The sequence below is a fragment of the Paenibacillus sp. FSL K6-2441 genome, from assembly GCF_037964765.1.
In the GTDB taxonomy this organism is placed as follows: domain Bacteria; phylum Bacillota; class Bacilli; order Paenibacillales; family Paenibacillaceae; genus Fontibacillus; species Fontibacillus phoenicis.
This window is the reverse complement of record NZ_CP150174.1, coordinates 4,290,686-4,346,913: the sequence shown is the minus strand read 5'-3', so window position 1 is coordinate 4,346,913 and position 56,228 is coordinate 4,290,686. Positions and strand designations below refer to the sequence as shown.

The window sequence follows — 56,228 nt, the reverse complement described above, 5'->3', positions numbered from 1 at the left end:
ATCAAATCGAGCTTCGGGAAAACGGCTTACATCTCGTATTGGAAGTCACCGACGAGCAGGATGTGCGGCTGCTTCATTTTGGGGCAAACGCGCTGAATGAAGCGGTGATCCAGAAGGAGCAGAAACCGGGCTTCCGCCTGATGGAGCTGCAATTAACTGGAGAGGACCGGGCTGAGTATCACGGACGAACCCACCGGGCATCGTACCCGGGACTACGGATGGTGTATGCCGGCCATACCAAAGGACGCAACGAGTTGGGGAGGAAGCTGGAAATTGCGCTGCGCGACCCGAAGACCGGGCTGCAGGCGGTGCAGCACATCCAATTTTACGACGGGGTGCAGACGGTCCGGGCTTGGGCAGAACTGTACAATGCCGGGCCGGAAGCAGTAGGTATAGAGTACATTTCTTCCTTTGCATTGACCGGTTTGGATAAGGAAGGCAGTCAGGATCGGGACGAAAAAATGTGGCTGTCCATCCCCCACACCGGATGGCAAAGCGAGCTGCAGTGGCGCACTTACAAATTGCCTGAGCTCGGCTTATCCCATTTGACGGACCGCAGCTCCAAGCGGATCTCCTGCAGCAATACGGGTTCCTGGTCGGCGGCCGAGCATATCCCGATGGCTGTCCTGGAGAACCGGGAGGCGGGGAGCGTCTTGTTCTGGCAAATCGAGCATAACGGCTCTTGGCACTGGGAGATCTTCGACCAGGTGGACCAACTGACCTTGCTCCTCAGCGGTCCGACCGAGCACGATAACCATTGGTGGAAATCGCTTCAGCCTGGCGAGCGGTTTATCAGCGTACCGGTTGCCGTTGGCGCGGCCAATGGCGGCTTTGAGGAAGCGATCGGCCAGCTGACCGCTTACCGGCGCCGGATTCGCCGGCCAAACGCGGATAACCGGGAGCTGCGGATTATTTTCAACGATTATATGAATTGCCTTTGGGGTTCACCCACGACGGCGAAGCTGCTGCCATTGATCGATGCCGCCGCCGAAGCGGGCTGCGAATACTTCTGCATCGATGCCGGCTGGTACGCTCCGGGTGAGTGGTGGGACGGCGTGGGAGAATGGCTGCCGTCTTCAGAACGGTTCCCGGAAGGGATCAAGTACGTGTTGGATTATATCCGGAGCAAAGGAATGGTGCCGGGATTATGGCTTGAGCTGGAGGTTATGGGCATCAACAGTCCGAAGCTGGCTGACACGGACGACAGCTGGTTCTTCATCCGGCACGGCAAACGGGTGATGGACCGCAGCCGATACCAGCTGGATTACCGCAACCCGAAGGTGGTGGCCCACGCCGATGAGGTCATTCGCCGCTTGGTGGAGGACTATGGTGTCGGCTATATCAAAATGGACTACAACATCAACGCCGGAATCGGGACGGAAACAGCGGCAGACAGCTTCGGCGACGGACTGCTGCAGCATAACCGCGCGTACTTGGCTTGGCTGGATCGGATTTTCGAACGCTATCCGGAGCTCGTCATCGAGAACTGCTCCAGCGGGGGGATGCGGATGGATTACGCGATGTTAAGTCGTTACAGCATCCAATCGACCAGCGACCAGGAGAATTACGTGAACTATGCGGCCATCGCCGCTGCATCCCCGTCTGCGCTGACGCCGGAGCAATCCGCCATCTGGTCGTATCCGCTGCGGGAAGGCGACGATGAAGAGGTCGTCTTCAACATGGTGAATGCGCTGCTGCTGCGTGTGCATCAGAGCGGTCATCTGGCAGAGTTAAGCCCGCGGCGCCGGGAGCTGGTGAAGCAGGCGCTGGACTATTACAAGACGATTCGCGCGGACATTCCAGAGTCGTTGCCGTTCTGGCCGCTGGGGCTGCCCAAGCAGCAGGACGACTGGATCAGCCTGGGCCTGCGCCGGCCGGACAGCGATACGGTATATCTGGCCGTATGGCGTACGCGCGGGGAAGCCTCGTCTCAAGCCTTGCCGCTTCCAGCGCTGCAAGGGGAGGCGCTGGACATCCGCTGTGCCTATCCGCAGGACTTGGTTTGCGCGTGGAACTGGGATGCCGCTGCGGGTCAGCTGACGGTCACCTTGCCTTCCGCACCGTCTGCCCGATTGTTCGAAATCCGCCGTAAACGGTAGGAAGTTTATATCTAAAGATCCGCATCGCTGCTTTTTGCTGGAGATGTGGATCTTTTTTTTGAACCTATGGAATCCTAGTGTTGTTGACATGAAACCAAATGGTGTCATATAATCACTGTTATTAGGAAACCTTTTGGTTTCATATTAACTGAACAATCATGAGTAAAAAGGAGAATAGACGATGGAACAAAACAATACGGGCAAGCTGCCGGATATCCGGCACACGATCCTGCTCAATGCACCCATCTCGCGGGTATGGGAGGCTGTAGCTACGTCGGAGGGGATTGCCGCCTGGTTTATGCCAAACAGCTTCCAGCCGGTATTAGGGTATGAGTTTGTCCTGCATGCCGGCCCGTTCGGAGACTCCCCGTGCAAGGTGACGGAATTGGAGCCGCCGCACCGGTTATCGTTTAATTGGGGCAAGGATTGGACGGTGACCTTCGAGCTGGAGGAAAAAGGGGAGCAAACTGAATTTACATTGATTCACGGCGGGTGGACCGTCGACCAAGTTACCGAATTCGGCGAGGCGCACGAGCTGGTTCGCGGCCGCATGGATCAAGGCTGGACCGGTATCGTCGTCAAGCTGGCCGAATACGTACAGGGGTAAGCCATGGCGGAGGCAGCCTCTGCAAAACATGACGTGTTCCAGGCGATTGCCGACCCAACGCGCCGGGAGCTTCTGAAGCTGCTGAGCGGGCAAGAGCTGCCGTTGAAGGACATCAGCAGCCGGTTCCCGATCAGCCGGACCGCGGTATCCAAGCACCTGCGCATCTTGGCCGAAGCCGGACTCGTGCGCGAGCGCAAGGTCGGTCGGGAGACGCGCTATCGCCTGGACGCCGACCCGCTGCTGGAGCTGAAGCGCTGGCTGGCGTATTTCGAGCGGTTCTGGGAGAACAAGTTGTCCCTGCTCAAGCACTATGTTGAATCCGAACCGGGCGCGGAACCGGCGGGACTTCGCCCCGTCCCGACGCCGCCGTCCGGCAGCGCAAGCGAGACTCCGGGCGAATAAATGAAGCCTCCGGCTGCACCTCAATAGGTGGTAAGCCGGAGGCTTTCCTCCTGTTCACGGCGGATTACTGGTCTCAGGGATTAAAAGGGGGCCGGACATCCTTCTGGCTTGGACAGGCTGTCTTCCCCGGGTCTCCCATCTGGTATATAATGGGTGTGGACTATTTCATCATGGCAAGTTACTTCCAAAAAACGCTCAAGGAGGTTGTTGACATGAAGTACGTCAGTTTGGGAAGAACCGGATTGAAGGTCAGCCGTTTGTGCCTGGGAACGATGAATTTTGGGCCAACGACGGATGAGAAGGAAGCGTTTAAAATCATGGACGCTGCGATTGATGCCGGCGTCAATTTCTTCGATACGGCTAACGTCTACGGCGGTACGTCGCATCGCGGCTGGACTGAGGAGATCATCGGCCGTTGGTTCGCGCAGGGCGGCGGTCGTAGAGAGAAGGTCGTGCTGGCGACGAAGGTGTACGGAGCGATGAGCGATCCTGCGTCAGATCCGAATGAAGGCAGTTCCGGCTTATCGGCCTACAAAATCCGCCGCCATCTGGACGATTCGCTGCGGCGGCTCGGCACGGACCATATCGAACTGTACCAGATGCATCATGTCGACCGGAACGTTTCTTGGGATGAGTTATGGAATGCTTTTGACATCGCGCAAAAACAAGGCAAGATCGGATACGTTGGCGCCAGCAACTTTGCCGGGCGGGATCTTGTGAAAGCCCAATATGAGGCGAAAGCCCGCGGGGCGCTGGGCCTTGTCTCCGAGCAGCATAAGTACAGCCTCCTGTGCCGTCTGCCGGAGCTGGAGGTTCTGCCTGCAGCCGAGGAGCTGGGGATCGGCGTCATCCCGTGGAGCCCGTTGGACGGAGGGATTCTCGGCGGGAATCTGAATCCGCAGCCGGGCTCGCGTACGGCCAAGCAGACCGAACGGATCGAGAAGCTGCGCCCGCAGCTGGAGCGGTTCAGCCAGCTGTGCAAAGAGCTGGGCGAATCGGAAGCCACGGTGGCCCTCGCCTGGACGCTGGCGCATCCGGCGGTTACGGCGCCGATTATCGGGCCGCGCACGCTGCAGCAATTTGAGGAATCGCTGCGGGTTGTCGAAGTCGAGCTGAGCGAGGAGACGCTGAAGGCCATCGACGAGATCTTCCCGGGTCCGGGCGGTGAAGCGCCAAAAGCCTACGCCTGGTAAAAGGCTATGCGAGGAAGGAGAACGAGACGATGATGCGATACGTACGGGGCACGGACCTGGACATGAACACGATATATCAGGCGTTTCAACGCGGTTTTGCCGATTATATCATCCAATTTAATTTGACCGAAGCGGAGTTTGAGGATCGATTTTTTGGTCCGGAAGGCAATGCGCGTGAGCACTCCTTCGTGGCTCTCGACGGCGAAGAACCCGTGGGGGTTGTCTTGGGCGGCAGCAAGGTCTACGAGTCCGTCCGAACGATGCGCTGCGGCGCGCTGGCCGTCAGCCCGGAATACCGCGGCAAGGGAGTAAGTGCAGGTTTGATGGGCCTGCACCGGGAGGAGGCGCTGCAAGCCGGTTGCAAGCAGTTGTTCCTGGAGGTCATTGCCGGGAACGACCGGGCGATCGCTTTTTATCTAAAAAGAGGATACCGCCGTGTGTACGACGTCTCGTTCTTCACCCTTCCCGATGCTTCCCGACTGGAAGCCCCGCTTGGGGCTTCTGCGGGAGTGCCGGTGGAGCAGATTACGTTCGAGACCTTCGCCGATCTGGTGGGCCCTTGGAGATATTTTCACATAAACTGGCAAAACGATTTGGAGTATCAGCAGCGAACTCCTTCCAACGTCTATTACGGCGTTCAGGTGGACGGTGAATGGGCCGGAGGGCTCTCGATTAGTCCAACTGGCAAGATTAATATGCTGATTGTCAGCAATCGGCATCGGGGACAAGGCTTGGCCACCCGGATGCTGGTCGCTGCCCGCGAGGAATTAGGCTTCGTTAAATTCACAGCCTCTTTGCCCGATAATGCCTTGCTGGAAGGATTTTTGGACCGGCACGGGTTTGTTCGCGATAAAATCAGCCTGCATGAGATGTACCTGCGCTTATAAAATGGGGGCATACCGGACCTAAAGTGTTGACATTGGCCTTGGACATCGTTTATCATCATGTAGACCAATCGGTCTAATCTTACGCGGAAAGGTACCGGTATGCATGCCCAATCAGAATCCAACCCGACAGTTGCTGATCGAAACGACGGCCAAGCTGCTGCAGAGCCAAGGGTATAACGCGACGGGGCTGAACCAAATCACCCAAATGAGCGGTGCACCCAAGGGATCGTTGTATTACCATTTCCCTGAAGGCAAAGAACAACTCGCGTGTGAAGCTGTCGTTTACACCAAGAACGTCACTTTGGCGAGCTTGCGCGCCGTGCTGGAATCCACAGAAGATGCAATTGGGGCCGTGCAAGCGCTGCTGCTTCTCATTGCCGAGAACTATGACCGCGAGGATGCGAAGCTAGGGGTGCCGATTGGCATCGTCGCCCACGAGACCGCCCGCAGCAACGAGAATATTCGTCAAGCCTGCTGCGAAGTGTATGACGCCTGGATCGCTGAATTGGAGAAGAAATTTATCGCTTCCGGCTACAGTGCGGAAGAATCGGCGGATTTAGCCGTTCTGATCAATGGGATCGTAGAAGGTTCGATCATCATGTGCTTAACGCAAAAGAGCAGCCAACCTTTGCACACGGCAGCTCGTTTGATTCCGCGGCTCTTTCCTGCCTGAGCCCCGTTGCTCGGAGGCCCTTGCGGCAGAAGAAGGAAGCGAGATCGCGCCCCTTTATTTTAAATTTTATATATAGAACGGTCTATTCAGTCGCCAGCACGAACCCCAAGGCATGCTTTGCCTTGTTCATATATATGAAACCTAGAGAGAGACGCAAAGTCCAAAAATAGGAGAAGATGGAGGTAACCCTACAAATGAATACATCAACGATGTCATCGGCTCAAGGCGCCGGTGTGGAAGGGATCAGGCGTTTACCAATTACAATAGCCCTGGTCATCGGGGCCTTTGTGTCCATATTAAATGAAACCTTGCTGAATGTGGCCTACACTGACTTGATGCAAGAGCTACACGTGGGGCCTTCGACGATACAATGGCTTTCTACTTCTTATATGTTAGTGATTGGGATTCTGGTGCCGATTACGGCGCTGTTGATTCAATGGTTTACGACGAGGCAGATGTTCCTGTCGGCGATGATTCTGTTCCTGGTCGGAACGGTCGTTTGCGGTATTGCGCCTTCGTTTGGCGTGCTGCTTCTCGGTCGGATCATTCAGGCGATTGGAACAGGGCTGCTGCTTCCGGTGATGATGAATACCATTCTGACGATCTATCCTCCGGAAAAAAGAGGCGCGGCCATGGGTACGATCGGCCTGGTCATCATGTTTGGTCCGGCGATTGGTCCTACCCTGTCCGGCCTGATTCTGGATGTGTTGGATTGGCGTTGGCTGTTCTATCTGGTGATTCCGCTCGCGGTATTATCCATCGTCTACGGAGCGCTGTATTTGCGGAACGTGTCGGTATTGACGAAACCGCGGGTGGATCTGCTGTCCATTCTGCTGTCGACGATTGGCTTCGGCGGCATCGTATACGGGTTTAGCCACGCGGGCGAAGGTGAAGGCTGGTCGAGTCCTGTCGTCTACACTTGCCTGGTCGTCGGATTTATCGCTTTAATCTTGTTCGTTTGGCGGCAGCTGCGGGTCTCTGAGCCGACCTTGGACGTCCGCGTCTTTAAATACCCGATGTTCACCTTGTCGGCGATGCTGCTCATGGTCATGATGATGACCTTGTTCTCGACGCTGATTATCCTGCCGATGTACCTGCAGGGCGCACTGCTGTTGGCACCGTTCGCAGCCGGTCTCGTCTTGCTTCCCGGCGGGGTAATCAACGGTCTGATGTCGCCGGTGGCGGGGCGGCTGTTCGATAAATTCGGTCCGCGCGCGCTGATCGCGCCGGGGCTCATCATCGTTATCGCCACCTTGTGGTTCATGCGCGGCTTGTCGACGGACAGCTCGACCGGTGAGGTCATCGCCTTGCATATCACGTTATTGATCGGGATTTCCTTGGTGATGATGCCGGGGCAAACGACGGGGCTGAATCAGCTGCCTCGCAACTTATATCCGCATGGCACCGCGATCATGAACACGCTGCAGCAGGTGTCAGGCGCGATTGGTACCGCGCTGTTCATCAGCATCTTCTCGCATGGCCAAGAGCGTTACCTGAAGGCTTCGGCAAATCCGCAGGATCCGGCCGAGCTGGGGAACGCGCTGGTGTCCGGCATGCACCAAGCCTTTACCATTTCGATGTACGTTGGCGTGGTGGCGTTGTTGATCGGCTTGTTCTTGCGCCGCACCTACGCGCCGGAGGAAACGCAGGCCGCTGCGGGCAGCCATCCGGAGTTTAAGCCGGAGGTTCAACCGGAATCGCGTTAATCCTAAGGAATTCAAAGGCCGTCTATGCTCCAGACGGGCAAAGACCGGTTCGGTGGCAAGCTTCCATCGGACCGGTTTGTTGCGTTTACCAAATGTGAACATTCTGGAAAACTTGAGGATTTCGATTGATCATCCGGCAACTAACAGGGATGATGGAATAGGGGATTATTGCTTACCTGCAAATGGGGAGCAGGCAAGAACCAAGATGAACGGAGTGAGTTTTTCGTGCCTATTTCATCCCGTATGATCGGTGTGCTGCTGGCGCAGGTCGGCACGCCGGCGGAGCCGACGGCCAAGGCGGTGCGGCCCTTTTTGCGCCGTTTTCTATCCGACCGGCGCGTGATCGATTACCCGCCGCTGCTGTGGCAGCCGCTGCTGCGCGGCGTGATCCTGGCCGTTCGCCCCAAGCGCTCGGCCCGGCTGTATGCCCGCATTTGGGGCGAGGAGGGTTCGCCCCTGCTGGCGATCTCGCGCCGGCAGCAAAGCGGCCTGCAGCAGCGCCTTGGCGAGCGCTATAAGGTTGAGCTGGGCTTCGCCTACAGCGAACCGGACATCGCCCAGGCGGTAAGCCGCCTGGAAGCAGCGGGGGTGGACCGTATCCTCGTGTTGCCGCTGTATCCGCAGTACTCGTCCACGACCACCGCCGCCATTTATGATGCGGCTTGCTTTGCCGCCCTCGGCAAGGACCGGCGCTCGGGTTCATCCGCGAAGCGCTTTGTGCCGGAGCTTCGCCTGGCGGGCGCCTTCTTCGACCATCCCGGCTATATTCGCGCGATGCAGACGCATCTAACCGCACTGCTGCAGCGCCTGCCGCAGCCGCCGGATCACTTCCTGCTGAGCTTTCACGGTATCCCGCAGCGGTATGCCGACGGCGGCGACCCGTACCCGGAGCAGTGCCGCGAAACCGCGCGCCTCTTGGCGGAGGCGATGGGCTGGACGCCTGAGCAATGGGATATCGCGTACCAATCGCGGTTTGGTCCGGAGACGTGGCTTGGACCCTCCACGGCAGAGCAGCTGCAGCGCTTGGTCGACCGCGGCGTGAAACGGCCGTTGGTGTTTACCCCCGGATTCGTCACCGACTGTCTGGAGACGTTGTATGAACTGGGGATTGAGGCGAAGGAGGAGTTCATTGCCCGATGCGGCGGCACCGTGGGCGATGATGGATTTACGGTCGCCCCCTGTTTAAACGATCAGCCGGATTGGCTGGACGTCCTCGCGGAGGTTGTCCGGACCCAAACGAAGGGCTGGATCGACGACTAATTGAACGCGGCCTGAAGCCGCAAGCTTTCCAAGGGAAGACAACTTCCCGAAATGGCTATACTGACAACAAGAAAGTACATAAGGAAGGGGCATCCGTTTATATGGAACGGTTTTTTAAGTTGAAGGAACATGGAACGACCATTCGAACCGAGCTGTTCGCTGGGTTAACCACCTTTCTGGCGATGGCCTACATCCTGGTCGTCAACCCCGCGGTGCTTAGCGCTGCGGGGGTTCCGTTTGATCAGGTGTTTATGGCTACGGTGATTGCGGCGGTCATCGGCACGCTGTTTATGGCGCTGTTCGCCGGGCATCCGATCGCCATCGCACCCGGCATGGGGTTAAACGCCTACTTTACGAGCGTTGTCGCCAGCACCGGGTTGTCTTATCAGACAGTGCTGGGCACGGTGTTTTTTGCCGGGGTACTGTTTCTGCTGCTGAGCTTCACCCGGCTGCGGGAAGCGCTGATCCGCGCCATTCCTGATTCGCTGAAATTCGGTATTACCGCAGGTATCGGGTTATTCATCGCCTTTTTGGGGCTAAAAATGTCCGGTATCGTCGTGGCGAATCCCGACAACCTGGTGACGTTTGGCGATTTGCACCGCTCGGTGACTTTGCTGACCTTGTTTGGCGTCTTTGTCACGCTGGTGCTGATGGCCCGCCGTGTTCCCGGCGCGCTGTTTATCGGCATGGCGCTGACCGCGGTGCTTGGTTATTTCACTGGCCAGCTGAAATTGGACGGCTTCGTATCCGTCCCGCCGGCACCGGTCTTCTTCGATCTGGATTTGTCCGGCGTCTTTAGCCAAGGGCTGTATACAACCGTATTCGCATTTCTGCTCGTCACGTTGTTCGACACGACCGGCACGCTGATTGGCGTTACTGAACAAACCGGCGCGATGAAGAACGGCGAGCTTCCCCGGGCCAAGGCCGCGCTGCTCGCAGATGCGACGGCAACCACCATCGGCTCGATGTTTGGTACAAGCCCTACGACCGCCTACATCGAGTCGACGACCGGCGTGGCTGCGGGCGGCCGCACCGGCCTAACATCGCTCGTCGTCGCCGGACTGTTCCTGCTGTCGATGTTCATCTCGCCGCTGGTGGGAGCCATCTCTGGTCTTCCGGCCATCACCGCACCCGCCTTGATCATCGTCGGCTGCTTTATGATGGAAGGGCTGGCCCGGATTCAGTGGAAATCGTTCGACGAGGCGTTTCCGGCCTTCGCCATCCTGCTCATGATGCCGCTCACCGCCAGCATCGCCACCGGGATCGCCGTCGGGTTCATCACGTATCCTGTGATGAAGCTGGTCAGCGGCAAAGGGCGGGAGGTTCATCCGCTGCTTTACGTGTTTGGCGTGATCTTCGTGATTCAGCTGGCCTTTTTCCCGGCGCATTAGGAAATTGAAGAAGATTTTGTTACCCGTTTTAACCTGGGTGAGACCCTTTTTTCGGTAGGCCGTCATATAATGAACCTGTAAGCCATACAATGGAAATCCTGAGGCGGTAATTCGCTGGATGTGCTGACATAGAAAGGCGGACCTGACATGAAAAATTGGTTTACAGCGCTGCTTCCCCTGGCGCTCATTGTAATGTTGCCCGGGCTGGATGCCCATGCGCCGTCGTCCTTCGGATTCCTTCCGGGAGCGGGAACGGGAGCCAAGACGTCGGCCGTTGGAACGGCGGAGCTTAAGTTCCCCGATACGGTCACGGTATACTTGAACGCTGTGAAGCTTGGCTCTGACGGGGCAGTTCTCACGGCGGACCCGATCTTGTGGTATCAGGGGGATGAGGCGGCGGCGATCTTCGCAGAACGCGAACCGGATGCCGGGATTGACGGACCGCCGGACGGTTATTATATCGTAAATGAGACGGAGGAATCGGTGACTTATCCGGTTTCTACGGATGCTGAAGTTGTGCTGCAAATTTATGACCGGACCGGCAAGCCGGAGGATATCGAAATTAGGGCAAATGAAACCGTAACCTTACAGAAATTCAGCAAGTTATTCCAAAACACGGATCTGCTGGATCTCAGCCAATTCCCGTATCATCTCACGCTGAAGGATGGCAAGGCCGTCCGGATCGTGCAGCAATATGTGCCGTGAAATCCTGCATATGCATTAGACCAAAGTCGGAGCGTTCACTCCGGCTTTTTCATTTGGGTGTTGCTGATAAAATCGTGTAGCACAATTTTGCAGTTGTAGTATAATATTTCCTTAGACATAGTTCTTTGTACCTAAAATTTCCTATTGCGCCATTAGGATGAGCCTCACTTCAAGGGGGGAGAACGGATGAACGCCCACCAAATTCATAACAAAAACATCTGGATGTTAAAATTGCTTGTCGGCTTGTTTGTCGTTGCCAGTGTGCTGCAAATGCTTGTCCATCGGCATGTCGAAGTGGCGCAACCGATCTTGGGCGCTTCCCTGCTCTTGGTGCTGGCCGGATTTGTTATCAGACGCCGCTGGCCGCGTCTTACGATGATTTTAACGCTTGTGATGCTGTTCATTTACCTCAATGTTATGGTATTCACGGATTTGTCCGTGACCAGTTATATATTCCTGGGGCTGCTTCCGCTCCTCAGTTTGATGTATCATCATTATCTTGCGGTCGCTGTGGCAGGTGCACTTCATCTCCTGTCGATGCTGTATTTCGCGCTCGCAGACCGCGGGGCGCTGCTGACCGGTAAGCTGGAACGCGCCGACGCTGCTTTTTTTCTGGTATACGGCCTGTTTATTCTATCGTTTTGCTTGATCTATGTGTTGACCACGAAGATGTGGACGCCGCGCGCCGAAAGTGGCAAACAGCAATTGAACGATATCCTTGAAAGCGTATCCGTTGGGGTCTGGACTTATGATCTCAGTACAATGGAGTTGGAGGTTTCTGCCGGATTCGAGCAAATTACCGGATATTCGAGCGAGAGTTTGAAGGGGAAGCAGGTGCAGGAGATCGTTTACCCTGAGGACTTAAAGCTATTCTTCGAGATCCAGCATGAACTCATCCTCCAAAAAACCAACTCCGTGAAGGAATGCCGCATCGTTCGGCCGGACGGCGAAATCAAATGGCTTCAGAACCGGGCACGACCGTATTTCAACGCGCACGGGCACCTCGTAAGGCTGGAAGGAGTCATTATTGAAATTACGGAACGGAAGCAGCTAGAGGAAAAGATTCAATTCTTGGCCTATCATGACGAGCTGACTGGACTTGCCAATCGGGCAAAATTTAATGCGAAATACGAAGAAACACAGGGGCGAGGAGAGCCGGTCGCCCTGATGTTCCTGGATCTGGACAATTTCAAGGAAGTGAACGATACATACGGCCATGAAGCCGGGGATGAATTGTTGAAGCATATCGCAGGCCGGCTGGTTTCCCTGGTCCGGGCACAGGATATGGTTTGCCGTTTGGGCGGGGATGAATTCGTGATCCTGCTGGTGAACTTGCAGGAGGACGGGGTATTAAAAGTGCTGGACCGCATTCGATCCAGCCTGGCTGAAGGTTATGTGTATCGGGGAATGCGCATCAGCATCTCGGCCAGCATTGGCATCAGCCTGTCGCCGGACGGGAACGCCAGCTTAGAGGATATGCTTCGGCTCGCCGATGCAACGATGTATGACGTCAAGCGGGGCGGCGATTCGATCCGGATGACCGCTGAACCAAGCACGCCGCTGCCCAGCTGACTTATTTCTTCTCCCCTCTGTTTTCTTTCCGCTCCAAATAGATAGCTCCGAGCCACTGGCTTGCCGCAAACAAGACCACCATGCCAAGGACCAATAGAAAGCGGTTGTCTCCCTTGCGCAGCAGCAGCTGCAGCAGGAACAAGGCGACCGCCACCTCGGTCCACACCAGGCCGCGTTTGCGCAGCGCCTTGAGATCGTACGCTCCGGAACTCATTTTCCGCAAATTCCAAACGGCGATCACAGTGAGGATAAGGAGAAAGATCAAAGATCCAATCAGGTCTTCTGTGGAGAACATGGACAATACGCGAACCCCTCTTCTACGGTTTTGGTACAACTTACTTGCATTTTAGCTTAAGCCGTCAGGTCATGGCAAACGAATCGAATACATCGGCTTGCGAATTCTAGCCTAATGCCCTTTGTCAAGGACATATCCAACAGCCATTATTTCAAAAGTAAGATATCTTCTTTTTAACGAGATAAAAAGAGGATGATGGAGAATGGCGATCACCAAATTTCTCAAGCTGGTGGAAATCCAGACGAAGGCCGCAAGTATAATTCCGCTTCTGTTCGGCACGGTCTATGCTGTCTATCGGTTCCATGTGTTTGAGCCTTGGCATTTTGTGCTCATGCTGATTTCCTTGCTCAGCTTCGACATGACCACGACGGCGATCAACAACTATGTGGATTACAAAAAAGCGAACCGCAAGCACGGCTACGGCTACGAAAAACACAATGCCATCGTAAAATACGGCATGAATCCGGCCGCGGTGCTAGCACTGATTATTTTGTTGTTCATGATCGCGGTGACCGCGGGAGTGCTGCTCTTCCTTCAGACCGGGTGGCTGCTGCTGTTGCTTGGCGCGTTGTCGTTTGCGGTCGGCATCTTGTATTCTTTTGGGCCGATTCCGATTTCTCGGATGCCGCTGGGCGAAATTTTTTCCGGACTGTTCATGGGATTTGTTATTATATTTGTATCGGCTTACATTCACGCGGGCGACCGCTTGGCTTCACTGACACTGCAGGGCGGTACGGTAGTTCTCCAAGTTCATTTGCTGGAGACGCTGCTGGTATTTCTCATCTCCATACCGGCGATTCTTGGCATTGCCAACATCATGCTGGCCAACAATATTTGCGATATGGAAGAGGATATCGACAACAAACGCTACACCTTACCGATCTACATTGGAAAAGGGCCGGCGCTGATGTTGTTTAAGTTGCTCTATTATGCGGCCTATGTAGATGTCATCGTACTGGCGATCCTGGGGGTTCATCCGATTATTCTGCTGCTCGTGCTCCTCACAGTGGTGCCAGTGTCAAAAAATATCCGAACGTTTACCGCGCAGCCAACCAAGCAATTGACGTTTGGCTTGTCGGTGCAAAATTTCCTGCTAACCAATATGGCGCGTATTCTCGCGTTGGTTGTCGCCGCCGTTCTGCCCTTCTGACGATGGGACCCCGCGGCGAGGCATCCATGTGATCCGGGCCTGACGCGTGGGTTGGCAGACTTGAGGAGGAAGCAAAGACACGATGGACAATAGGGGCAAGCTGCGGATTGGAATGGTCGGCGGCGGTTGGCGGGCTGAATTTTATTTGCGCATTGCCCGCGCGCTGCCGAAGCGTTTTGAAGTTAGCAACATTTATATGCGGGACGAAGCAAAAGGCCGGGAAGTCAACCGGACTTGGGGCGTCCCGGTCACGTCGCATTGGGAGGCGTTCCTGGAGCGGCGGGACTTCGACTTTGTGGTGTTGTCGTTGCCGCGTACGGTCACACCGGAGTATCTGGTCAGGCTCGCCGCAGCGGGCATTCCCGTTCTGACGGAGACGCCGCCGGCGGCCGATCTGGCCGGGCTGCACCAACTCTATGCAAGCGTGGGATCCGCAGCGAAAATTCAAGTGGCCGAGCAGTTCCTGTTCCAGCCGATGCATGCGGCTCGCCTTGCCGTCGTGCGGTCTGGCCTGCTGGGCGAGGTGTCGCACGTGCAGGTATCGGAGGGGCACGGCTACCACGGCATCAGCCTGATCCGGCAACTGCTCGGGGTGGGATTCGAGGATGCGGAAATCCGCGGGGAGCAGATTCAGTCCCCGCTGGTTCAAGGCCCCGGCCGCGGAGGCTGGCCAGAGGAGGAACGGATCGTCACCTCGTCCCAGACGATCGCGCTGTTGCGGTTCGGCGAGCGAACGGCATTGTTCGATTTTACCTACGATCAATATTTCTCGCCGATCCGGCGTCATCGCGTGCTGGTGCGCGGCGTCCGGGGTGAAATCGACGGCACCGAGCTCCGCTATCTCCGTGATTACCGCACCCCGGTGGAGCTGCAGCTGCGGCGGGTGGATGCCGGCCAGAACGGCAGCCTTTTGGGGTATTACCACGAGGGCGTGCTGGCCGGCTCCGAATGGGTTTACGTAAACCCGTTCCGGCCGGGACGGCTGACGGACGAAGAGATCGCCATCGCCACCAGCTTGGAGAAGATGGGGCAATACGTACATGGAGGCCCTTCGTTCTACAGCTTGGCGGAGGCAGCTCAGGACCAATACCTGTCCTTGATGATGGAGCAGGCAGTCCAATCTGGGCAGACGGTGCGGACCGAGCGCCAGCCCTGGGCCATCTAAAAACAACAAAAAGCAGGGTGAATCCATTGACGATTCACTCTGCTTTTTTTCATGTGCGCCCGGCATGGGCGATAACTAGGCGGTGAAAGTCCGCTACAGGACTCATTTTTCCAAAGCGGAAGGAACTAACTATTCTAACGCAAAATGGGGCCAATTGGAGAGACTCCAATCTTTAGGATGGGACCCTTACACATCTTCCATATACGGATCTGCGTTGCAAGTATACAAGTAATGAATAGTATATAATATATAGTGAGGTGATCGAAGTGAACAAAAAGTTACTTATTGGAATGTTCGCCCTCGGTTTTGCTGTTACTTCTTCTTTATACGCGGTACGTGCTAATGCATCCGTTGAGAAGCAAATTAACCAAAACCTTAACAGCTTGGCCGAACAGTTACAAACGGAAGTCACTAATAAAACTGAATTAGCCATGAGTAGTAATCCCTATGATTACATCAAGAACAGCGAAGAGTATGCAAATATTGTAAATCTCGGAACAGATGCTGTTCCAATTTTAGAAAAGAAAATCGATGAAAGTGAAGGAAGCGGTCTTTTTGATTACATTTTTTCAGTTGCTATCGAAGAAATCACAAAAGTAAACCTCAAAGAAGAGGAAAGTACAGCTTGGGATACTGGAGACAAGTTCTCGGAGAAATGGAAGGCAAAACTTAAGACACTTCCTGAAGAAGTTGAAAAAATCGCTAATTCTGAATTAACTGAAGATGAGAAAATTACTTCTCTAAAAAAACTGGGTCTTCCTGCTGTGCCATTTATTATTGACCAACTTGAGGCAGGTAAAACTGAACTTTTCCCAGCAGTTCAGTCTTTGGTTCCGGATAGTCAAACGAAGTCCTTGAAAATGACTGACATAGTACAATGGGCAAAAGAAAACAAGGATAAATTTGATGACCTTAAAGAGTATGTTTTAAGCAAAAAATAATAATAGTCCAACTTGAGGTTGTAAGTGATCCTTTCAAGTAGAACTTATTGGGGCTGTAATTTGACTAAATCGCTCGGATGGAAAGTCAGGGACTGACCCCATAGTGTGGGACAAATAAAAACACCTTCAAGAAAATTCGCCCATGTCGTAAGATATGGAGACAACCTTGGAGGTGTTTTTTTTTCATTGGGAACAAGAGTTAGTTATCCCCCTAGAAGTTAAAATGAAGGCAATTGAAATGAAAATGTCTGGTACACCGGTGAAGGAAATTATGGAGCAATTAAATATCCGAAATAAGACACAAGCGGAAACTTGGATGAGATGGTATCGCAATGGCGAGCAGAACCGTTTAGAGCAGCCAGTAGGTAAACAATACAGCTATGGCAAAGGACCCGAACATACCTCGGAATTAGGGAAGGTTAAGGCGGAGAACCGGTTTGTGAAACAACAACTAGAGCTGCTAAAAAAGTACAACGAGATGGAGAGGGGGCATCGTCAAAGATTGTAATAGAGTGGATTGAGTCGATTCGAGGAGAAGTGAGTGTGCAACAAGCTTGCGCCTGGATCGGAATCCCTCGCGCCACTTACTATCGCTTGAAGGCAAGGGAGAAAATAAACTCGAGAACCACATGGTAGTGAAAATTCGCGAACTCTGAATCCGGCATAAATATCGCTATGGATACCGAAAAATCGCTGCTTTGCTCCGGATGAAGTGTCCGGTAAACCACAAATGTGTACGGAAACAACCAGTCACCGATTCATTTCCGACAACTGGCTGTTTAATCTTGAGAGGTGCTTTGATCCCTGTCTCACAAACGGGGATAGTCCCCAGTCCCTGAAGATTCACTCTGCTTTTTTTGCATGAAGGGGGGCGTTAAGACCGTCGCTTCGGCGCAATCATCAGCCCTGCACCGATAGCGATCAAGGCAATCGCTAATAACGGTTGGCCGAAGATCAGGCGGTTGTACAACGCGCCCAGCGAGAAGACGGCGAAGAACAATAACGAAAGCACGGTCAAAATGTTGATCGGGATCAGCAGGTATTTATTGCGGTTCCCGAACCAGTAAAACTCGAACAACCCCACGGCCGGAGCCAGAATGAAGCCGGGCCACAGGTACTGCCAGCTGTCAAATAATGTTGAAAGTTGACAGACGAGCCCGACGGTGAAGAGAATTCCCCCGGGGATGAGCAGCCCGGTTGCCTTGCGCCCAACGACCGAGAAATACAACCAGTGGAAGAACAGACCGAGCGGAAGGACAAATAAGGTCGGCCAGAAGGTGCCGAACAGCGTTCCCGCGCTGATCGCTTCCTTGCGGAAGAAGAAGAGATAGAGGCCTAGCAGGATGAGCACGGGCCCAATCCATGATTTTTTATTCCAATTCATACGCAAACTCCTTTGTTTATGTACTTATCTGTGATCAGCATACTACAAAAGCCGAAAGAAGACTTCAGTCTCTGGGGGAGACAAGAGCTGGACTTTAGTCCAGTTCCCCTGCCTTGGAATAAAAACAGCCCGGGGAAGAAACGCTAACCGAAGGAACAGGCAGGGCGGCCTTTCCATCCATCAGATCCTACTGAGGAGGTTAGAACAACATGGGAAATAACAAGCAGCATCGCAAGCCGGGCACCGGAAACGGCAGCAGCAACGGGCAGAATCAAACGACCGGTAACGGCGGAGAAGCGCAGAACGGACGCTTGGCGACGATCAAGAACCATAGCACTGAAGGCGGAGAGACGCTGAACGAATACATTTCCGGCCATGATAAGTACGAGGGATAAGCCGAAAGCCGAAAGCCGCTGCACAGGATTGTGAGCGGCTTTTTTCGGCGATGCCATCTTGAAGTAGCTAAGATACTTTGATGTTATTTTTGCGTGCCGTGCTGCTTGGTTGGAAGCTGGCCGGCCGGGTTGCCGTGCCCGCGCTTTTTGTTTTTGGCTTGCTTCTCCTGTTGATCGTGAACCTTCTCGACGAATTCGTGCAGATTTTCCATGAGGTTGATCGTCTCCTTGCTTGAAATAGGGTAGGTTGCAGATCCACATAGATCCGACTCTTCTGGATTACTATACCCCGTTCATGCCTTTTTCATCAGGTCGGGATGCTCTATACTTGCCTTCTTCGGACATGTACAATGAAGGGGACAACCACGGAACCACTTGCATAAGGAATGGGCGATTCGTGCCGCTGAAGCGGGCAAACATGTATTGTGCGAGAAGCCGCTGGCGTTGACGGCCGCCAAGGCGGAGGAAATGGCAGCGGCCGCGGACAAAGCCGGGGTCCTGCTGGCAGAAGCGTTTATGTACGGTCGAGTTATAGATTTGAAAAATAAAACGCGGGTTTGCTTGAGAGCGCTCAGGCAACCCGCGTTTTTGTATTTGGACAGAAGCCTTATTCCGGCTTACCAACGTACATGTCGTTCGGATGCGAGCCTTTGCGGCGATTGAGGTTCAAGCCGCTAATCTGCTCCATTTCAGCGTCCGACAGCTGGAAGTCGAACACGTTAAAGTTCTCCTCAATCCGAGACGGGGTGACCGATTTCGGGATCACGATCGTATTGTTCTGCAGATGCCAGCGGAGGACAACCTGTGCCGGCGTCTTACCATGGGCTTCGGCGATGGACTTCACCACCGCATCGGTCAGCACCTCACCGCCTTGCTCCAGCGGGCTCCAGGCTTCGATGTAAATATCATGCTTGGCGCAGAACGCTTTCAATTCGGTCTGAGTCAGGTGCGGATGGCATTCCACCTGGTTCAACACCGGCTTAATTTCCGTTTCATTCAGCAGACGCTCCAAATGCTCGATTTCGAAATTGCATACGCCAATCGCTTTAACGCGTCCATCGCGGTACAGCTTCTCCAACGCCTTGTAGGTTTCCACGTACCGGTCGACTTTTGGCATCGGCCAGTGAATCAAGTACAAATCGACATAATCGAGACCAAGTCTAGCCAGACTTTCGTCATAAGCTCGGAGCGTACTGTCGTAACCCTGGTCGCTGTTCCATACTTTCGTGGTGATGAACAGCTTCTCACGAGGGATACCGGACTGCTTAATCGCCTTGCCGACCCCCACCTCGTTGCGGTAGATCATCGCCGTGTCGATGGAGGTGTAACCTACCTCCAGCGCCTTGGCGACTGCGGCCGTAGCCTCCTCATCAGGCACCTGCCAAACTCCGAACCCTAGCTGCGGCATCTGTAAACCATTATTTAAAGTGATGAATTCCATGAAGCGTCGCTCCTTCTTTGGTGAATGTTTCCTAATTTCAGGGAGAGTATAGCATCAATTGGTACATTTTTCAAATGACTTCAGACGACAGATGTCACAGAATTAACATACTCACGCAGGTCCTCCCATATTCTCAATAATGGAGGGTAAAAAGAAGGCAGCTGAACAATCTTCATCAACCCCTCATGGAACCTTCATGCAGTTTAGAGGGGGGGCATGGTACTATTTATTATAGTTTTTAGAATAAGTCTTAGTGTAATAATAAATCGAAAGGGATGATTTCATGGATAACCGGCTGACAACGAATACGGGAGCTCCGGTAGGCGATAATCAAAATTCTCGGACGGTAGGGCAGCGCGGCCCTACACTGTTGGAGGATTACCATCTGCTGGAGAAGCTGGGCCATTTCGACCGCGAACGGATTCCGGAACGCGTCGTGCATGCCCGGGGGGCAGGCGCCCATGGGGTATTTGTTACCGAGCGCAGCATGAAGGAGTTCACGAAAGCTCATTTCCTGCAGGAGGTAGGACGCGAAACTCCGGTGTTCGTCCGTTTCTCTACGGTCATTCACGGGCAAGGCTCTCCGGAAACGGCGCGTGACCCGCGGGGATTTGCGGTGAAGTTTTATACGGAGGAAGGCAACTACGATTTGGTGGGTAACCATCTTCCGGTCTTCTTTATCCGCGACGCGATTAAATTTCCGGACATGGTGCACTCGCTGAAGCCGGCTCCGGACACGAACATCCAAGACCCGGCGCGGTATTGGGATTTCATGACTCTGTCCACCGAATCGACGCATATGATGACCTGGGTGTTCTCGGACTATGGGACGCCGGCGAATTACCGCCAGATGGACGGCTTTGGCGTGCATGCATTTAAGTGGATCAATGCCGAAGGCAAGATCACGTACGTCAAATACACCTGGAAAACGAAGCAGGGGGTAAAGAACCTCTCGGCGGCGGAAGCTCAAGAAGTACAAGGTCGAGATTTCAATCATGCGACTCGCGACCTGTACGACCATATTGCGCGCGGGGAATTCCCGCAGTGGGAGTTGAATGTACAGCTCATGCCAGTGGAGGATCTGGATCGTTGGGGCTTCGATCCGCTGGATCCCACGAAGGTATGGCCGGAAGACAGCTATCCCTTGATCAAAATCGGCACGATGACGCTGAACCGTAATCCGCAGAACTTCTTCGCGGAAGTTGAGCAGTCGGCGTTCTCGCCAAGCGTGCTCGTACCTGGCATCGAACCGTCCGAGGATAAGCTGCTGCAAGGCCGGTTGTTCTCTTACCCGGATACCCAGCGTTACCGGCTTGGTGCTAACTATTTGCAAATCCCGATCAACTGCCCGTATGCCCCGGTCCGCAACCATCAGCGGGACGGCTTCATGAACGTGAAGCAGGATCCGTCTCCAATCAATTACGAGCCGAACAGCTTCGACTCCAGCCCGAAGGAAGATCCGGCCTATCGTGACAGCGTAGTGCCAGTCAGCGGAAATATCGGCCGCGAGAGAATCGCCAAAACGGATGATTTTACGCAAGCAGGCGAGCTGTACCGGAGCTTTACGGCTGAGGAGAAGGATCATTTGATCTCCAACCTGGTGAACGATTTGAAGCAGACACCGGAGCAAGTTCAGCTGCGCGCGGTGTGCAACTTCTTCCGAGCTGACAAAGAATACGGCATGCGCCTGGCGCAAGGTCTTGGCGTAGATATCAGTGGCTTTATTCCATCCAATGCTCAGGGATAATCGATATCCCTTTTATATAAAGAAGGCATCTTCCGTACCTTTTGGGATCGGGAGGTGCCTTTTTGTGTGAAGATTTCAGCCGCGGGCGTGAGGAAATGTATGGTAAAATGAGAGCAGTAGAAAGGAGTTGAATCGATGATGACAACAAAGGATCCAGTGATTAAGCTGACGGATTTGCGCATGAGCTATGGGGGACATCACGTTCTGAACGGCGTGGATTTGGAGGTGTATCCGGGTCAGATTATCGGTTACATCGGGCCCAACGGGGCGGGCAAGAGCACGACCGTCAAGATTATGCTAGGCCTGGTCGAAGGGTATCAAGGCGAGGTCCGGGTATTTGGCCAAAATCCCGGTGACGGCGACGTTAGCTACAAGAAGCGTATCGGATACGTCCCGGAAATCGCCGAGCTTTACGATACGTTGAAGGCATGTGAATACTTGACCTTCATTGGCGAGCTGTACGGCTTATCCGCCGATGACGCAGAGATGAAATCCCGGCGAATGATGACGGAATTTGGCCTCGGTGACGTTTTTAACTCCCGAATTTCGACGTTCTCTAAGGGCATGAAGCAAAAGGTGCTGCTGATTTCCAGCCTGCTGCATAATCCGGACGTGCTGTTCCTGGACGAGCCGCTGAGCGGGCTTGACGCCAACAGTGTCATGGTCGTTAAAGAAGTGCTTGCTCTCTTGGCGTCGCAAGGCAAGGCGATTTTTTACTCCTCTCATATCATGGACGTGGTCGAGAAGATCAGCAGCCGGATCGTCCTGCTGGACGGAGGACGCATTGTGGCCGACGGCAGCTTTGACGAGTTAAAGGCCCAGAACCATGAAGGTTCGCTGGAACAGATCTTCAACCAGTTGACCGGATTTAATGAGCATCAGGATATTGCCAGCCGGCTTGTATCGATCGTGCAAGAGGTGTAGCGGATGGAAGAAATGAAGAGCTTGCTAGTGTTGGACCGGTTCCGTGGTGCATTCGAGAAGATGGGCGTGGATTATTCGGTGATGCGCCGAATCGTTCAGGTAAAGCTGGCGATGGATGCGAGAAGGAAGCCTACGCTGGCCAAAAGTTCAAATCAGAAGCGGAAACAGGATACCGCGGAGAGCAACCAGTTTCTGCGCTCGCTGTGGTTGTACGTCCTGTTTGGCGGATTTAGCTCGATGTTCGTGCTGATGGGGGACAATCTGCTGTTTCAGATGAGCATCTTGTTCGGCATTATGATGTTTATGGTCATGACTTCGATGATCTCCGATTTCTCCTCGGTGCTGCTGGATATTCGGGATCGGAGCATTTTGGCGACGAAGCCGATCAACCGCCGCACGCTCACGATGGCGAAGACGGTACATATTTTTATTTATTTGTTCTTTTTGACCGGAGCCATTGCGGTGATTCCGCTGGCGGTCGGATTATTCCGGCAAGGGATCGGGTTCTTTGCTCTGATGCTGCTGGAGCTGATCCTGATGGATCTGTTGATCGTGGTGTTAACCGCGCTGTTGTATTTGGTCGTGCTGCGGTTTTTTGACGGTGAGAAGCTGAAGGATATGATCAATTACGTGCAAATCGGGATGACAATCACGATTGCGGTAGGTTATCAGGTGTTGGTCCGGCTGTTCGACTTCACGGAGATGGACATCGTCTTCAAGCCGGCGTGGTGGCAGTACCTGGTGCCGCCGGTATGGGTGGGCGCTTCCTTCCAAACGCTGCTTCACCCGGGCGAAGGTATGACGTATGCCGGTCTGGCGGTGCTGTCCGTCGTTGTTCCGCTGGCCGCGTTCCTGCTGTACCTGAAGCTGATGCCGGCGTTGGAGCGGAACCTGCAGAAGCTGGCAGAACCCAGCGCGAAGAGCGGGCAGCGGTCGGGGAAGATGCTGCGCCGAATCTCCGATTGGCTATGCTCCACGCCGCAGGAGAGCGCCTTTTTCCGTTTCACCTGGTCGATGCTGGGAACGGAGCGTGAGTTTAAGCTGAAGGTGTACCCTTCCCTGGGCTTCTCTATCGTGTTTCCTTTCATCTTCTTATTCTCGAACGGACTCGATCAGGGCTTGGAAGGGATCTCCGGTTCCCGTTCGTATTTGTTCATTTATTTTAGCGGGATTATGCTGCCAACGCTCATCATGATGCTGCGTTACTCCTCCCGATATAAAGCGGCTTGGATCTACCGGACCGCCCCGATCACCAGCGAAGCGTCTATTTACAAAGGGGCCTTGCTGGCGAGCTTGGTTCGGCTTATGCTGCCTTTGTATGTGGTGGAGGCGGCGATTTTTGCCGTGCTGTTCGGAGCGTCCATTATCCCTGACTTGATTGTGGCAGGACTCGCGATGTTTGCTTACGCGATTCTTTGTTTCCTATGCATGCGCAAGGGACTACCTTTCTCTGAACCCTTTGAAGCGGCGGGGCAGCAAAACCAATCCTTTGTTTTCATGGGGTTGATGCTGCTGCTCGGCGGATTTGGCTTGCTGCATTGGCTTGCAACGTCGCTTCCGTTTGGGGTTGTGGCCTACGGGCTGCTGATGATCGCAGGGACATGGCTGGGATGGAGACTGGCTTTTCGGACGCAGGGAACGAAGAAGGTGGCAAGACCGGATGGCAATGACTAAGAACAACGGGCCGCGAATTCGCCGGGAAAAGAATACTGTGACCCGAATGATCGCCTTATATTGTCGTAAGGAACATGGCGACAGGGAGCGGACCCACAGGCGCGCAGCGGTTCATCATCCTGCGACAGTGTTGTTATGCGACGAGTGCGCCGAGCTTCACCGATATGCTGAGCAGCGGCTTGACCGCTGCCGGTTTGGTGAAGGCAAGACCACGTGCCTGGCGTGCCCTGTGCATTGTTATGCGCCGGTCCAGCGGGAGCGGATTCGCCGGGTGATGGCTTTTGCCGGACCGCGGATGCTGTGGCGGCACCCGGTGTTAACCCTGATGCACCTCCTCGATGGCGTGAAGAAGGGCCATTCACAGTAATGTCATAAATTGTACGACCCTCAAAAAACGTTGATCTGATGCGGGTTTCAGGCCATGTTCGGAATTGTGACATTTCTCATGTGATTTCTGTCACAAAATTATTACTTTTTCCCCGTTCGTTTTCATGGATCAGTGATAGAATTCACATTAGATAATAATTATTTGAAAGTAGGGGAAAAGAAATGCTGGATCCGATTGTGCTTGCTCGCCTTCAGTTTGCGGTGACAACGATTTTCCATTTCTTCTTCGTACCCTTGTCCATCGGCCTGGTGGTGCTGATCGCCATCATGGAAACGATGTACGTCGTGAAGGGCAAAGAAGAATACAAACGGATGGCCAAGTTTTGGGGGAAACTGTTCCTTATCAACTTTGCGGTAGGGGTCGTGACGGGGATTCTCCAAGAATTCCAGTTCGGGATGAACTGGTCGGATTACTCTCGCTTTGTTGGCGACGTATTTGGTGCGCCGCTGGCGGTGGAGGCGCTGTTTGCCTTCTTTATGGAATCAACATTTATTGGGCTGTGGATCTTCGGTTGGGATCGTTTGTCCAAAAAAGTGCACCTGTTGTGTATTTGGCTAGTTGCTTTAGGGACGACCGTCTCGGCGTTCTGGATTTTGGCCGCGAACTCGTTTATGCAACGTCCGGTTGGTTTCGAGATCAACAACGGCCGCGCAGAAATGAACGACTTCTTCGCTTTGATCAGCAACGGGCAATTGTGGGTGGAATTCCCGCATACCGTGTTGGGCGCTTTTGCCACAGGAGCTTTCTTGATCGCTGGGGTCAGCGCTTATAAATTGATGAAACGTCAAGATGTGGCGTTCTTCAAAAAATCGTTTACGATCGGCATTATCGTGGCCTTGATCGCTTCGTTCGCCACGGCGTTGTTTGGTCACCAACAAGCGCAGTACCTGGTGAAGACGCAGCCGATGAAAATGGCGGCTTCCGAAGGGCTGTGGGGCAAGTCGGGTGACCCTGCGCCTTGGACGCTATATGCCCATATTGATTCGGACGATGGGAAGAACAATTTTGAGATCAAAATTCCTTACCTGCTGAGCTTCCTGTCTTACAGTAAGTTCTCCGGTGAGGTTAAAGGCATGCACGAGCTGCAGGCCGAATATGAACAAACTTATGGTCCTGGCGACTACATTCCTCCGGTACGGACGACCTTCTGGAGCTTCCGGATCATGATTCTCGCCGGCTGTTTGATGATCGTGCTTGGGATGTACGGAACGTATTTGGCATGGCGCAAAAAGCTTGAGAACCCCAAAAACAACTGGTTCTACCGTGTCATGTTGTGGTCGATTTCGCTGCCGTTTATTGCGAACACCTCCGGCTGGATTATGACGGAGATCGGGCGTCAGCCATGGACGGTATTTGGCTTGATGCAGACCGCGGATAGCGTATCGCCAAGCGTCACCGGCGGACAAATTCTGTTCTCCCTGATTGCCTTCACGCTCATTTATGGGGCGCTTGGCGCGGTGATGGCTTACTTGTTCGTGAAAGTGATCAAGAAAGGACCCAATGAGATCGCCATCACCAGCCGTGATCAGGTCGGGGATCCATTTGGTAAGGAGGGATATCATGTCTCTTAATGAGCTTTGGTTTGTCCTTGTCGCGGTGTTGTTTGTGGGGTTCTTCTTCTTGGAAGGCTTCGACTTCGGGGTGGGAATGAGCACCAAGTTTTTGGCCAAGAATGATATGGAACGCCGGGTTCTGATCAACTCGATTGGCCCGTTCTGGGATGCGAACGAAGTTTGGCTGCTGACCGGCGGTGGCGCGATGTTCGCCGCTTTTCCGAACTGGTACGCCACGTTGTTCAGCGGCTACTATACACCGCTTGTCGTTTTGCTTCTCGCCTTGATTGCGCGGGGCGTTGCCTTTGAGTTTCGCGGCAAGGTGGACAGCGGCAAATGGAAAGGCACCTGGGACTGGGCGATCTTCCTCGGCAGCCTGTTGCCTCCGTTCCTGCTGGGCGTTGTGTTCTCCGGCCTGCTGAAGGGCTTGCCGATTGGCGAAGACATGGAAATGAAGGCCGGACTGTTTGATATGGTGAACCTGTACACGTTGATCGGCGGGATCACGGTTGTGATGCTGTGCCTCGTTCACGGGCTGCTGTTTGCCTCCTTGCGGACGACCGGCAGCTTGCAAGAACGTGCCCGTAAGCTGGCTCACAAGCTGCTTATTCCGCTGGCCGCCCTGTTCGTGATCTTTGGCGTGCTGACGTACTTCGAAACCGACGTATTTGAAGTGCGCGGCTTGCTGATCAGCCTGGTGGCTGTACTGGGCGTCGTTGCTTTTGTCCTGGCAGGCTGGTTTATTCGTAAGCAAAAAGACGGCTGGGCGTTTGGCATGACCGGTGCGATGATCGCTTTGTCGATTGCTGCGGTATTTGTGGGGCTATTCCCGCGGGTGATGGTCAGCTCGATTAGCGATGCGTTCTCCTTAACGATCGATACCGCTTCTTCCGGCCACTACTCGCTGAAAGTCATGACGATCGTCGCATGCAGCTTATTGCCATTCGTGTTAGGCTATCAAATATGGAGCTATTTCGTATTCCATAAACGCGTACACGAGAAGGAGCATTTAGAATATTAATGGGACGCGGATTAATGAAAATCGCGGGGATCAAGCAGGTCATGATGATCATGGCCTTGCTGACCCTCGTTCAGAGCTTTGCAATCATCTGGCAGGCCAAATGGTTGGCGGAGGTGATCTCTGCCCTGTTTGCCGGGGCCAAGCTGCAGGAACAAGCCGGCGGGGCCGGCTTGTTCCTGCTTGCTTTTATCGTCCGTCAGGGCTGCGGCATGATGCAGCAGAAAATAGCGTATGCTTTTGCCGAAGAGACGGGACGAAGCTTGCGGGAGCGGGTGCTGGAGAAGTTGTTTCAGCTGGGGCCGCGTTTTGCCGGGACCGCGGGAACCGGGAATTTGGTGACGTTGGTGCTTGAAGGGGTGACCAAGTATCGCAATTACCTGGAATTGTTCCTGCCGCGCATGCTGGCCACGGGAATCACCCCGATCTTGATTTTGGCTTATGTGTATAGGCTCGATCTGGCTTCCGGGATCATCCTGACGATTACGATGCCGATTCTGATTGCCTTTATGATCCTGATCGGGCTGGCGGCACGCAAGCAGACTGAGCGGCAGTTGAAATCGTACCGGACGCTGTCGAACCACTTCGTGGATTCGCTGCGCGGGCTGGAGACGCTCAAGTTCTTGGGACGCAGCAAATCGCATGTCACGTCGATCGAACGGGTCAGCGATGCTTACCGGTCAGCGACGATGAAGACGTTGCGGGTTGCCTTCCTGTCCTCGTTTGCTTTGGACTTCTTTACGATGTTATCCGTTGCTTCGGTGGCGGTCAGCTTGGGGCTTCGATTGGTGAATGGCGAGATGGTGCTGTTGCCGGCCTTGACCGTGCTGATTCTGGCGCCGGAGTACTTCCTGCCCGTTCGGATGGTTGGCGCTGACTTCCATGCCACCCAGGACGGGAAGGCGGCAGGCGAAGCGATGAACGAGATCATCGCCACTGCGGATGAGGAGGCGGCGAAGGCGGCACCGGTTCCGGCCGGTATGAACTGGACGTGGACGCCGGAAAGCACGTTAAGCCTGCGCGGGGTTGGCGTCGTTCACGAGGAGGAAGCTAGGCCTTCCTTGGCTGAAGTGAACTTGACGCTGGGCGGCATGGGCAAAATCGGCATCATCGGCGAAAGCGGGGCCGGCAAATCGACATTGATCGATGTGCTTGGCGGTTTTCTGCGGCCAACTTCGGGCCGGTTGGTGCTGAACGGCACCGAACTGGGGGATTTGAGTGCGCAGGGCTGGCGGGAGCAAATCACCTACATCCCGCAGAAACCGTATATTTTCAGTGGGAGCTTGGAGGAAAATATCCGCTTTAATGCGCCGGAAGCCACGCGGGAAGAGGTGGAGCGCGCGGTGAAGGCAGCCGGTCTGGACGGGCTCGTGCGCAGCTTGCCGGGCGGGCTAAACGAGCGGATTGGCGGCGGTGGTCGTCCATTGAGCGGTGGTCAGGAGCAGCGTGTGGCGCTGGCCCGGGCTTTGCTTAGTAAGCGGCCGGTGATTTTGCTCGATGAACCGACGGCGCATTTGGACATCGAGACGGAATATGAGCTGAAGAACACGATGCTGCCTCTGTTTGAAGGGAAGCTGGTGATTTTGGCGACCCATCGGCTGCACTGGATGCGCGAAATGGATCGGATCGTTGTCATGGAGCAGGGCCGAGTGGCTGAGGCAGGGACGCATGCCGAGCTGATGGCCAAGCGCGGAGCTTATTATCGGTTAGCGGCGGCGCAGCGGGAGGAGATCAAATGAAGCAGGAGTCCTGGGTTCGGCCTTATTTTCGGTTGTATAGCGGCCGGTTTGCGTTATATCTGATTCTGGGCGTGTTAACGCTGGTTTCCGCCGGGATGTTGATGTTCACTTCCGGTTTCTTGATCTCGAAATCGGCGTTGCAGCCCTATAATATCTTGCTTGTGTATGTACCGATCGTTGGCGTTCGCACGTTTGGGATCGGGCGGGCGGTGATTCATTATGTCGAACGGTTGGTTGGACATGACACAGTGCTGCGGATTTTGGCGAAAATGCGCGTGCGGCTCTATCGCGTGCTGGAACCGCAGGCTTTGTTCATCCGCTCCCGATTCCGGACGGGCGATATTCTTGGCGCCCTTGCCGATGATATTGAGCAGCTGCAGAACGTGTATATCCGCACCGTCTTTCCGAGCGTAGTGGCGTTGATCCTCTATGCGGCCGTGATCGTGGCCATGGGCGTGTTCGACGTGACGTTTTCACTGCTGTTAGCTGCGTATATCCTTGTGCTCGTCTTCGTGCTTCCGTACATTTCGCTGCGGTTGACGAAGCGGACGAACGAGGAGGTCAAGCAAGAACGGAACGGGCTGTACCAGAAGCTGACCGATGCCGTCATGGGGATCGGCGATTGGGTGATCAGCGGCCGTTCGGCGGAGTTCCTTGCTTCCTATGCGGAGGATGAGGTCGCGGTGGCGCGCAAGGACCGCAAGCTGCGGGCTTGGGCCCGCTGGCGCAGCTTTATCGGCCACTTCGTCGTGGGCCTCGTCGTCGTATCGATGGTGTATTGGGCCGGCGGCGAAGCGGCGGCCGGTCGGATCGATGCCACGCTGATTGCGGCGTTTGTGCTGATCGTGTTCCCGCTGTCGGACGCGTTCTTGCCGGTGTCCGAAGCGGTGGAGCGCACGCCGCAATACCGCGTGTCGCTGGACCGGCTCGCCCGGATCTCGGGCGGCGACAGCGCCAGCGCGAGCCCAGCGGCGGCGGGTGGCCCGCGTCCAGGCGCAGCGGGCGGGCCGATCCGCCCCGGCGTGACCGGGGGCGGCGGCGCTGGGCTGGCTGTGGCGGGCGGAGTTTCCCGCACCGCCGAGGTGCGGCTGCGCGGCGTCCGCTTCGCCTACGCCGCGGAAGACGCCGATTCCGTGGACGGCGTCTCGCTGGACATCCCGCAGGGCAAGCGGGTGATGGTGATCGGCCGCAGCGGCGCCGGCAAGTCGACGCTGCTGAAGCTGATCCAGGGGGCGCTTGCCCCTAGCGCAGGCACGGTCGAAATTAACGGCATCCCAGCCGCCGCCTACGGCGAGCGGATGCCGGAAGTCATCTCCGTGCTGAATCAAAGCCCCCACTTGTTCGACACCACGGTGGCGAACAACATCCGGCTCGGCCGGCCTACGGCTACGGACGAGGAGATCGCGCGGGCCGCGCAGGCGGCGCAGCTCGGCCCGTTGATTGCGGCGCTGCCGCAGGGGCTGGACACGCCGATGCGTGAGACCGGCCAGCGGTTCTCCGGCGGCGAACGGCAGCGCGTCGCCCTGGCGCGGATCCTCCTGCAGGATACGCCTGTGCTCATCCTCGATGAGCCAACCGTCGGCCTCGATCCGCGCACGGAACGCGAGCTGCTGGCGACGATCTTCCGCTCGACGCAGGGCAAGTCGCTCATCTGGGTGACGCACCACCTTGTTGGTGCCGAAAAGATGGACGAGATCGTGTTCATGGAGCACGGACGGATCGTGATGCGCGGCAGCCATGCGGAGCTGCTAGCCCGTGAACCGCGGTACCGCAATTTGTACCGGCTGGATTGTCCGGAGGAGTAAGACACATACTAAAAATAAGGCGGCGATGCAAGGGAAACCGGCATCGCCGTTTTTTAGATTTAAGAAAAGTATAGCAAGATGGCCGAACTGCAAAAGTACATTTGATTTCCGCCAAATTCCGGCCGATGAGCCCTTTGAGCTGCAAAAGTGCAGTTGATTTCGGCTAATTTTGCCCTGGAACCACGAAATCGTTGAAATGAACTGCACTTTTACATCCCATTCGCCTTTTTTCGGTCGAAATGGGTGAAATGAACTGTACTTTTACATTTGGAGGGTCGTTTAGAGGGCGTTTGCGCTTCACTTCAGTCGCCTGCATCCTTGGTTGGAACGTCTGAGGTGTTTGGGGAGTTTTTGTAGTCTGGATTGGGGCGTCGTGGTGTCTCGCATGGGTCGTTTTGGTGTCTTTACTTAGGTTGTTTGTCACCGCACTTTATTCGTCTGCAGCTCATGCGGCCCTACCTTGCTCATCAGCGGCTTCGCTTTACTGTCAGCGCCTCACTTTGCGTAACTGCAACTTCACTTTGCCCGTCTGTCGCCCCGCTTGTCTCATCAGCCCCCGTTTCGGGCACCACTATAACCACTATAGGAAGGGACTAGTTATATTACTCAATAAATAGCCTTTTCTGCTTCCGTTTTCACAAGGGAGCCGATATAATGGTTCTTAATATATTTACATGAGGTGTAAGCTATAAGAGTTTGGGTTTGGTCAATCCCAATCGGGTATAGCCTGAAAAATGCAGCTAACGGGGTGAGGGGATGGAGCTCAGACAAATCCAATACTTTATTGAGGCGGCCAAGCTGGAGCATGTGACGGAAGCGTCGTATGCGCTGCATGTGTCGCAGTCGGCGGTCAGTCGGCAAATCTTTAAGCTGGAGGCAGAGCTGGGCGTCGATCTGTTTGTCCATGAAGGCCGGAAGGTGAAGCTGACACCCATCGGCCGGCAGTTCCTGCAGCATATGGAGCAAATGATGAAGGTCCTTGAGCAGGCGCGACAGGAAATTAACGAGTATCTGGATCCGGAGCGCGGGACGGTCCGCATCGGTTTCCCGAGCAGTCTGGCGGCCAACCTGGTGCCGACGGTGGTGTCGGCGTTTCGGCGCCGGTATCCGGAGGTGCATTTTCAACTGCAGCATGGGTCGTATCGGGAGCTGCTGGACTGGGTCGGCGGCGGCTTGATGAATCTGGCCATGATTGGTCCGGTGCCCCAAGGGGAACCCCAAGTCACAGGGGAAATGTTATTCCGCGAAAAGTTCAAGGTGCTGTTGCCTGCCGGACATCGCTTGGCTGACCGTGAATCCGTGGGGCTGGACGAACTGCGGGAGGATGTATTCGTATTATTCCCGAAAGGCTTTGTTCTGCGGGAAATCGTGGTGGACGCCTGCGACAAAATCGGATTTCAACCAAAGGTGTCGTTTGAAGGGGATGATCTGGACGCGATTAAGGGGCTGGTGTCCGCCGGGCTGGGGTTGACGTTGCTTCCGGAGATTGCGCTCGGCGAGCATATTCCTTCCACGATCGTGTCGCTGCCGATGATGGAGCCTCAGGTCACCCGGGACGTTGGGGTGATCATTCCGGCGAATCGCGAGCTCGCGCCAACGGAAAAGCTGTTTTATGATTTTTTGAAAGAGAACCTGCCGTTATCATGCGGAAATTAGGATTCATCGAAAAATGATATCGATAAGGGCCGTGAATTTTGTCACTTGCATGGTCCTTTTTTCTTGAAAATGTGTTACAATTTATTCGGATTGTTCAGGTTTAAGATGTGCAAATTTTCACTAACTTAAAATTGGTTAGAGGCATCCAAAGGAGGAACACTATGCTTGAACAGAAGTTCGGCTAGCGAATCCTCAGATTATCGCAAAGGAGAATCGAATATGTCAGAGACAGTTACTGAAACAAAAACGGAGCAATCCGTAGCTGGTACCGCAAGTGGGCAGCAGGAGCTCCTGGAGCAGCTCTTGAAGCCGGAGGTGCAGCAATCGCTGACCGCTCTGGTTGAGCAGCTTCCCAAATTAAATGAGCTCGTTGGAGTTTTGACGAAAACGTATGATTTTGCCAAAGCGGTGGCGACGGATGAAATTCTGAAGAATGACACGGTAGGCGCCATTTCGGAAATTGCCGGGCCAGTTGTTGGCAAGGTGAAGCATTTGGCGGCTAACGTCATCGAAGCGAAGGATCGTGCCGAGGACAGCCAAGAAGTCATTGGCGTGTTTGGGTTGATGAAGATGCTGAAGGACCCGCAAACGCAAAAGCTGCTCCGGTTCGTTAACGCGTATCTTCAAGTGTCCGGTGAACGGGACCGCCAACAAAACTAACGGAGGAATACGATTATGTCAAAACATATTTTAATTTTGGGCGCCGGCTATGGCGGCGTACTCAGCGCATTGTCGGCCCGTAAGTTTATGGATAAATCGCAGGCGCGGATCACGGTGGTGAACCAATATCCGACGCATCAAATCATTACGGAGCTGCATCGCCTTGCCGCAGGCAGCATTTCCGAACGCGCGGTGTCCTTGCCGCTCGATAAGCTGTTTAAAGGCAAAGACATCGATTTGCGGATCGCTAAGGTTGAGAGTTTTTCTGTCGACAAAAAAGAAGTTAAGCTCTCCGACGGTACTGTGTTGTCTTATGACGCCCTTGTGGTTGGTCTGGGCAGCATTACTGCGTATTTCGGCATCCCGGGCTTGGAGAAGCACAGCATGGTGCTGAAATCGGCGGACGATGCCAAACGGATTTATGCGCATATCGAATCGCGTATTCGCGAATATGCGGCAAGCGGCAACGAAGCCGATGCTACGATCGTGATCGGCGGCGGCGGATTGACTGGCGTCGAGCTGGTTGGCGAAATCGCGGATAAGCTGCCGGAACTGACGAAGAAATACGGCGTACCTCAAAGCGAGATCAAGCTCATGCTCGTGGAAGCTGGACCTAAGATCTTGCCGGTGCTGCCGGACGAGTTGATCGAGCGCGCCACAGCCAGCCTCGAGAAACGCGGCGTGAAGTTCTTGACCGGCTTGCCGGTGACCAATGTGGAAGGCAACACGATCGATCTCAAGGATGGGCAAAAGATCGTGGCCAACACCTTCGTTTGGACGGGCGGCGTGCAAGGCAATCCGCTAGTTGGCGAATCGGGACTGGAAGTGAACCGCGGCCGTGCTTCGGTGAATGAATTCCTGCAGTCCGTCTCCCATCCGGACGTATTCGTTGCGGGTGACAGCGCCGTATTTATGGGTCCGGACGGTCGTCCTTACCCGCCGACAGCGCAAATCGCTTGGCAAATGGGCGAGCTGATCGGTTACAATCTGTTTGCGTATCTCAACGGCAAGACGATGAACGCATTCAGCCCGATCAACTCCGGTACGCTGGCTTCGCTCGGACGCAAAGACGCTGTAGCGACCATCGGGGCAAGCAATACCCAGTTGCGCGGGTTGCCAGCTACGTTGATGAAGGAAGCAAGTAACATCCGCTATCTGTCCCACATCAAAGCGCTGGATGCATTGGCTTACTAAAGCTCCTTAAATACAAAGCGTCGCCCAAGAGGATGAATCCTCTGGGCGACGCTTTTTTTTACGTTATGCTCTTTATACAACCCCGTGAGCGATCATTGCGTCAGCGACTTTCAGGAAGCCGGCAATGTTGGAGCCGACAACCAGGTTGTCGTCATAACCGTATTCTTTAGCCGCGTTTACGCTGCTTTGGTAGATGTTGCGCATAATGTCCTTCAGCTTAGCATCCACTTCCTCAAACGACCAGGCGAGTCTTGCGCTGTTTTGTGCCATTTCCAGAGCGGAAACGGCAACCCCGCCGGCATTTGCAGCCTTAGCTGGTCCGAAGTATACGTCATTGTTCAGATAAACTTCGATAGCTTCCAGCGTGGACGGCATGTTGGCTCCTTCAGCTACATATTTGACGCCGTTGGCCACCAGCAGTTTCGCCGAAGCTTCGTTGATTTCGTTTTGCGTTGCGCAAGGCAAGGCGATGTCGCAAGGGATGCTCCAAATATTTTGGCAGCCTTCTACATATTCAGCAGTAGGATGCTCGTTCACGTATTCCTTGATCCGCTTGCGTTCTACTTCTTTCAAACGCTTCACTGTTGCAAGATTAATGCCGTTCTTGTCGTAGACATATCCGTTCGAGTCACTGCAAGCTACGACCTTCGCGCCAAGCTGTTGTGCCTTCTCAATCGCGTAGATCGATACGTTCCCGGAACCGGAGACGACGACGGTTTTCCCGGCGAAGCTATCGCCCCGACTCGCCAGCATTTCGCTGGTGAAATAAACCAGCCCGTAGCCGGTAGCTTCAGTCCGCGTCAAGCTGCCGCCGTAGTTCAAGCCTTTCCCCGTCAATACGCCGGTTTCATTGCCATACAGCCGTTTGTATTGACCGAACATGTAGCCGATTTCCCGAGCGCCAACGCCAATATCGCCTGCAGGCACGTCGGTGTCTGGACCGATGTATTTGGACAGCTCCGTCATGAAGCTTTGGGTAAAGCGCATCACTTCGAGATCGGATTTGCCTTTCGGATCGAAGTCAGATCCGCCTTTGCCGCCGCCGATTGGCTGGCCGGTCAACGAGTTCTTGAAAATTTGTTCAAACCCAAGGAATTTGATGATGCTGGCATTGACAGACGGGTGAAAACGAAGTCCGCCTTTATAAGGACCAATCGCACTGTTAAATTGAACCCGGAAGCCGCGGTTCACTTGCACTTTGCCTTGGTCATCCACCCAAGGGACGCGGAAAGTGATCATTCGTTCCGGCTCGACGATGCGTTCGAGAATCCCATGCTCTTGATATTTCGGATGTTTGGCGAATACAGGAACCAGTGAGTCAAGGATTTCCTTGACGGCCTGATGGAATTCCGATTCCCCTGGATTCCGTTTTTGAACGGTCTCGTATACCTGATCTACATATTTGCGAGCCGCCTCCAGGCCTGCTTCGCGTTGCTGTGTTAAAGCCATGATCCACTCCACCTTTCTGATGTGCGTAATCGGATGAGTACGTTCACCATTTCACGATAATTATGACCTCTATTGTAATATTGATGTCAGCTATTAACAAAGCTAATTTGAGATCAACTTGATGATCGAATGAGATGAACTGGAGCGGAAGAACGGCTTTGTGGCAAGGCGGAACAGGAGTATTATGTCCGGGGAATGGGCGGTTCAGACAAAAAAGACCGGCTCCACAGGATCCCTCCATGCGGTTCCGGTCGTTCTGATTTTTAAGGAAATTACTTCTGGAAAGAGTTCCAATAAGTTACTTGGTCTACCGACAAACGCGCCGTTGCATGAGCTGGTTTTGCCGCTTTACCAATCGCGATCAGCAAGATCGGTTTCAACGTTTCCGGTACGTCAAATGCTTCGGCAAATTGCTCCGCATTGTATCCGCCCATAGGTACCGTGTCGTAGCCTTTAGCTTTGGCGATCAGCATCAGTTGCATCGACACCAGTCCAGCGTCCAACAGATTGACTTGATGCAAACGTTCCGGTCCCATGCCGCCATAGCCTTTTTGCAGACGCTCGACAAAATTATTTTTGACCTCCTCCGTCATTGCACCCAGCCGCACAGACTCGGAATAAATCTCTTCGGCCCGTTCATACGAACGAAGATCGCCCAATACCGCAATGACAGCCGAGGAATCCACAACCTGCTGCTGATTGTTGGCGATCGGGAGCAGCTTTTGCTTCAGCTCAGGCTCGTCGATGATCAAGAAACGCCATGGCTGCAGATTGGACGAGGATGGAGCGGACAAAGAAAGCTCGATGATCTCTTTCAGTTCCTCGCGTGGGATTTTTACAGATGGGTCGTAAACCCGAACAGAATGTCTTTCTTTGAGTACGGTATAAAAATCTTTTGCGTCCACTTGATTTAACGTGCTCATTTTCTCTCCATCCTTTCATTTTCTTTTTTTTCCTGTGACTAGTATAAATCGCAACTGTAATAATATCAAGTACAGTTAATGAAGTGAGAAGGCAGAGTCCCAAAACTTGTGGTTCCTTAAGATAAACAGTATCTTAAAGAGGTAGTTGGTCGATTACAGTTTGATCATACAGGGAGGGGTACATATGGCATTGCAGATCGGAATCGTTGGAACAGGTTGGTTTAGCAAGGTGCATGGGGACATTTTGGCAGGTCTGGACGGCGTTCGCGTGACAGGGGTTACCGGAACGACGGCCGCAAAAGCACAGGCCCTGGCGGACCGCTACCCAGGGGCGATTGGCTTCGGGAACCTAACGGATATGCTGGACTCGTTGAAGCTGGATGCTGTTTACCTCTGTATCCCGCCAATGGCGCACGGGGAGATTGAAACCGAGCTGATCGAGCGGGGCATTCCCTTTTTCGTGGAGAAGCCGCTGGCTGCGGACTTGGAGACGCCGCAACGAATCCTCTCGCGGTTGGAGCAAAAGCCGTTAGTTCATGCGGTAGGCTATCATTTTCGTTATAAAGAATCGATCCGTCAGCTGAAGGAATCGCTGGAAGGCCGGAAGATTGGGATGGCTTTAGGCACTTGGATGGGCGATATGCCGCAAGTGGCCTGGTGGCGTAGCCAAGAGGGTTCCGGCGGACAGTTCGTGGAACAGACGACCCATATTGTAGACCTGCTTCGCTATACCGCCGGCGAGGTCCGCGAGGTGTATGCCGCCTACGGTAATCGCATGGTGCAGGAACGCTTCGATAACGTCACCGTCCCGGATGTTGGTACCGTCACGATGAAGCTGCAAAGCGGGGCGGTTGCTACCATCTCCAATACCTGTATCTTGCCCGGCGGCGTATCTGAGGTAGGGCTGAAATTGTATACCGATGCCGGTATTTTGTCTTGGAGCCCGGAACGGCTGGAGATCGATCTGCCGGGGACCAAGACGGCCTACACGGGGAAGGACAACCCCTACTTAGCTGAAACGGAGGCGTTTATCCATGCCCTGCGTACCGGCGATACGTCGCGGATCTTGTCCGATTATGCCGATGCTGTGAAAACGCAGCAGATCACCTGTGCCGCCCTGGAGTCGGCCCGGACGGGGAATCCGGTTTGCATTGGGGAGTAAGGAAAAATTTTTTCTCCATCTTATCCTGATTCTGTCTAGAGGAAAGGAGAGACGAGGGAATGAAGGGAAATCTAGCCCAAAATTGACCAGCCTCCGCAAGGAAGGCATCGTCCAGGTCAGCCGCAAAGGCTTCGTTATTCGGAATCTTCAGGCCTTGAAGGAAAAGGTGTGCGTCAAAGAAAATTGTCCGCATTGCCGCAGTCTGAAGGGCGTAAGGCAAGGGGGTCTTTGATTTTAAGCGGCAAAAAAAGAGCCCCGCTTCGGCGAGGCTCCAAGCATCAATATATGAAATTTGGAGGAACCTAAACGAAGTACCCTGATTGGCTGAAAGTGCCGTAGGGCTAGAAGTGCAACACAGCGATCAGCATCGGAGCGACCCCTAATGTAAACAGGGCGGCCAGGATCATGGAGATGCTGGAGATCGTCCCGGTCAAAGTGCTGAGCTCAAACGCCTTGGACGTTCCGGTGCCATGGGCACTGGTGCCGAACAATACGCCTCGGGCAACCTCGCCTTCAATGCGGAACAGTCTCATCACGAGCGGTCCCAGCATGGCACCAAGCAAGCCGGTCAAAATAACAAAGACCGCGGTAATATTCGGCACGCCGCCGATCACCTGCGATACATTCATCGCGATAGGTGTCGTAATTGAACGTGGAATCAAGCTGTTAATCAATTGGGCGTCCAGATGCAGCCATTCCGCCAGAAAAGCCGAAGAGAACATCGCGACTACCGAGCCGCTAAGTACGCTAATGAGAATTTCTACAGCGTGTTTTTTCAGGACGTTGTAGTATTTGTACAGCGGAACGGCAAACGCGATCGTCGCTGGCTGCAGCAGGCTGCTCAGCCATTTTCCGCCGGTATGATAAGTTTCATAAGGAATCTGCGCCCAGAGTAAGCCGATCACCAGAATCAACGGGGTAATCAGCAACGGGGACAGATACACTCTTGGCCGTATCCGATACAGCCGTTTAGATAAAGCATAGATAATGAGGGTAGAAGCTAAACATAGTGCGCCAATGATCATGAGGTTCGGCCCTCCTTTCGTTTTTCGATGCGTGTTGCCACAAGCCCGGAGCAAACCATAACGATGACGGTGCTCAGGATGACCACAATCAAGATCCGTACGCCTTCACTTTCGAGCAAAGGAATGTATTGCATGACGCCGACGGCAGCAGGAACGAAGAACAGCAGCAGCTCGGCCAGCAGCCAATTGGCGCCCCGTTCAATCCATTTCAGCTTGACGACGCCTGTTTTTAACAAGATAAACAGCACGGCAATGCCAATAATGGAACCCGGTATCGGTAAATGGAGCAGCTCCGCGACCTTATTCAAGGCCATCGCGGCGAAGAACAGGATGGCGACTTGAACAATCCCGATGCCGATCTCTTTCATCTTGTTCATTTCAGCAGCTCCCTTCTTGTTTTGGTTAGTAATGAAATTTTACATCGATTATTTTCATGAGTAAAATGAATATACAGAATAAATACCATTCCAATCTGTTATAGAAAATCGAGTTAAAGGGGAGCAGGCGGTTGGATATCCGACAAATGCAGGTTTTAATCGAAGTCGCACGGCTGCGCAGCTTCACGAAGGCGGCTGAGGCGCTGTATATCACGCAACCTACCATCAGCAAAACGATCAAGGCGTTGGAGGAGGAGCTTGGGGTGGTGCTGTTTGACCGCGTTGGCAAAAAGATCGAGCTGACCGACGCGGGACGGATTATCGCTACGCAAGCCCAACAGATCGTGACCTCCTTCCAGAATCTGATGGCAGAGCTTGACGACTTACGAAATTTAAAGAAGGGACATCTTCGCATCGGGCTGCCGCCGATGGTGGGGGCGAGCTTTTTTCCGAGGGTGATTGGGGAGTTTCATCAACGTTATCCCGACATTACGATCCAATTATTTGAGGACGGCGCCAAAAAAGTAGAGCAAGACGTTGCCAAGGGATCATTGGATGTGGGCGTGGCCGTACTGCCGACGGTGGAGGCGGAGCTGAGCTATTTTCCGTTCGTTGAGGAGAAGCTGAATTTGGTCGTCCATCCCTCGCACCGGCTGGCAGAACGGGAATGCGTGGAATTGGCCGAGCTGGCCCCGGACGGGTTCGTGTTGTTCCGTGAGGACTTTACGCTGCATGACCGCATTATCGGGGCGTGCGCGAAGGTCGGGTTTCATCCGCATATCATCTACGAGAGCTCCCAATGGGATCTGATCAGTGAAATGGTGGCCGTCGGCCTCGGCATCACTTTACTGCCGGAAACGATTTGCCGCGAAATCGACGACGAGGGCGTGCGGATTATCCCGCTCGTCAACCCGGTGATTCCGTGGAAGCTTGGCATCATTTGGCGTGACGATCGGTATTTGTCTTTTGCCACCCGCGAATGGATCCGGTTTGCACAGGAAGTCCTGACGCCCCATCCGGAATAAATTTGAATGAGTATGTGGTGAGATGTTGCTTGAAAAGGTGCATATTTCCCGGGAATTTGACAGATAGTAAGGGCGCATGTCGAATTTCGATTACCTTGAAAAGCATGAAGGAGAGACAGCTGTGAAGTTTGCTTTAATCTGTTCATTGCTGGTCGGTTTGCTGTTCGGGACAGGGGTCCCTGTTGCGGATGCTCAAGCGGACGTCGCTCATCATTTCGGATTCAAAAAAAGCGTCGGCGGTCAGCTCCCCTCCATTAATGAGGAAGGGTTCAAAGATATCATCGATAAGCACGGCGCGATTTTCTTCGGAGATCCCTCGCGCAAAGAACTATTCCTGACGTTTGACAACGGATACGAGAACGGTTATACCGCCCTGATCCTGGATACGTTGAAAGCGAAGAAGGTGCCGGCGATATTTTTTGTCACTGGCCACTACATCAAGGATCAGCCGGAGCTGCTAAAGCGCATGGTCGCCGAAGGTCATCTGATCGGCAACCACTCCTGGAGCCACCCGGATATGACGACGATCTCCGACGCCCAAATTCGGGAAGAACTGGAGAAGGTAAAACAAGCCACGGCACAGGTCACCGGGCAGGCTAAGATGGACTTCTTGCGCCCGCCTCGCGGGATATTCAGCGATCGGACGCTTCGTGTAACGAAGGAGCTGGGGTATACGAATGTTTTCTGGTCCGTGGCCTATAAGGACTGGGATGTGAACGATCAACGCGGAGCGGATTATGCTTACCAGAAGGTGGTATCGCAGTTGCATCCCGGCGCCGTGATCCTCCTGCACTCCGTCTCCAAGGACAATGCAGCGGCTCTGGGAGCCATCATCGATGAAGCCCGCCGGCAAGGCTACGAGTTCAAGAGTCTGTATGAGCTGAAACCGGGGCAATCGCGTCCTTCACTCTGATTCCCATTTTAGACCGTAACAATCGGGCGTTTCGTCCGGTTGTGCGGTCTTTTTTTGTATCTATGTCTGAAATTTGACGGCGCTTGACTTCACTTCGGCAGGTTATTATAATTAGGCTTGCGAATTAATAGCATACCTAATTATTAAGTTATGAAAATAAATCGACGGGAGGGATTGATTTGTTCACCGGTGACAACTCGCAGGCGCATCGACTGCTGAAGACGTTTCACCGCTTTCGGAGAATGGATCTTAGCAAACTAACACCATCGGAGTTTAAACCAAGCGAAGTCCGATTGATGTTTTATATTTTGCATGGCATGGAGAAGGATGAGCGCGGAGTAACGGTCTCGGAGCTGAGCGCGATGCTAGAGGTCGCTTCCCCGACGGTCACGCCGCTGGTTCGCAGCTTGGAAGAGCGCGGGATGGTATTGCGTTATAACGACAAGGAGGACCGCCGGGCGGTTCGCGTCAAACTGACGGAGCAAGGAATCGCACAGGTCAAGGAGATCGCCAAGAAAAGGTCGGCCCAAATCCAGGGATTGGTTGAGTACCTAGGCGAGGAGAAGAGCCAGCAGTTAATTGAACTGTTGGAGCAGGTTTACACGTATATGGAAATGAGGGCCAACCCGAATAAAAGCCAAGAGCAATGATACGAATCGAACATGTGGAGATGATGGAAATTGATCAAGCTTTTCCGCAATTTGAAACCATACCGCTGGCTTGTGGTGGCGGTGCTTGTATTTGTCTTCTTTCAGACCTTATCTGAGCTGTATTTGCCGACGCTGATGTCCGACATCGTTGATAATGGGGTCGTGAATGGAGACACACCGTATATTTGGAAAATCGGCGGTCTGATGCTGCTGGTTGCGCTTGGAGGAATGGCCTGTTCCATCGCCGCCAGCTACTATTCCGCTAAAGCGTCAACGGGGTTCGGGAAGCTGCTCCGGGGCAAGGTGTTCAAGCATGTGTCGAACTTTTCACTGGAGGAGTTTGATCGCATCGGTACCGCCTCACTGATCACCCGTACGACCAACGATATTACCCAAGTTCAGCAAGTGCTGATTATGATGCTGCGGATGATGGTTATGGCGCCGATGATGTGTCTGGGCGGCATTATTATGGCCGTCTCGAAGGACGCCACGCTGTCGCTGGTGCTGGTGGTGATTCTGCCGGTCTTGGCCGGAGCGATCTTCCTGATCGCACGGAAAGGGCTGCCTTTATTTAAAGCGATCCAGAAAAAAATCGATAAGCTGAATCTCGTCATGCGCGAAAGCCTGACCGGGATTCGCGTCATCCGTTCGTTTAATCGGACGGACTATGAGAGCAAACGGTTCGACGCGGCGAACCTCGATTTGACCGATACGTCGATCAAGGTCAACAAAATCATGGCTTTTATGATGCCGGTCATGATGCTGGTCATGAACCTGTCTTCCGTAGCGATCATCTGGTTTGGCGGGCTGCGGATCAACTCCGAGCATATGCAAGTCGGCGATTTGATGGCGTTTCTGCAATACGCGATGCAAATCATGTTCTCGCTGGTGATGGTATCGATGATGTTCGTGATGATTCCGCGGGCGTCGGCTTCGGCCATCCGGATCAATGAAGTGCTGGATATGGTTCCGGTGATCAAGGATTCCGCGAAGGGCAAATCGGCGACAGAAGCCCAAGGGCTGGTCGAATTCCAAAACGTGACCTTCAGCTATCCAGGCGCGGAGCAACCGGCGGTGCAGGATATTACGTTTACCGCCAAGCCGGGTCAGGTCACGGCGATCATCGGCGGGACGGGCTCCGGGAAATCAACGTTGATCAGCTTGATCCCGCGGTTTTACGATGTGCAGAAGGGAAGTGTCCGGGTGGACGGTGTGGATGTCCGCGATATGACCCAGGAGGAGCTGCGCAGCAAAATCGGGTTTGTCCCGCAAAAAGCGGTGTTGTTCACCGGAACGATCAGCGAAAACATCCGTTATGGCAAAGAGGATGCAAGCGACGAAGAAGTGCGGCGCGCCGCGGATATTGCCCAGGCGACCGACTTTATTTCCAAGATGGAGCAAGGTTTTGAATCCCCGATCGCTCAAGGCGGCACTAACGTGTCCGGCGGACAAAAGCAACGGCTGTCGATTGCGCGCGCTTTGGTTCGTCCGGCGGAGATTTATATTTTTGACGACAGCTTCTCAGCGCTGGACTTCAAGACCGATGCGAAGCTGAGGGCTGCTTTGAAGGAAGAGACGAAGGATGCCACAGTCATTATCGTCGCGCAGCGGGTGAGCACTGTGCTTGACGCTGACCAAATCATCGTCATGAACGAAAGTCAAATCGCGGGCATCGGCACGCACCAAGAATTGATGCAAACTTGCGATGTCTATAAAGAAATCGTGTATTCGCAGCTTTCGGAGGAGGAGATCGCATGAGTCGGGAGCAATCATCTGGTAAACGCGGATTCGGCGGTCCTCGTCCCGGGCATGGTCCGGGTCCTGGCGGCCCCGGCATGGGGATGCCGGTGGAGAAAGCGAAGGATTTCAAAGGAACCCTAAGACGGTTGATCCGGTACTTAAGACCGCATAAATATCAATTAGTGGCCGTATTCGTGATGGCCATCCTGAGCACCCTGTTCAGCATCTTTAGCCCGAAGGTGATGGGGAAGGCGACGACCAAGCTGTTTGAAGGAATCGTCGCGAAGGTTCAAGGGGTTCCCGGCGCGGAGATCGACTTTCAATATATATGGCACATCATCATGGTTTTGATCGGACTGTATGTGCTGAGTGCGTTGTTTAGCTATTTCCAGCAGTATTTGATGGCTGGCGTGGCCCAGAAGACGGTGTATGACCTGCGGAAGGACGTGAATGCCAAGCTCAACAAGCTGCCGCTAAAATACTTTGACGCCCGGACGCACGGGGAAATTCTCAGCCGGGTCACCAATGACGTAGACAACATTGCCGGTACGTTGCAGCAAAGCTTAACACAGCTGATTACCTCGATCCTGACGATCATCGGTGTCATCGTGATGATGCTGTCGATCAGCCCGCTGATGACCTTGATTGCGGTGCTGACGCTGCCGCTAAGCATTGTGGCAATCACCTCGATTGCCAAGCGCTCGCAGAAGCAGTTTGTTCGCCAGCAAAAAGAACTTGGCCAGCTGAACGGCCATGTAGAAGAAATGTACACCGGCCACAAGGTGATTAAGGCGTTTGGCCGCGAAACGAAATCGCTGGAGCAGTTCGACACCATTAACGAACGGCTGTATGAAGCCGGTTGGAAGGCACAATTTATCTCCGGCGTGATCATGCCGATCATGAGCTTTATTGGCAACATCGGATATGTGCTGGTGTCGGTGGTCGGCGGGATCCTTGTGACCAAGAGATCGATTGAAATCGGTGACGTGCAGGCGTTTATCCAGTACGCCCGTCAATTCACGATGCCGATTACACAAACGGCGAACATCGCTAACATCATTCAATCGACCGTCGCTTCGGCGGAACGGGTGTTTGAAATCCTGGATGAAGAAGAGCAGGTGCCGGAAGTGGCGAACCCGGTGGTTTTGGAGAAGCCTCGCGGCGACGTGGCGTTCAATCACGTTCAGTTCGGTTACGATCCGGAACAATTGCTCATCGAAGACATGAACATCGACGTGAAACAGGGACAAAAGATCGCCATCGTCGGGCCAACCGGCGCCGGCAAAACGACGCTGATCAACCTGTTGATGCGTTTCTACGAAGTCAATGGCGGTTCGATCACCGTGGACGGAGTAAATATCGCCGAGATGAGACGCGGCGACCTGCGCAGCCTGTTCGGCATGGTCCTGCAGGATACGTGGCTGTTTAATGGCACGATCCGCGACAATATCGCCTACGGCCGGGAAGGAGCCACCGATGAGGAAGTGGTTCGCGCCGCCAAAACGGCGTACGCCGACCACTTTATCCGCACGCTGCCCGGCGGTTACAATACCGTGCTGAACGAGGAAGCATCGAACATTTCGCAAGGGCAGAAGCAGCTCTTGACGATCGCCCGGGCCATCCTGGCTGATCCGGCGATCCTCATTCTCGACGAAGCCACAAGCAGCGTCGATACCCGGACCGAGGTGCAAATCCAAAAAGCGATGAAAGAGCTGATGAAAGGCAGAACAAGCTTCGTCATCGCCCATCGGCTATCCACGATCCGCGACGCCGATCTCATCCTCGTGATGAACCACGGCACCGTAATCGAGAAAGGTACACACGACGAATTGCTGGCACTGGGCGGCTTCTATGCCGACCTGTACAACAGCCAATTCACCAAAGGCAGCTTCGAGCCAGAGGCCGTGTAAGCGGCGGAAGCGCCCGCGTTCGTATAGACTTACCATTGTAGGTACGCCCCTGTTTGTCAGGGGCGTTTTTCTTTTGATAGGGGGCGGGGAGGTATCTCTGAGGGAGCCCTTTACACGATTATCCCTTTCCTTCAGATGGTGAGGAATTGTGCGCAGACGCTCTTCTCTGCTTCTGTAATCTGAGTCAACGGGATACTAGCCTCTCCAGCCTTTATAATCTGAAAACTGAGCAAACGGGATAATGGTGTAAAAGAGCTGGTCAAAAGGGATAATCGTGCAAAGCGTCAGGACAGACAATCAAAAGCTCACCCTGGCTTGCAGCCAGGGCCAGACCAGGGCTGTTCCTATCGCCGCCTAGCCCTCGCCGGCCAGGTGGCACAGTGCTGCTTCATCGCGGATGAGCAACTGCCGACGCGTTACGGTTAACACGCCCTCGTCGCTAAGCTGACGCAGCTTGCGGCTGAGCGTCTCTGGTGTGGCGCCAATGAGGGAGGCGAGGTCTTTTTTGGACACGGGCAAGGTGAATTCCCGGGAGTTTGGCGCAGCTTTGCGGCGGAAGTATAAGAGCATCTTGGCGAGACGCCGATCGGCCTCAAGCAAGGTCAGTACGGCTGCCCAGGCGTCGGCCTCCTCCAGTTGGGCGCTAAGCGCGGTCATAAACCGGGCCGCCGTATCGGGATCGCGCCGCAAAATATCAAGAAAATCGCTGCGGTGAATCCGGCAGATGCCGGTCGTGTCCGCCGCGATGGCACTAGCGTAATGGGGTTTTTCCTGTAACAGAGAAAACTGGCCGAAGAAGTCCCCTGGAAACAGCAGCCGGATGAGATGCTCTTTGCCGTTATCCTCCAGCTTCGTCAGCTTAATGATTCCGCGGCTCACCACAAACAGCGAATCGGAACGATCTCCTTCGCGGAAAATGATCTCGCCTTTATGGAACTGCGAGGTACGCATGACGGAATGGAGCAGTTCTACCTCCGTTTGGCGCAGCTGCGCAAAAACCGGAACACGTGCCAGACAGGAAGGAGCCGTGGCTGTATCTCGAATGTGGCAAGCACAGGACTTCATCTGTGATCTCTCCTTTCTTGGAAAGATGTATTCATCTACTTCTAACTTAACCGTTGCTAGGTGTTTGACTAGTGATTATTATCACAATATATCTGTCGAATTCTTGATGAAGATCAAGGTTTTCCGGACCTGAATATGGGAAATTAAACCTATCAACGGATAGAGTTCAGTTCTATGGTTAGGAGAGGAAGACAGATGAAAGAATTCACGTTTGATGAATTGCGACAAATCGACCGTACTGAGCTGGGGGATCAGGTGCCGCTGGAGTTGTTCCGGGCGATTCGCCTGATTGGGATGCGGCAGGGGCTGCCTCTGGAGGGGAAAGGAACCACCGCCTCCATCGGCCGTAAAATCGGCGAAAGCTTGCCCGTCACCACGTTGGACGAGCTGCTCCATTTATTTACTGAGCTGCAGATCGGATTGCCACAGGTTGTGGAGCAAAGTGAGCGATTGCTGCGGATTGCGATAGAGGATTGTTTTTGCAAGGGCTTGCCGGTGATGGAGGAGAAGAAGGTGTGCGATCTGGAGGGCGCCATTCTGGAAGGGGCGCTAGGAAAGCTGCTCGGTCGAAAAGTGAGCGTACGAGAAACAAAATGTAATGTAAGTGGCGACGAACACTGTGAGTATGAAGTCCGAATCTATAATTAATTGATTCTACTTGTGTCTATGATTTCGCCAACAAAAAAACGCCGAGTAAAATGACGATCACGCCAAGCAGCTTGTTCCAAGTGATCGTTTCGTGGAACAGGAAATAGGCCGGAAGAAGCGCCAGGACGTACGCCAGCGCTTGGAGCGGATAAGCGACGCTCAGCGGGAGGCGGGACAACACGGCAAACCATAGCAGGGTAGCTATCCCATACAAAGCGATGCCGCCGATCACTGCGGGTGAGGACGCCAGCTTGCTCCAGTGAAGCCCGCCGGTGCGGGCCAGGCCGATTTTAAACAGAACTTGTCCTGTCACAAGAAGCAGGATATTGCCGAATAGCAGCAGGTAACTAATGGTTTTGTCCATTTTCACGGACCGCCTCCCGTTCTTTAAGGATGACGATTTCTTGGGTTAAGCGCAGCACCTGGGCGGTTAGGCGAGTAATGACGATCGTCAGGTGCAGAATTAATGCGAAGCAGAAGAGCAGACCAAACAGAAACAATACTGCAGGTGCATACTTGACGCCCAGCTGATCAGCGATCCATTCGATGAGCCCGATATGCGTGGAGCAGATCAGCAGAACGACACTGAACAAAATCCAGAGCAGGGAGTATTGTTCTCTTAGTTTTTGGCGGCGGACCAATTCCAGGACGAATAAGAGGAACACCGCGGCAACTAACACGGATAAAATGTAAATCGACATTTATTCTGTCACCGCCTTCTGGTGAAGCGGGCGCCGCAATGCGCTCATGAGCACGGATAATGTCACCTTCACCATATAGTAAACCGAACGCCAAGGGGTAATCGACGATCTTCCGGTGGTGCGGGCGCGCATTTGCACCGGGATTTCGACGATCCGGCAGCCATGGCGCTTCAAATACACGATCGATTCCACTTCGGGATAATCGGTTGGATAATACCGGGCGTACAGCTCGATGACCTTACGGCTGGCGGCGCGAAAGCCGCTGGTCGTGTCGGTGAAGCGTTCGCCGGTAACCCAAGAGACGAGCTTGGAGAAGAAGACGATTCCTGCCCGTCTCGCCGTGGACGACCGGAAGGAAGCGGTCCCTAGGAACCGGGAGCCGATTACAAGATCCTGGTCTGCGATTCCGGCGATCAGCTTATGCAATTCTTCTGCCGGATGCTGGCCGTCGGCGTCCATTTGTATGGCAATGTCATAGCCTTTTTGTTTGGCGTAGAGATAACCGGTCTGCATTCCCCCGCCGATCCCGACATTGTAAGGCAGCGTCAGCACCTTGGCTCCGGCTTCCCGGGCACAGTTCTCCGTCCGGTCGGAGGAACCGTCGTTAATGACGAGGATATCAGCCTCCGGCGCGTGCTTACGGATATCCCGAATGACCGAGCCGATGCTGGCTTCCTCGTTATAAGCCGGTATGATGATCAGTATACGCGGTGGTTTTGGCATCATGAGTCACAGGCCCCCTTTCGCGCGGACCGGTGATGGGAGCGGCGCAGAACTCGGGCGACCAGGTCGCCAATCAGATAAGACCCGAACAGGATCAGCAGCGTCATATTGGGATAACCGTATCGGTTAAACGCTACGAACGGAATATAAATCACCGTGAAATAAGCCAGCGCCAACAAGAGAGGGAGCAGGCGGTCCAGCTTCAGACGGTTCTTCGTTACGGCCCATAAAATGCCGGCCATATTGACGTACATCATCACGACTTGGATAATGTCCATTACCGGGCGGCTGATCGGCCAAAACGAGCGCGAATAAAACGGATGGAAATACAGCTCCACCCATCTTCCCAACGTATACCAATACAAATATTTCATCGGCTCATGCGTAAATCCGTACCGGAGGATATCCAGCCCCTTGCGGATCGCCGCGGAATCGGCGCCTTGGAATATCGTTTGCGGATCGTATTGAGGATAAGCCTCAAAGAAGCCAGCCGGCGGCAGTTGCCAACGGATGCGCGTGCCGAGCAAGAACGGACTTCCGCCAGAATTGGTGAACAGGATAAACTCATGAAACGTGACCCAGTTGCGGATCCACCAAGGGGTCAACAGCAGAGCATAAGTAACCCCTATGAGAAGGGTGTATTTCAACATCGTCCGCCAAGGAAGCTTCATGCGCAGCCAAATGATCAGAAAAACGGCGGGGTACAAGGAAGCATGTGGCTTTAAGTAAGCTGCCGCAGCCGTCAGGACGCCGATGAGGACGTATAAAGCGGATCCGCCTCGGTCCATGGCCAGGATGGTGCAACAGACGAGAAGCAGCAGCAACGTGCGAAAAGTCGTTTCTGAAAGAATGACTCCGGAGGAAAAGTAATCGGGCGGGTAGAAAGCGGACACGGTGCAGGCGATCAGCGCCGCCCGGGTGTTGAAAGTGCGTCGACCGATCCAAAAGATAAGATAAATGCACAACGCTTGCAGAAGGCACTGGAACAGGCGAAAGGCGACGATGCCGCCCTGTTCCTGGCCGAAAACCGCCATAAACCCGGACAGCATCAGCGGCAGCCCGGGCATGATGAAGGCGGAAGGTGCCTCCTTGGTATTATAGGCAAGTACGCCTTCATTCAGGAGAAGGCGTGCGGATTGAATATACTTCACGTCATCATTGTTCGGGTGAACCGGGTCGCCCAAGAGGAAATAATCGTTGTAGATCAGGACGATAAGACTCGATACAATGCCCACAAATGCGATCAGACCGAACAAATACCACTTGACCGGTCGACGGACTTCCGATAACGAGAACACAGTGATTCAACCCCACTTTTTTTATAATTTATCTCTAAAAACTAGAAAATATCACCTTCCATATTATAATATATCCAAAATATTCCTTCGACAAGCTTAATCTGTCTGAATGCCGAAACTGGTCAGCTGCTCGCTGAAGGTTTCTCCCGAATCCACATGTCCCCGGTTGATGGCTTCCCATAAATAAAGCGAGGCGATGGAGCCGTAGGATGGCCACTGCGCGGCTGCTTGCTGCAAATATTTGCGGTCCGGGCGCTCTTCCATGTCATACACCCATTTTGCCGCCCGCTGCAGACCGGCATCCCCATAGGAAACGACATGATCCCGGCCCAAGGCAAAGATGAGGAACATCTCGGCCGACCAACGGCCGATGCCTTTCACGGAAACCAGCTGCTTGATGACTTCCTCATCATCAAGCTCCTGCAGCCGGTCCAGGTCAAGCTGACCGGATTGGACTTTGTCGCTTAAATCTTTGAGGTAAGCGACTTTGGAAGCGGACAGCCCGGCGGCGCGCAGGTCGGCGTCGCTTTGGGCCAAGAGGGCGGCCGGGGACAGTTCCCCGGCCAACTCGATGACACGGCCGCGAATGGTGGAGGCGGCCTTGACCGAGATTTGCTGGCTGATGATTGAGCGAGCCAGCTCGGTGAACAAAGGGCCTTGCGGTTTGGTCGCAAGGCTTCCAATCAGGGCGATCAGCCGGCCCATCCGGGGATCGGCGCTGGCCAGCGCCTTGACCCGGGGGTCATCGGGGTGGAGCTCAAATACCGGTTTCCCATGGTTCATGGGGACAACCTCCTTTAGTTTGGATGCTCCTCCAGCAGGGTGACATACTGCTGGAGGAGCTCGTCGGCGCGGAGCTGCAGGGCGTCACGCCGCTCCTGCAGCCGGACATATTGCTGAAGCAGCGAATCCAGCGCGTTGGAATCCTCAGCTTCCGCCATTTCCGCTTCCAAGTGACGCATCTCCGTTTCCAGACTCCGCACGTCGGCGAAGGTGCCCAGCAGGACGTCGTAAACCGTTTCTTCCCGGTTATAGTCAGGAATTTGCGCTAGACTGCCGATTCGGGCGCCTTTTGGAATCGACAGCAGTCCCTGGTCCGGACGCTCGATGCCGGCCAACAGCTTCATCAGGTGGTCTTGCCCGCGCCGTAATACTTCTGTATATTTTGGCCTTGGATCATCATGGTTTCGTTCTCCTTTAATCCCATGCCGATCCTACAAAAAAGAAGGCAGCAGGATTTCCTGCTGCCTTTAAAGCTCACGCGTAAGTGAGGTTAAGGTAGGAGCGGCATTTCGCAATTTGGTTTGGATATCGAGTTTCCAAAAATGGACAGACTTCTCCCGTTGTTGGCTGCTGCATGAATAATGCCAAACATTGCCACCGGCAGTTGGCCCACTCGATTCCACGCAAATTTGCGATCCACTCTACCCACCTCCTTCACAAAATAGTTACGAACATTATATTCGTTCATTTATAGGAAATCAAGGTTCAATCAGTTGGACATACTAAGGGCAACAATCAGGCAACAAAAAACATTTGACGATTCATGGCGAAGTGTGTAATATTCAATTAAACCTAGTGGTTTTATAGGGAATTTAAATTAAAAACATGGATAGACGGGGGATGGATTCAATGAAAAAATGGAGTTTACTGCTGTTGACACTGGTGCTGACCGTGCTGGTTGCAGCTTGCGGTAATAACAATACGAAAAATCAAGCGGCAGGTGCGAACCAAGGCAGCGCAGGTAATGCGGCCAACGAGCAGCCGGCGGAGCAAAATTTGCTGGAAGCCGTGAAAGCCAGCGGTAAGCTGCGGATCGGTACGGAGGGAACTTATGCGCCTTTCACCTTCCATGACAAGGACGGCAAGCTGACCGGCTTCGACGTAGAGATCGCAGAAGAGGTTGCCAAACGTCTGGGCGTGGAAGCTGAATTTATCGAGACACCGTGGGACGGTATTTTTGCCGGACTGGATGCAAAACGGTTTGACGCGGTATTCAACGAAGTAACAATTCGTGATGACCGAAAGGAAAAATACGACTTTTCCGACCCGTACATCGTTTCCCGTGCCGTGCTGATCGTGCCGGAAGACAACGAGGACATCAAAACCTTCGCCGATTTGAAAGGGAAGAAGGCCGGACAATCGCTGACGAGTAACCTGACGGATATCGCCAGAGAGAACGGAGCGGAAATCGTTGCAACGGAAGGCTTTAACCAAGCGATCGACCTGTTGCTATCCAAACGGATCGACGCGACGGTCAACGACGGCTTGTCCTTCCTGGATCTGAAGAAGCAAAGACCGGACGTGAAGCTGAAAGTGGTTGACGAAATGCCGGAAGCGTCGGAGAGCGCAGCCTTGTTTAACAAGGGCAACGAGGAGCTGGTGCAAGCGGTGAACGAGGCACTGGCCGCGATGAAATCCGATGGAACCTACTTGAAAATCTCGGAGAAATACTTCGGAGAAGACGTTTCGAAATAAGCTATTTAAACAATTGGAGGCGGCCCGTGAGGGCCGCTTCCTTCGGAAAAGGATGCTTAAACGATGGATGAACGCATTTGGAATATTATCGTAGACTCTTTTTTTCCCCTGCTAAAAGCAGGGGTAGCCTTTACGGTTCCGCTAACGTTAATCACGTTTGCGCTGGGGCTGCTGGTAGCCGTCCTGACCGCGCTTGCGCGGTTATCGAGTTTCGGACCGCTGCGGCTGCTCGCCAGATTCTATGTTTGGATCATCCGCGGGACGCCGCTGCTGTTGCAGTTATTCATCATCTTTTACGGTCTTCCCTCCATCGGGATTGTTCTAGATCCGTTTCCGGCAGCGGTCATCGGCTTTACGCTTAGCGTCGGCGCGTACGGCTCGGAAATTGTGCGGGCCGCGATCCTGTCGATTCACGAAGGCCAATGGGAAGCGGCTTATTCGCTGGGGATGACCCGGCTGCAGGCGCTGCGGCGGATCATCCTGCCGCAAGCTGCACGGGTTGCGGTGCCGCCGCTGGCCAACTCCTTTATCAGCTTGGTTAAGGATACGTCGTTGGCCGCTACCGTGACGTACACCGAGATGTTCCGTACCGCCCAACAAATCACGTCAACGACCTATGAACCGCTGGTTGTTTACTCGGAAGCGGGCTTGATCTATTTGATATTCAGCACCATCCTATCGGCGCTGCAAAATCGACTGGAGAAGCGGCTGGACCGCTTCACCGCCCGGTAAGGAGGCCAACCATTCATGATTGAAATTCGCGATTTACACAAGTCGTTTGGTACCCAGGAAGTTCTCAAGGGAGTTAATCTCGAGGTCGAGCAGGGCAAGGTGTTGGTCATCATCGGGCCTTCCGGATCGGGGAAGACAACCTTGCTGCGTTGCCTGAACCTGCTGGAAACTCCAACGCGAGGAACGCTTCGAATCAGCGACGTTCAGCTGGAATTCGGCGCTGGCCGGAAACCGAAGACAAGCGAAGTGCTGGCGCTGCGCAAGAAGACCGGCATGGTGTTCCAAGCGTATTATTTGTTCCCGCATATGACGGCGCTCCAGAACGTGATGGAAGCCCAGGTTCAGGTGCTGAAAAAGAGCAAAGAGGAAGCCCGCCGGGTTGCCTTGGAGCTGCTAAATAAGGTAGGGCTCGGTGACCGAGCGGATTTCTATCCGCATCAGCTGTCAGGCGGGCAACAGCAGCGGGTGGGGATTGCGCGGGCGATGGCCATGAGCCCGGACGTGCTGCTCTTTGACGAGCCCACCTCGGCGCTAGATCCCGAGCTGGTTGGCGAGGTGCTGAAGGTCATGAAGGAGCTGGCCCTTGAGGGGCGGACGATGGTCGTCGTTACCCATGAGATGAAGTTCGCCGCCGAGGTCGCCGACCGGGTTGTACTGATGGACGAGGGGAACATTATCGAATCGGGGACGCCGGACCAAGTGCTGAATCATCCGTCCAGCGATCGAGCCCGTTCTTTCCTGAACCGAATTACGCAGCGGGAAATCGAATAAAGAAGAGAGGTCGGAGTTTGATATGAACTCTGGCCTCTCTTTTGTGTTTCTAGCGGATGCGAATATTACCGGAATTCGCCCGGACCTTAATCAGGTCCTGCGTCTGCCGTGGTGAATCCGGCGCGGTAGTGTTGCCGGAGCCGGATTGCAGGTCATAATAGCCTTTGAACTCGGCATCGGCGGACAGTGTTGCATTGCCTGAGCCTACGGAGATGTCCAAATTGTCTGAGCGTTGCTCCGACAACGTAATATTCCCCGAATTCGACTTAAAGCTGCCATCGCCTGTAAATCGATTAAACCGGATGTCCCCGGAGTTGGACGTAGCTTTGACGGTCCCTTTTACCTGGTTGGCGGTGATGTTGCCGGAGCTCGACTTCGCGGTCAGCGTACCTTCAAACTGATCGACACGAATATTCCCTGAGTCGATCGACAGATCGATATCATCGGCGCGAAGACCGCGGAACGTCCCGTTGCTGGAGTCCGACTTGAAGCCGATCCGATTCAATTCGCCCTTGTCGCCCAGCGCCACGGTAATTCGCTGCTTGGTGGACTGGAAGTTGATCGAGAAGAAGGTCCAGTCGAACTTGTCTTTTAGATCCAGCTTTAGTGTCCCCTCTGAGATTTGAGCAGCTTTCACCGCATCGATCGTCTTCTGATTCATATTCCCGTTGATTTCCACGTAGTTCGTCCCATCAAGGCTGTCGATAAACTCCAGCTCGACGTCATAATCACTGTCAATGAGCAGTGTCTGTAAGCCGCCCTGATCAAACGTCCACTTCTGCTGGTGGGACGGCAGTTCATCCCCAAATTCGAAATGCTGGTAAGCCATGCCGGCCAACCCGATCAAAATCAGCAACAACCCTATGAGTGACCATTTCTTCGTATTCATGCTTGGTGATCCCCTTTCGCGATCCGAACATTCCAACGCAGGTAAGCGATGCTGAGCCAGAGCATGCCTTTATAAGCGTATCGTGTGACAACGGCGAGCAGCATGCCCAACCCGACGTAAGCGACTGATGCAAATATCTTTGCTGTAAAAATCTCCCCATGCCATAGATACTCCAGACCAAGGAGCAAGGGACTTAGAATTCCGGCAGCAGAACTCGCAGCTAAGCTGACGACGACAGCCCAGCAGGAGATCAGCAGCGGAACAACGATGAGATTGATAAAGACCAGTCCGATGTAAACCATCACGCTGGCAAAAACGCTGCGGCGCCGAACACCGGCTTCGTTATCATCAACTCCTGTCGGCGGCGTGGTGCTGACTGCTGCGCCCGGTGTGGCAGCGGGCTCTGCTCCGCCAAACCAGTACACATGCTCCTGGGGCACGTAGCGGTTGCCAATGGCCTCTTTGGCCAGCTCCGCCGGGTCTCCCAGCTCCAGCACGATCTCTTGCTCCGTCCGTCCGCTTTCCAAACCAAAAGCGAAGTGGGCCTCATAATCCTCCAGCAATTCGTTTTGTTCCTCCGGCGGGAGAACCGATAAATGCGCCCGAAGATTCGCCAAAAACTCGCTTTTATTCATAAACGGCTTCCTTTCTCAATTAAGGTTGAAACATTGTGTACGAACTGCTTCCACTCGACGACCAGTTTCTGGGTGTACGCTTCGCCCTCGGGAGTTAGTTTGTAGTATTTGCGCGGGGGACCGCCTGTGGATTCCTTAAGGTAGGTGGTGCAATAACCTTCATTGACCAGTCTGCGCAGCAGGGGGTACAAGGCCCCTTCGGCTACCTCGATATGCTTGGATACCGATTGGGCGAGCTCGTAACCGTACCGGTCGCGGCCTTGGATCAATACCAGCACGCATAACTCCAAGGCGCCTTTCTTAAATTGGATGCTGATATCCAAACCTGCTTCGCCTCGTTTCTTCTAAATTGGGTGTACGTTACGTGTTGAAATTTCATCAGTACTGAACATTGATTAGTATCGCCGAAAAGTATAATATCACACAGTACTGATTAAAGCAAGGTAGTGAATGAAAAAAGGCATCTGTTCCTTTTGCCCTTTGTTTTCAAAGGAATAGGACGAACAGATGCGCTTTGATTTGTGCTATTCCCCAAAGTCAGATTGCGGAGTGTCGGGGGAACTCAGCTTTTGGCTTGCTCAGGTTGGCGGTGAAGGCGAGGGAGCGCCTCTGTTGCCGGCCCTTCGATCACTTCGCCTTTGTAATCGAACCTGGAGCCGTGGCAAGGGCAGTCCCAGGATCGTTCCGCCTCATTCCATTTGACCTCGCAGCCCATATGGGTGCAGGTCGTATCCACAAGATAGAGCAGGCCGTCTTGGTCGCGGTAGGCTCCGGCACGCTTACCATGGTGCTTGACGACGCCGCCTTGGCCCGGAACGAGATCCTCTGGCTTCAGGTGGACGAGTTCGATTTTGCCGGTGACGAACTCTTTGGCTACGTCCGCATTTTGGGTGATGAAATGCTTGATCGAGGGGTCGGCCTTGAACCGAGAAGGCGTAAACAGCTCGGCATAGCGGTTCTCCTTCTCCAGAATGAGGTCGCGGATTAGCATTGCGGACAGCGTGCTGGTGGTCATTCCCCATTTGTAGAAGCCGGTGGCGACGTAGATATTCGGATGGTTTGATGTAATCCGCCCGATGTAGGGGACGCCATCGAGAGTCACCAGATCCTGCGCCGACCAGCGGAAGGGGATCGACTTGATCCCGAGCGTCTGCCGTCCGAATTTCTCCAGGGTTTCGTAGGACTGAATCGTGCAGTCGTTTTTGCCAGTCTTATGCGACTCGCCGCCGACCAGAACCACCTGCTTCCCGTTCAGCTCTGCGGATCGGAGCGAGCGCGTAGGGGAGCCGCAATTAATGTACATGCCGCCAGGGTAGGCTTTCTCCGGTTCGATGGCCACGACATAGGAACGCTCGGCATGCAGCCGGGTGAAGTACCAGCCTTTTCCGTCAAAGAACGGATAATGGGAGGCCGATACCGCATGGCGGCAAACGATGTGATGGCCGTTTTCCGTGGTCAGGCGAAGCCGTCCATCCGACTGCGGTTCGGCG

General features: G+C 54.0%; 57 protein-coding genes and 1 pseudogene (2 of these 58 running past the window's edge). 38 read left to right on the top strand and 20 right to left on the bottom strand.

Annotation, left to right across the window (positions count from 1 at the left end; all coding sequences use genetic code 11):
* From NSQ80_RS20045 to NSQ80_RS19995, 11 genes are all read left to right on the top strand, one after another.
* Window positions 1–2,099: the 3' portion of a glycoside hydrolase family 36 protein gene (locus NSQ80_RS20045; RefSeq protein ID WP_323079151.1), read on the top strand. 4 nt of this gene lie to the left of the window's left edge; the window shows 2,099 of its 2,103 coding nt (coding positions 5–2,103); the start codon falls outside the window, past its left edge; the stop codon is at window positions 2,097–2,099.
* Window positions 2,100–2,280: 181 nt separating this feature from the next.
* Complete coding sequence (locus tag NSQ80_RS20040) at window positions 2,281–2,706, top strand: SRPBCC domain-containing protein (protein ID WP_260070931.1); 426 nt, start codon at window positions 2,281–2,283, stop codon at window positions 2,704–2,706.
* A 3-nt stretch (window positions 2,707–2,709) separates the two neighbouring features.
* Window positions 2,710–3,108 carry a metalloregulator ArsR/SmtB family transcription factor gene (locus NSQ80_RS20035; protein ID WP_260070932.1) on the top strand — a complete coding sequence of 133 codons (399 nt, stop codon included), beginning with the start codon at window positions 2,710–2,712 and terminating at the stop codon, window positions 3,106–3,108.
* A gap of 212 nt (window positions 3,109–3,320) precedes the next feature.
* The gene (locus NSQ80_RS20030) at window positions 3,321–4,301 is read left to right on the top strand and encodes an aldo/keto reductase (RefSeq protein WP_009223629.1); all 981 of its coding nucleotides are present in this window, start codon (window positions 3,321–3,323) and stop codon (window positions 4,299–4,301) included.
* Between the two features lie 29 nt (window positions 4,302–4,330).
* A complete protein-coding gene (locus NSQ80_RS20025) occupies window positions 4,331–5,188 on the top strand; it encodes a GNAT family N-acetyltransferase (RefSeq protein ID WP_323078077.1) in 858 nt (285 codons plus the stop codon).
* Between the two features lie 103 nt (window positions 5,189–5,291).
* Window positions 5,292–5,861, top strand: a complete 570-nt coding sequence (locus NSQ80_RS20020) for a TetR/AcrR family transcriptional regulator (RefSeq protein WP_260070934.1) — start codon at window positions 5,292–5,294, stop codon at window positions 5,859–5,861.
* Between the two features lie 194 nt (window positions 5,862–6,055).
* On the top strand, window positions 6,056–7,567 hold the full coding sequence (locus NSQ80_RS20015; RefSeq protein WP_260070935.1) for an MDR family MFS transporter: 1,512 nt from the start codon (window positions 6,056–6,058) through the stop codon (window positions 7,565–7,567).
* A gap of 225 nt (window positions 7,568–7,792) precedes the next feature.
* Complete coding sequence (hemH, locus tag NSQ80_RS20010) at window positions 7,793–8,827, top strand: ferrochelatase (protein WP_339300584.1); 1,035 nt, start codon at window positions 7,793–7,795, stop codon at window positions 8,825–8,827.
* Window positions 8,828–8,928: 101 nt separating this feature from the next.
* Window positions 8,929–10,218: an NCS2 family permease gene (locus tag NSQ80_RS20005; protein WP_260070937.1), complete on the top strand. Its 1,290-nt coding sequence runs from the start codon at window positions 8,929–8,931 to the stop codon at window positions 10,216–10,218.
* Between the two features lie 147 nt (window positions 10,219–10,365).
* Entirely contained in the window at window positions 10,366–10,923 is a 558-nt protein-coding gene (locus tag NSQ80_RS20000; RefSeq protein WP_009223635.1) for a hypothetical protein, read from the top strand.
* A gap of 186 nt (window positions 10,924–11,109) precedes the next feature.
* Window positions 11,110–12,495, top strand: coding sequence for a diguanylate cyclase (locus NSQ80_RS19995; RefSeq protein WP_260070938.1), 1,386 nt, complete (start codon window positions 11,110–11,112; stop codon window positions 12,493–12,495).
* A 1-nt stretch (window position 12,496) separates the two neighbouring features.
* Here NSQ80_RS19995 and NSQ80_RS19990 read toward each other — a convergent pair whose 3' ends face one another.
* Window positions 12,497–12,709: a hypothetical protein gene (locus NSQ80_RS19990; RefSeq protein WP_157273311.1), complete on the bottom strand. Its 213-nt coding sequence runs from the start codon at window positions 12,707–12,709 to the stop codon at window positions 12,497–12,499.
* Between the two features lie 283 nt (window positions 12,710–12,992).
* On the opposite strand from NSQ80_RS19990, the gene menA reads away from it, so the two are divergent.
* The 4 genes from menA to NSQ80_RS19970 all read left to right on the top strand — a co-directional run bounded on the left by menA (window position 12,993) and on the right by NSQ80_RS19970 (window position 16,554).
* Entirely contained in the window at window positions 12,993–13,940 is a 948-nt protein-coding gene (menA, locus tag NSQ80_RS19985) for a 1,4-dihydroxy-2-naphthoate polyprenyltransferase (RefSeq protein ID WP_009223638.1), read from the top strand.
* 82 nt (window positions 13,941–14,022) lie between these two features.
* A complete protein-coding gene (locus NSQ80_RS19980; protein ID WP_339300580.1) occupies window positions 14,023–15,105 on the top strand; it encodes a Gfo/Idh/MocA family oxidoreductase in 1,083 nt (360 codons plus the stop codon).
* 266 nt (window positions 15,106–15,371) lie between these two features.
* Window positions 15,372–16,046, top strand: coding sequence for a hypothetical protein (locus NSQ80_RS19975; protein WP_016314271.1), 675 nt, complete (start codon window positions 15,372–15,374; stop codon window positions 16,044–16,046).
* A 172-nt stretch (window positions 16,047–16,218) separates the two neighbouring features.
* Window positions 16,219–16,554, top strand: coding sequence for a helix-turn-helix domain-containing protein (locus tag NSQ80_RS19970; RefSeq protein ID WP_260070959.1), 336 nt, complete (start codon window positions 16,219–16,221; stop codon window positions 16,552–16,554).
* 366 nt (window positions 16,555–16,920) lie between these two features.
* Here the strand turns inward: NSQ80_RS19970 and NSQ80_RS19965 are convergent, their stop codons facing one another.
* Window positions 16,921–17,430, bottom strand: coding sequence for a hypothetical protein (locus NSQ80_RS19965; RefSeq protein ID WP_009223641.1), 510 nt, complete (start codon window positions 17,428–17,430; stop codon window positions 16,921–16,923).
* 209 nt (window positions 17,431–17,639) lie between these two features.
* On the opposite strand from NSQ80_RS19965, the gene NSQ80_RS19960 reads away from it, so the two are divergent.
* Entirely contained in the window at window positions 17,640–17,825 is a 186-nt protein-coding gene (locus NSQ80_RS19960; RefSeq protein WP_009223642.1) for a hypothetical protein, read from the top strand.
* Between the two features lie 83 nt (window positions 17,826–17,908).
* On the opposite strand, the gene NSQ80_RS19955 is transcribed toward NSQ80_RS19960, so the two are convergent.
* On the bottom strand, window positions 17,909–18,037 hold the full coding sequence (locus tag NSQ80_RS19955; RefSeq protein ID WP_016314269.1) for a DUF4023 family protein: 129 nt from the start codon (window positions 18,035–18,037) through the stop codon (window positions 17,909–17,911).
* 157 nt (window positions 18,038–18,194) lie between these two features.
* Between NSQ80_RS19955 and NSQ80_RS19950 the strand changes: the two are divergent.
* Window positions 18,195–18,347 (top strand): annotated as a pseudogene (locus tag NSQ80_RS19950) (Gfo/Idh/MocA family oxidoreductase); the annotation flags it as partial.
* An 85-nt stretch (window positions 18,348–18,432) separates the two neighbouring features.
* On the opposite strand, the gene NSQ80_RS19945 reads toward NSQ80_RS19950, so the two are convergent.
* Window positions 18,433–19,266, bottom strand: coding sequence for an aldo/keto reductase (locus tag NSQ80_RS19945; RefSeq protein ID WP_009223643.1), 834 nt, complete (start codon window positions 19,264–19,266; stop codon window positions 18,433–18,435).
* A gap of 283 nt (window positions 19,267–19,549) precedes the next feature.
* Between NSQ80_RS19945 and NSQ80_RS19940 the strand changes: the two genes are divergently transcribed.
* The 11 genes from NSQ80_RS19940 (at window position 19,550) to NSQ80_RS19890 (ending at window position 33,624) form a co-directional block, all read left to right on the top strand.
* Window positions 19,550–21,013, top strand: coding sequence for a catalase (locus tag NSQ80_RS19940; protein ID WP_009223644.1), 1,464 nt, complete (start codon window positions 19,550–19,552; stop codon window positions 21,011–21,013).
* Between the two features lie 138 nt (window positions 21,014–21,151).
* Window positions 21,152–21,937, top strand: coding sequence for an ABC transporter ATP-binding protein (locus NSQ80_RS19935; RefSeq protein ID WP_339302194.1), 786 nt, complete (start codon window positions 21,152–21,154; stop codon window positions 21,935–21,937).
* A gap of 3 nt (window positions 21,938–21,940) precedes the next feature.
* Window positions 21,941–23,611: a hypothetical protein gene (locus NSQ80_RS19930; RefSeq protein ID WP_260070941.1), complete on the top strand. Its 1,671-nt coding sequence runs from the start codon at window positions 21,941–21,943 to the stop codon at window positions 23,609–23,611.
* Window positions 23,598–23,978: a nitrous oxide-stimulated promoter family protein gene (locus tag NSQ80_RS19925; protein ID WP_332306491.1), complete on the top strand. Its 381-nt coding sequence runs from the start codon at window positions 23,598–23,600 to the stop codon at window positions 23,976–23,978. Before NSQ80_RS19930 ends, NSQ80_RS19925 begins: the two co-directional genes overlap by 14 nt.
* A 185-nt stretch (window positions 23,979–24,163) precedes the next feature.
* Window positions 24,164–25,570: a cytochrome ubiquinol oxidase subunit I gene (locus NSQ80_RS19920; protein WP_085279459.1), complete on the top strand. Its 1,407-nt coding sequence runs from the start codon at window positions 24,164–24,166 to the stop codon at window positions 25,568–25,570.
* Window positions 25,557–26,573 carry a cytochrome d ubiquinol oxidase subunit II gene (gene cydB / locus NSQ80_RS19915; protein ID WP_339302193.1) on the top strand — a complete coding sequence of 339 codons (1,017 nt, stop codon included), beginning with the start codon at window positions 25,557–25,559 and terminating at the stop codon, window positions 26,571–26,573. The genes NSQ80_RS19920 and cydB overlap by 14 nt, the downstream gene beginning before the upstream one ends.
* Window positions 26,573–28,309 (top strand): thiol reductant ABC exporter subunit CydD, encoded by a 1,737-nt coding sequence (gene cydD, locus NSQ80_RS19910; RefSeq protein WP_339300571.1) that lies wholly within the window; start codon window positions 26,573–26,575, stop codon window positions 28,307–28,309. The genes cydB and cydD overlap by 1 nt, the downstream gene beginning before the upstream one ends.
* On the top strand, window positions 28,306–30,114 hold the full coding sequence (gene cydC, locus NSQ80_RS19905) for a thiol reductant ABC exporter subunit CydC (protein ID WP_339300569.1): 1,809 nt from the start codon (window positions 28,306–28,308) through the stop codon (window positions 30,112–30,114). The genes cydD and cydC overlap by 4 nt, the downstream gene beginning before the upstream one ends.
* 756 nt (window positions 30,115–30,870) lie before the next feature.
* On the top strand, window positions 30,871–31,770 hold the full coding sequence (locus tag NSQ80_RS19900) for a LysR family transcriptional regulator (protein WP_009223652.1): 900 nt from the start codon (window positions 30,871–30,873) through the stop codon (window positions 31,768–31,770).
* Window positions 31,771–31,989: 219 nt separating this feature from the next.
* A complete protein-coding gene (locus NSQ80_RS19895; protein ID WP_009223653.1) occupies window positions 31,990–32,430 on the top strand; it encodes a DUF1641 domain-containing protein in 441 nt (146 codons plus the stop codon).
* A 15-nt stretch (window positions 32,431–32,445) separates the two neighbouring features.
* Window positions 32,446–33,624 (top strand): NAD(P)/FAD-dependent oxidoreductase, encoded by a 1,179-nt coding sequence (locus NSQ80_RS19890; RefSeq protein ID WP_009223654.1) that lies wholly within the window; start codon window positions 32,446–32,448, stop codon window positions 33,622–33,624.
* Window positions 33,625–33,696: 72 nt separating this feature from the next.
* On the opposite strand, the gene gdhA is transcribed toward NSQ80_RS19890, so the two are convergent.
* Both gdhA and NSQ80_RS19880 read right to left on the bottom strand, forming a co-directional pair.
* A complete protein-coding gene (gdhA, locus tag NSQ80_RS19885; protein ID WP_036644179.1) occupies window positions 33,697–35,073 on the bottom strand; it encodes an NADP-specific glutamate dehydrogenase in 1,377 nt (458 codons plus the stop codon).
* Window positions 35,074–35,345: 272 nt separating this feature from the next.
* Window positions 35,346–35,996, bottom strand: a complete 651-nt coding sequence (locus NSQ80_RS19880) for a nitroreductase family protein (protein WP_260070944.1) — start codon at window positions 35,994–35,996, stop codon at window positions 35,346–35,348.
* 184 nt (window positions 35,997–36,180) lie between these two features.
* Between NSQ80_RS19880 and NSQ80_RS19875 the strand changes: the two genes are divergently transcribed.
* Window positions 36,181–37,158: a Gfo/Idh/MocA family oxidoreductase gene (locus tag NSQ80_RS19875; protein WP_323078051.1), complete on the top strand. Its 978-nt coding sequence runs from the start codon at window positions 36,181–36,183 to the stop codon at window positions 37,156–37,158.
* A 341-nt stretch (window positions 37,159–37,499) separates the two neighbouring features.
* Here NSQ80_RS19875 and NSQ80_RS19870 read toward each other — a convergent pair whose 3' ends face one another.
* Window positions 37,500–38,180, bottom strand: coding sequence for a CidB/LrgB family autolysis modulator (locus tag NSQ80_RS19870; RefSeq protein WP_198136160.1), 681 nt, complete (start codon window positions 38,178–38,180; stop codon window positions 37,500–37,502).
* Complete coding sequence (locus NSQ80_RS19865) at window positions 38,180–38,560, bottom strand: CidA/LrgA family holin-like protein (RefSeq protein WP_009223660.1); 381 nt, start codon at window positions 38,558–38,560, stop codon at window positions 38,180–38,182. Before NSQ80_RS19865 ends, NSQ80_RS19870 begins: the two co-directional genes overlap by 1 nt.
* Window positions 38,561–38,691: 131 nt before the next feature.
* Between NSQ80_RS19865 and NSQ80_RS19860 the strand changes: the two genes are divergently transcribed.
* The 5 genes from NSQ80_RS19860 (at window position 38,692) to NSQ80_RS19840 (ending at window position 44,798) form a co-directional block, all read left to right on the top strand.
* Window positions 38,692–39,585 carry a LysR family transcriptional regulator gene (locus NSQ80_RS19860; RefSeq protein WP_009223661.1) on the top strand — a complete coding sequence of 298 codons (894 nt, stop codon included), beginning with the start codon at window positions 38,692–38,694 and terminating at the stop codon, window positions 39,583–39,585.
* Between the two features lie 121 nt (window positions 39,586–39,706).
* Window positions 39,707–40,498 carry a delta-lactam-biosynthetic de-N-acetylase gene (gene pdaA / locus NSQ80_RS19855; protein ID WP_036644182.1) on the top strand — a complete coding sequence of 264 codons (792 nt, stop codon included), beginning with the start codon at window positions 39,707–39,709 and terminating at the stop codon, window positions 40,496–40,498.
* Between the two features lie 179 nt (window positions 40,499–40,677).
* Window positions 40,678–41,148 (top strand): MarR family transcriptional regulator, encoded by a 471-nt coding sequence (locus tag NSQ80_RS19850; RefSeq protein ID WP_009223663.1) that lies wholly within the window; start codon window positions 40,678–40,680, stop codon window positions 41,146–41,148.
* A 30-nt stretch (window positions 41,149–41,178) separates the two neighbouring features.
* Window positions 41,179–42,906 (top strand): ABC transporter ATP-binding protein, encoded by a 1,728-nt coding sequence (locus NSQ80_RS19845; RefSeq protein WP_009223664.1) that lies wholly within the window; start codon window positions 41,179–41,181, stop codon window positions 42,904–42,906.
* Window positions 42,903–44,798: an ABC transporter ATP-binding protein gene (locus tag NSQ80_RS19840; protein ID WP_323078048.1), complete on the top strand. Its 1,896-nt coding sequence runs from the start codon at window positions 42,903–42,905 to the stop codon at window positions 44,796–44,798. Before NSQ80_RS19845 ends, NSQ80_RS19840 begins: the two co-directional genes overlap by 4 nt.
* Window positions 44,799–45,152: 354 nt before the next feature.
* On the opposite strand, the gene NSQ80_RS19835 is transcribed toward NSQ80_RS19840, so the two are convergent.
* Complete coding sequence (locus NSQ80_RS19835; protein ID WP_009223666.1) at window positions 45,153–45,863, bottom strand: Crp/Fnr family transcriptional regulator; 711 nt, start codon at window positions 45,861–45,863, stop codon at window positions 45,153–45,155.
* 195 nt (window positions 45,864–46,058) lie between these two features.
* Here NSQ80_RS19835 and NSQ80_RS19830 point away from each other — a divergent pair, with 195 nt between their 5' ends.
* Window positions 46,059–46,511, top strand: coding sequence for a V4R domain-containing protein (locus NSQ80_RS19830; protein ID WP_036644186.1), 453 nt, complete (start codon window positions 46,059–46,061; stop codon window positions 46,509–46,511).
* A 16-nt stretch (window positions 46,512–46,527) separates the two neighbouring features.
* Here the strand turns inward: NSQ80_RS19830 and NSQ80_RS19825 are convergent, their stop codons facing one another.
* From NSQ80_RS19825 to NSQ80_RS19795, 7 genes are all read right to left on the bottom strand, one after another.
* Complete coding sequence (locus tag NSQ80_RS19825) at window positions 46,528–46,875, bottom strand: EamA family transporter (protein WP_036644188.1); 348 nt, start codon at window positions 46,873–46,875, stop codon at window positions 46,528–46,530.
* The gene (locus NSQ80_RS19820; protein WP_009223669.1) at window positions 46,859–47,212 is read right to left on the bottom strand and encodes a DUF2304 domain-containing protein; all 354 of its coding nucleotides are present in this window, start codon (window positions 47,210–47,212) and stop codon (window positions 46,859–46,861) included. Before NSQ80_RS19820 ends, NSQ80_RS19825 begins: the two co-directional genes overlap by 17 nt.
* The gene (locus NSQ80_RS19815) at window positions 47,213–47,938 is read right to left on the bottom strand and encodes a glycosyltransferase family 2 protein (RefSeq protein WP_009223670.1); all 726 of its coding nucleotides are present in this window, start codon (window positions 47,936–47,938) and stop codon (window positions 47,213–47,215) included.
* Window positions 47,935–49,233: a glycosyltransferase family 39 protein gene (locus NSQ80_RS19810; RefSeq protein WP_009223671.1), complete on the bottom strand. Its 1,299-nt coding sequence runs from the start codon at window positions 49,231–49,233 to the stop codon at window positions 47,935–47,937. The genes NSQ80_RS19815 and NSQ80_RS19810 overlap by 4 nt, the downstream gene beginning before the upstream one ends.
* 96 nt (window positions 49,234–49,329) lie before the next feature.
* On the bottom strand, window positions 49,330–50,016 hold the full coding sequence (locus NSQ80_RS19805; protein ID WP_323078041.1) for a DNA-3-methyladenine glycosylase: 687 nt from the start codon (window positions 50,014–50,016) through the stop codon (window positions 49,330–49,332).
* Window positions 50,017–50,030: 14 nt separating this feature from the next.
* The gene (locus tag NSQ80_RS19800) at window positions 50,031–50,360 is read right to left on the bottom strand and encodes a hypothetical protein (RefSeq protein ID WP_339300559.1); all 330 of its coding nucleotides are present in this window, start codon (window positions 50,358–50,360) and stop codon (window positions 50,031–50,033) included.
* 146 nt (window positions 50,361–50,506) lie between these two features.
* Window positions 50,507–50,704, bottom strand: a complete 198-nt coding sequence (locus NSQ80_RS19795; RefSeq protein WP_323078037.1) for an RAxF-45 family protein — start codon at window positions 50,702–50,704, stop codon at window positions 50,507–50,509.
* A 161-nt stretch (window positions 50,705–50,865) separates the two neighbouring features.
* Between NSQ80_RS19795 and NSQ80_RS19790 the strand changes: the two genes are divergently transcribed.
* The 3 genes from NSQ80_RS19790 (at window position 50,866) to NSQ80_RS19780 (ending at window position 53,214) form a co-directional block, all read left to right on the top strand.
* A complete protein-coding gene (locus tag NSQ80_RS19790; protein ID WP_009223674.1) occupies window positions 50,866–51,711 on the top strand; it encodes an amino acid ABC transporter substrate-binding protein in 846 nt (281 codons plus the stop codon).
* Between the two features lie 63 nt (window positions 51,712–51,774).
* Window positions 51,775–52,443 (top strand): ABC transporter permease subunit, encoded by a 669-nt coding sequence (locus NSQ80_RS19785; RefSeq protein ID WP_339300555.1) that lies wholly within the window; start codon window positions 51,775–51,777, stop codon window positions 52,441–52,443.
* A 15-nt stretch (window positions 52,444–52,458) separates the two neighbouring features.
* A complete protein-coding gene (locus NSQ80_RS19780; protein WP_009223676.1) occupies window positions 52,459–53,214 on the top strand; it encodes an amino acid ABC transporter ATP-binding protein in 756 nt (251 codons plus the stop codon).
* Between the two features lie 49 nt (window positions 53,215–53,263).
* On the opposite strand, the gene NSQ80_RS19775 is transcribed toward NSQ80_RS19780, so the two are convergent.
* The 4 genes from NSQ80_RS19775 to NSQ80_RS19760 form a co-directional block, all read right to left on the bottom strand.
* A complete protein-coding gene (locus NSQ80_RS19775; RefSeq protein ID WP_009223677.1) occupies window positions 53,264–54,103 on the bottom strand; it encodes a DUF4097 family beta strand repeat-containing protein in 840 nt (279 codons plus the stop codon).
* Window positions 54,100–54,738, bottom strand: a complete 639-nt coding sequence (locus tag NSQ80_RS19770; RefSeq protein WP_339300551.1) for a DUF1700 domain-containing protein — start codon at window positions 54,736–54,738, stop codon at window positions 54,100–54,102. Before NSQ80_RS19770 ends, NSQ80_RS19775 begins: the two co-directional genes overlap by 4 nt.
* A complete protein-coding gene (locus tag NSQ80_RS19765; RefSeq protein ID WP_009223679.1) occupies window positions 54,735–55,061 on the bottom strand; it encodes a PadR family transcriptional regulator in 327 nt (108 codons plus the stop codon). Before NSQ80_RS19765 ends, NSQ80_RS19770 begins: the two co-directional genes overlap by 4 nt.
* A 239-nt stretch (window positions 55,062–55,300) precedes the next feature.
* On the bottom strand, window positions 55,301–56,228 hold the 3' portion of the coding sequence (locus NSQ80_RS19760) for an FAD-dependent oxidoreductase (protein WP_009223680.1). 641 nt of this gene lie beyond the right edge of the window; 928 of the gene's 1,569 nt are visible here — the last part of the coding sequence; its start codon lies off the right edge, out of view — the gene reads right to left on this strand; its stop codon occupies window positions 55,301–55,303.

What these genes read in the sequence shown, in the direction of transcription:
- menA (WP_009223638.1), top strand. Translation starts at nt 12,993, where the DNA reads ATGGCGATCACCAAATTTCTCAAGCTGGTGGAAATCCAGACGAAGGCC.
- NSQ80_RS20000 (WP_009223635.1), top strand. Translation starts at nt 10,366, where the DNA reads ATGAAAAATTGGTTTACAGCGCTGCTTCCCCTGGCGCTCATTGTAATG.
- NSQ80_RS19795 (WP_323078037.1), bottom strand. Translation starts at nt 50,704, where the DNA reads ATGAACGAATATAATGTTCGTAACTATTTTGTGAAGGAGGTGGGTAGA.
- NSQ80_RS19815 (WP_009223670.1), bottom strand. Translation starts at nt 47,938, where the DNA reads ATGATGCCAAAACCACCGCGTATACTGATCATCATACCGGCTTATAAC.
- NSQ80_RS19940 (WP_009223644.1), top strand. Translation starts at nt 19,550, where the DNA reads ATGGATAACCGGCTGACAACGAATACGGGAGCTCCGGTAGGCGATAAT.
- NSQ80_RS19945 (WP_009223643.1), bottom strand. Translation starts at nt 19,266, where the DNA reads ATGGAATTCATCACTTTAAATAATGGTTTACAGATGCCGCAGCTAGGG.
- NSQ80_RS19780 (WP_009223676.1), top strand. Translation starts at nt 52,459, where the DNA reads ATGATTGAAATTCGCGATTTACACAAGTCGTTTGGTACCCAGGAAGTT.
- NSQ80_RS19925 (WP_332306491.1), top strand. Translation starts at nt 23,598, where the DNA reads ATGGCAATGACTAAGAACAACGGGCCGCGAATTCGCCGGGAAAAGAAT.
- NSQ80_RS19865 (WP_009223660.1), bottom strand. Translation starts at nt 38,560, where the DNA reads ATGAACAAGATGAAAGAGATCGGCATCGGGATTGTTCAAGTCGCCATC.
- NSQ80_RS19775 (WP_009223677.1), bottom strand. Translation starts at nt 54,103, where the DNA reads ATGAATACGAAGAAATGGTCACTCATAGGGTTGTTGCTGATTTTGATC.
- NSQ80_RS19935 (WP_339302194.1), top strand. Translation starts at nt 21,152, where the DNA reads ATGACAACAAAGGATCCAGTGATTAAGCTGACGGATTTGCGCATGAGC.
- NSQ80_RS19880 (WP_260070944.1), bottom strand. Translation starts at nt 35,996, where the DNA reads ATGAGCACGTTAAATCAAGTGGACGCAAAAGATTTTTATACCGTACTC.
- cydD (WP_339300571.1), top strand. Translation starts at nt 26,573, where the DNA reads ATGGGACGCGGATTAATGAAAATCGCGGGGATCAAGCAGGTCATGATG.
- NSQ80_RS19825 (WP_036644188.1), bottom strand. Translation starts at nt 46,875, where the DNA reads ATGGACAAAACCATTAGTTACCTGCTGCTATTCGGCAATATCCTGCTT.
- NSQ80_RS19800 (WP_339300559.1), bottom strand. Translation starts at nt 50,360, where the DNA reads ATGAAGCTGTTGGCCGGCATCGAGCGTCCGGACCAGGGACTGCTGTCG.
- NSQ80_RS19890 (WP_009223654.1), top strand. Translation starts at nt 32,446, where the DNA reads ATGTCAAAACATATTTTAATTTTGGGCGCCGGCTATGGCGGCGTACTC.
- gdhA (WP_036644179.1), bottom strand. Translation starts at nt 35,073, where the DNA reads ATGGCTTTAACACAGCAACGCGAAGCAGGCCTGGAGGCGGCTCGCAAA.
- NSQ80_RS19790 (WP_009223674.1), top strand. Translation starts at nt 50,866, where the DNA reads ATGAAAAAATGGAGTTTACTGCTGTTGACACTGGTGCTGACCGTGCTG.
- NSQ80_RS19785 (WP_339300555.1), top strand. Translation starts at nt 51,775, where the DNA reads ATGGATGAACGCATTTGGAATATTATCGTAGACTCTTTTTTTCCCCTG.
- NSQ80_RS19990 (WP_157273311.1), bottom strand. Translation starts at nt 12,709, where the DNA reads ATGAGTTCCGGAGCGTACGATCTCAAGGCGCTGCGCAAACGCGGCCTG.
- NSQ80_RS19875 (WP_323078051.1), top strand. Translation starts at nt 36,181, where the DNA reads ATGGCATTGCAGATCGGAATCGTTGGAACAGGTTGGTTTAGCAAGGTG.
- NSQ80_RS20020 (WP_260070934.1), top strand. Translation starts at nt 5,292, where the DNA reads ATGCCCAATCAGAATCCAACCCGACAGTTGCTGATCGAAACGACGGCC.
- NSQ80_RS20015 (WP_260070935.1), top strand. Translation starts at nt 6,056, where the DNA reads ATGAATACATCAACGATGTCATCGGCTCAAGGCGCCGGTGTGGAAGGG.
- NSQ80_RS19770 (WP_339300551.1), bottom strand. Translation starts at nt 54,738, where the DNA reads ATGAATAAAAGCGAGTTTTTGGCGAATCTTCGGGCGCATTTATCGGTT.
- NSQ80_RS19820 (WP_009223669.1), bottom strand. Translation starts at nt 47,212, where the DNA reads ATGTCGATTTACATTTTATCCGTGTTAGTTGCCGCGGTGTTCCTCTTA.
- NSQ80_RS19895 (WP_009223653.1), top strand. Translation starts at nt 31,990, where the DNA reads ATGTCAGAGACAGTTACTGAAACAAAAACGGAGCAATCCGTAGCTGGT.
- NSQ80_RS19995 (WP_260070938.1), top strand. Translation starts at nt 11,110, where the DNA reads ATGAACGCCCACCAAATTCATAACAAAAACATCTGGATGTTAAAATTG.
- NSQ80_RS19965 (WP_009223641.1), bottom strand. Translation starts at nt 17,430, where the DNA reads ATGAATTGGAATAAAAAATCATGGATTGGGCCCGTGCTCATCCTGCTA.
- NSQ80_RS19835 (WP_009223666.1), bottom strand. Translation starts at nt 45,863, where the DNA reads ATGAAGTCCTGTGCTTGCCACATTCGAGATACAGCCACGGCTCCTTCC.
- NSQ80_RS20025 (WP_323078077.1), top strand. Translation starts at nt 4,331, where the DNA reads ATGATGCGATACGTACGGGGCACGGACCTGGACATGAACACGATATAT.
- NSQ80_RS19980 (WP_339300580.1), top strand. Translation starts at nt 14,023, where the DNA reads ATGGACAATAGGGGCAAGCTGCGGATTGGAATGGTCGGCGGCGGTTGG.
- NSQ80_RS19955 (WP_016314269.1), bottom strand. Translation starts at nt 18,037, where the DNA reads ATGGAAAATCTGCACGAATTCGTCGAGAAGGTTCACGATCAACAGGAG.
- NSQ80_RS20005 (WP_260070937.1), top strand. Translation starts at nt 8,929, where the DNA reads ATGGAACGGTTTTTTAAGTTGAAGGAACATGGAACGACCATTCGAACC.
- NSQ80_RS20035 (WP_260070932.1), top strand. Translation starts at nt 2,710, where the DNA reads ATGGCGGAGGCAGCCTCTGCAAAACATGACGTGTTCCAGGCGATTGCC.
- NSQ80_RS19805 (WP_323078041.1), bottom strand. Translation starts at nt 50,016, where the DNA reads ATGAACCATGGGAAACCGGTATTTGAGCTCCACCCCGATGACCCCCGG.
- NSQ80_RS20040 (WP_260070931.1), top strand. Translation starts at nt 2,281, where the DNA reads ATGGAACAAAACAATACGGGCAAGCTGCCGGATATCCGGCACACGATC.
- cydC (WP_339300569.1), top strand. Translation starts at nt 28,306, where the DNA reads ATGAAGCAGGAGTCCTGGGTTCGGCCTTATTTTCGGTTGTATAGCGGC.
- NSQ80_RS20030 (WP_009223629.1), top strand. Translation starts at nt 3,321, where the DNA reads ATGAAGTACGTCAGTTTGGGAAGAACCGGATTGAAGGTCAGCCGTTTG.
- NSQ80_RS19900 (WP_009223652.1), top strand. Translation starts at nt 30,871, where the DNA reads ATGGAGCTCAGACAAATCCAATACTTTATTGAGGCGGCCAAGCTGGAG.
- NSQ80_RS19930 (WP_260070941.1), top strand. Translation starts at nt 21,941, where the DNA reads ATGGAAGAAATGAAGAGCTTGCTAGTGTTGGACCGGTTCCGTGGTGCA.
- NSQ80_RS19960 (WP_009223642.1), top strand. Translation starts at nt 17,640, where the DNA reads ATGGGAAATAACAAGCAGCATCGCAAGCCGGGCACCGGAAACGGCAGC.
- NSQ80_RS19830 (WP_036644186.1), top strand. Translation starts at nt 46,059, where the DNA reads ATGAAAGAATTCACGTTTGATGAATTGCGACAAATCGACCGTACTGAG.
- NSQ80_RS19840 (WP_323078048.1), top strand. Translation starts at nt 42,903, where the DNA reads ATGAGTCGGGAGCAATCATCTGGTAAACGCGGATTCGGCGGTCCTCGT.